Here is a 57671-nt window from a genome sequence, read left to right as displayed (position 1 = left end):
GCGAGCGCGGCCACCTGGAGTGGGTTGTCCCTGCGGCTTCAAAGCTTGTGCGGGGGCTCTATCAGCTTCGGGTCAGGGCTGGGAACAGGCTGCTGGGCTTGGGGCTGTTGGAGGTTGTATGACTGGCAGGCCAAGCAGTTACACGCAAGGCATGGCGGACACGATCTGTGAGCGGCTTTCCGATGGCGATAGCCTCCGGGCTATCTGCTCGGACGAGGGCATGCCTTCCAAGACCACGGTTATGCGCTGGCTAGGCAGCAATGTCGCCTTCCGTGACCAGTACGCCTGCGCGCGCGAGCAGCAGGCTGACACGCTGGTGGACGACATCGTCGCCATTGCTGACGAGGAATGCACGACCGTACGAGCCGACAAGCACGGCAGCCGTGATGACGATGGCGAGGGAAATACGGAGGTGGTGTTCGATGCCACTGCCGTTGCTCGGAACCGCCTGCGGGTTGATGCCCGGAAATGGGTTGCGGCGCGGATGGCGCCGAAGAAGTACGGGGACCGCATTGCGCAGGAGATCAGCGCGCCTGGCGGTGGGCCGGTCGAAGTGGTGACAAAGGTCGAGATTGTTGGCGTGGAGCCAGCTACGAAGGAGTAGGGCGTGGGGACTCTTCGCTTGGACATCCCGGCGAAGATGCTTCCGTTCTGGCAGCGGGCGCGCCGGCACAAGGTGGCACGCGGCGGGCGTGGCTCGGGGAAGTCATGGTCAATCGCCCGGCTACTGGCCATTCTTGGCTATACCAGGCCTCTGCGCGTGCTTTGCGTGCGCGAGGTGCAGAAGTCGATCAAGGAGTCCAGCCACCGACTGCTCGCCGACACTATTGGCTCGCTTGGGCTTGGCGGCTGGTATGACGTGCAGCAGCAGGTCATTAAGGGACCGAACGGAACGGAATTTGCGTTCGCGGGCTTGCAGGATCACACCGCGGACAGTTTGAAGTCCTACGAGGGCTTCGACATTTGCTGGATCGAAGAAGCGCACACGGTAACGGAGCGCTCTGCCCAAGTGTTGATCCCCACGATCCGAAAGCCCGGTTCTGAGCTGTGGTGGAGCTACAACCCGGAGCAGGACGAGGATTTCATCCACCAGCTCGCCGAGATGGACGACCCGGACACTCTGGTCATCGACATCAACTGGCGCGACAACCCTTGGTTCCCTGTAGAGCTGGAAAAAGAACGGGTAAAGCTGCAGAAGTTCAACCCGGACCTGTACGCGCACGTCTGGGAAGGGAAGTGCCGCAGCGCTGCCGGCCTGATGTTCAAGCGCGACTGGTTCAAGCACTACGACGTGCTGCCGAGCCGGTTGAATCTGTACATCGCAAGCGATTATGCGGTCACTCCGGAGGGGGGCGACTGGACCGAGCATGGCGTGTGGGGGCTGGCCGACAACGGCGACCTCTATGCCGTGGACTGGTGGTTCGGGCAGACAGACCCGGCTGAGTGGATCGACAAGTGGATTGAGCTGATCGGCAGGCACAAGCCACTGGCAGCGTTTGAGGAAAAGGGCGTGATCCTGCGCGCGGTGGACGGCGCGATCACGAAGCGCATGCGTGAGACGCAAACCTTCGTGCGCAGGGTTCCGCTGGCATCGGCTGGCGGCAAGGCCGAGCGAGCCCTGGGCTTCGCGGCTCGGGCCAGCGCTGGAACTGTCCATCTGCCGCGCGGCGCGCCTTGGGCCATGCGCCTGCTCAACCAGTTGTGCGCATTCAACGGCGAGGACGGGCGGCAGGACGACGCGGTGGACGTGTGCAGCCTGGTTGGACGGGGGCTTGACGAAATGATCAATGCGGCCAGGCCGCAGGCAGGCCGCGGAAAGGCCCGTGACGACGACTACGACATCGACGCCGACCACGGCGCGGAGAGCTGGAAAACCGTATGACCGAGACCGAAAAGCAAAAGCCGGTGATCGGCCACGATTCGCTGTGCGCGCAGTTCCGCGAGGCGCAGGACACGAATCAGCAGGAACGCTCCGGCGCGGAGCGCGACCGCGATTACTACGACGGCAAGCAGCTGTCGGATGAAGAGCTGGCCGCTCTCGCGCTGCGCAAACAGCCGGCGGTGGTGTTCAACCGCATTGGCCCCAAGATCGACGCCCTGCGTGGTCATGCCGACCGCATGCACGCCGATCCACGGGCCTATCCGCGCACGCCCAAACACGAGGCCGAGGCCGAGAGCGTCACGGACGCCATCCGCTTCGTCTGTGACCAGTCCGATTTCCGGGCTATTCGGTCGGACGCATGCGACAACCTGCTGATCGAGGGCATCGGCGCGGCAACGGTGACTGTGCGCAATGCCGGCGACCAGGCCGAAGTGGTCATCACGCATGTGCCCTGGGATCGCTTCTACTACGACCCAGCCAGCCGCCGGCAGGACTTCAGCGACGCGAACTACATGGGCGTCGTGCTGTGGATGGATGAGGCGGAGGCGCTGGAGCGCTGGCCTGGGCGGGACGACGTGATCAGTGCAGCCTACGCTGCTGACACGGCCGGTGAGACATTCGATGACAAGCCCCGCATGCTGTGGTCTGACCGCAGCCGCAAGCGAGTGCGTGTGCTGCAGCACCGCTTCAAGCACAAGGGGCAGTGGCACACGGCGATCTTGTGCGGCGGAGGCTTTCTGCGTGATCCGCAGGTGTCTCCGTATGTCGATGAAGATGACGTGCCGCAGTGCGACCTGATTGCTGTGTCGGCTTACATCGACCGCGAGAACCGGCGATACGGCTGCGTGCGCCGGATGGTCAGCCCACAGGACGAGATCAACAAGCGCAGGTCGAAAGCGCTGCATCTTCTCAACACGACAACGGTCATCACCGAGGCCGGAGCGGTCGAGGACATCGAGCAGACGCGCCGTGAGGTCAATCGGCCGGATGGTGTGGTGTACGTCAACCGTGACATGCGCTTCGACATCGAGCGAAATTCCGAACTGGCACTGGGGCAGTTCAACCTGCTGCAGGAGGCAAAGGCCGAGATTGACGCCAGCGGCGTGAACCCCGCCATCGAGGGCGATGCCTCGGCGCCATCCGGGCGAGCTCAGGAAATGATGCTGCAGTCAGGGTTGGCCGAAATGAGCAAGGTGCTGGGCGGCCTGCGCAGCTGGACGTGGGACGTGTACCGGCAGGTTTGGTATCGAATCCGCCAGTACTGGACCGAAGAGCGCTGGGTGCGCGTGACCGACGATGAACGCAACTTGCGCTGGGTCGGGGTGAACAAGCCAGTTCGTCAGTGGGAGGCGATGGCCCAGGAGGCGGAGCAGGCTGGGCAGCCGCTGGCACCCGAGCAGCTGCAGCAGATGCAAAACGATCCGGCGCTGCAGAAGGTGGTCCAGGTGCAGAACCAGTTGGCAGAGCTGGACGTGGATCTGATCTTGGAAGATGGGCCGGACAGCATCACGATCCAGTCCGAACAGTTTGAAGAGCTGGTCAAACTCAAGACGGCCGACCCGGCGAGCATTCCAACCCGGGCGATCATTGAGGCATCCAGCCTGCGCAACAAGCAGCAGATCCTCGAACACCTGGATCAGGGCGGCATCCCGCCGCAGGTTCAGCAGCAGATGGAGCAGATGCAGCAGGCATTGCAGGAGGCCGAGCAGAAGCTGGCCGGCAACGACATCAAACAGGCCGAACTGCAGATCAAACAGGGCGAGCTGCAACTGGACGCCCAGAGGCTGGAACTGGAGCGGTTCCGCGCTGAAACCGAACGAATGCGGCTCTTGCAGCCGCCAATGAATCCCGCACAGACCCCGCCAGCCGGCGGGGTTTCTGTTTCTGGGCAGCAGTAAGCGGACGAGCGCGCACCGGCTCGATTGCGACGACGGCGAACGGTCGATAGTGGAGAGATGAGATGGCAGACCCGGAACGTGATTTTCTCGATGACATTGCCGATGCCGGCACAGCTGCAACAGCCCCCGAGGCCGAAGAGCCGACGGACGTGCAGCCCGCGCCGGAACCGGCTGCAACGGTCGTAGATCCGGTAGTCCCGGAACCCGAGGCGCCGACGGCCCCGGAAGTCAAAGAGGACAAGACCGTCCCCCTGCCGGCGCTGCTGGCCGAGCGCGAAAAGCGCCAGGCACTGGAGCGCCAACTGGCAGAGATGAAGCAGCAGCCGCAGCAGCCGGTGCCGGAGTTCTTCGAGGCGCCGGAGCAGCACCTTCAGATCATCGAGCAACGCGCCGCACAGCGCCTGCACGCAGCTCTGGAGGAGCAAGCCAAGGCGGTATACCCCGATTACGACGAGATGGCGGCTAAAGCCATCGAGGCTGCTCAGGGCAATCCGCTGCTGGCGCAGCAAGTCATGACGGCAGCCAATCCGGCCCTAGCGCTCTACCAGCTTGGCAAGAAAACAGCGGAGCTGGCGCAGATGCAGGACCCCGAGGCGTACCGCGCCAAGATCGAGGCCGAAGTGCGGGCCAAGATCGAGGCCGAGCTCGCCACCAAGGCCGCCGCGAAGGAAAGAGCTGCAGCCGAAATCCCGCCAGACCTTTCACAGGCTCGCAATGCCGCCGGGCGATTCACCGGAAGCGAAGTGAGCCCCGTCGATGAACTTTTCCCGAGGTAATGAACAATGACTGATACGACCGTCAGCACGGCAGTCCGTGCGAAGCAGTGGGACGATGGCTTCTTCAAGGAGTACGTCCGTGGCAATGCCTACAAGCGCTACATGGGGCAGAACGAGAGCTCCATCTTCCAGGTCAAGACCGACCTGACCAAGAAGAAGGGCGACGCGATCACCATCAACCTGGTGGGCGCCCTGAGTGACTCTGCCGCCAACGATGGCAGCACCACCCTGGTTGGCAACGAAAAGGCGCTGCCCAACGAAGGCCACCAGATCGTTGTTGGCGTGGTCCGCGACGCCACGGTGGTCAACGTGATGGAAGAGCAGGCCAGCCCGTTCGACATCCGCGACGCCGGCAAGTCGGCGCTCAAGGTGTTGGCGACCCGCCACCTGCGCAACGCCATCACCACGGCGCTTGGCAGCATCAACGGGGTGGTCTATTCAACCGCCAGTGCTGCGCAGAAGAACGCATGGACCGCCGCCAACTCCGACCGCGTGCTGTTCGGCCGCTTGGCCAGCAACTACAACGCGACCCACGCCACTGCGCTGAATGCGATCACCGCGGTTGAGACGCTGGATCGCGCAACGGTGTCCAAGCTCAAGGCAATCGCTCGCTCGGCAAAGGCAGCCAACGGCGAGGGCATCACCCCGCACATCTACGGCGAGGATCACGAGACCTATGTGCTGTTCGTTGGCACCCGGGCATTCCGCGACCTGAAGAAGGACATGGAGCAGGTCCTGGCCGAGGCCGAGAAGCGCGGCAAGGAAAACCCGCTGTTCACCGGCGGCAATTCGCTGTGGTGGGATGACGTGATCGTCCGCGAAATCCCGTCCATCGGGTTCTTCAACAACACTGCGGCGACCGCAATTCCGGTGGAGCCGATGTACATGTGCGGTGCGCAGGCGGTCGGCATTGCCTGGGCGATGACCACCAAGACCACCCTGCGCAAGGAAGACGACTACGGCTTCAAGCACGGCGTGGGCTTCATGGAAATCCGCGGCGTTGAGAAGCTGCAGTGGAAGGAGGGCGATGCCGCCGCGAAGGATTGGGCCGTGGTGACCGGCTACGTCTCGGCGCCGGCTGCGGCCTAAGCGGAAGGTAGTTCAACAGGCGGGGGCTTCGGCTCCCGCCTTTTCATTTGGGAGGAATCATGGCCGCACGCGCCGACTTGAACCGCTTGATTCTGCTCAAGCTGGGCGCTGTTGATGCGAACGAGGCGCCCGAGGCCGAGGACTATGTGGACGTCGATCTGCAGACTCAAGCCAAGCTGGAAGAGTTGTACGGGGATGGCCTGATTCCCTTCGATCTTGATGGCGACGTGCCGGCAAAGTACATGGTGGCAATCGCGTTCATCGTGGCCGTTGAGTTGATCGATGACTACGCAGCGCACTCGCGCGCAGAAACCCTGATGGCCGGCGCGGACCGGGGCAAGCGGGCTCTGTATCGCTATGCCGCCCGCCCGTACTCAGGGGCTGTATTGCCTTCGGAGTACTTCTGATGCGCTCCGAACCCGTAAACCTGCTGGGCGGCTTCAACCGGGACGACAGCTATGCCTGGTCGGTGCAGGACGTCGTCAATTACCTGCCGACTGTCGCGGATCAGACGGGCGCGCGCACGCAGTTCAAGCTGCGCACGCCGCCTGGGCTTCGCCAGTTTCAGGACGTTGGGCTCGGCCCGATCCGGGGCATCCACAACTGCGAGGGCCGGCTGTTCGTCGTATCGGCGCAGTCGCTGTATGAGGTCCGCAGCAACGGGGACGCCATCTCGCGCGGCACCATCCCCGGCGTTGGCCGCGTCCGCATGGCGCACAACCAGGTGAAGAACGGCAATCAGCTGGCCATCGTCAACGGTCAGTCGGGCTACATCTACAACACCGCGACGCAGGCGTTTACCCGGATCACCGATGACGGCTTCCCGGGCGCCATCGATGTCAAGTTCATCAGCGGCTATCTGTTCTATGTCGAGCCGTTCGGCCGCTTCTGGCTGCACTCCGATCTTGCTGACGGCCTGAGCTACAACACGCTGGACCGCGGCGAAGCAGAGACGCAGCCGGATCGGATCATCGGCATTGCAGTGAACCAGTCCGAGGTCATTATCTTTGGCGAGCGCACGACCGAGTTCTACGGCAACACCGGGCAGGCAACTGGCACGTTCCAGTCCAAGGGTGTGACAGCTGATGTTGGTTGCGCCTCGCTGCACACCATCCAGAACCTCGACAACTCGGTGATGTGGCTGGGCAACGATGGCGTGATCTACCGCCTGGACGGCTACCGCGCCGTTCCGATCAGCACCCGCGCCATTGAAATTGCGGCCGCAAAGTACGACTGGAAGAACGCTTTTGCGTTCACCTGGGAAGACGAAGGCCACAAGGTCTACTACATCACCTTCCCGGACGGCGAAACCTTCGGTTACGACGTGGTGGTGGGCATGTGGCATCGCCGCGAGTCGCTTGGCTTCAAGCGCTGGCGACTCAACGGCTGCGCGTCGTGGGGCCGCAGGTGGATCGGCACGGACTTCCAGACGGGCCGGCTGTGGGAGATGGATTGGAAGTACCCGATGGAGGGCGACAAGGAGCTGGTTTCCGAGCTGACTTCAGGCGTCCTGCATGACAACGGCAACATGCTGGGCCTGAACGAAGTGCAGGTTCTGTTCGAGACGGGCGGCGAGGCTCCCGTTGTCGTTGACTGGGTTCCGATCCACGAAACAAACCTGATCGACAGTTGGTCGTGGGGCGAGTCGATCACCATCTCTGGATCCACGGTGACAGCCAGCCAGGGCGAGTGGTCGAGCAGCTCAAGGTGGACGGAGTGGGGCTTGCTCCTGCGGTCGGCGGCGCCCATCAGGGTCGTGGTTCACGACTACGTTGCTGATGCCACGGAATTCAACGTGGGCGACATGTACCGTGCCGGCAACTTCGAGCTGCAGGACGGAGCAGGAAACTACTCCGACCATCCGAACCTGTTCTACACCGGGACGAGCCTTCCGGCCGGGAAGAAGATCCTTGGCTGGGCGCCGGAGACGCTGCAGCAGGATTCCGTGCGCTCAATCGACTACTCGCCGTCCCGCTACACGGGCGACCTGCAGCGGGCCAATGAGCTGTTTTCGATGACCGTCTACACGAAGGCCGTCAAACAGTTCACCGACCACCACGCGCTGATCAGCTACAGCAAGGATGGCGGCCGCAACTGGTCGAACTGGAAGAAGCGGTCGCTGGGTGAGGTCGGGCAGTACGTTGACCAGGTTCGCGTCAGGGCCATGCGGCTGGGCACCGGGCGGCAGTGGGTGTTCCGAATCCGGGTGTCCAGCCCGATCAAGCGGGATCTGCTTGGGGCAGTGGTGAAGCTGGAGCTCAGAAACGGATGAAAATCTCGACTGGCCCAGAGCTCCTGGAGTCGGTCGCCAATCACCCGGATGTTTTCAGGGCCGTTTCCTTCAAGGGATGCGGCCCTATTCGTTTGGGCGATCACTGGGCCGATTGCATCGGACTGGAGTTTGGCGACCGCGGCGGCTTCATCTTCCATCGGCAGGCGCCGGGTGTGTACGAGGTGCACACCTTGTTCCTCCCGGACACCAAGGGCGCGGCGCAGTTCGCTCGCCAGTCCCTCGACTACATGTTCGGCGAGCAATCCGCCGATCTGATCCTGACGCAGATCGCGGTTGATCTGCCGCATGTGCGCCGGTTCGCCCTGAAGCAGGGCTTCACGAAATTTCACGAAATCCACGACGGCTGGGAGCGCGAAAGCGGCCCGGTGGATGTGGAGTTCTTCGAGCTATCCAAGGAGGCGTTCAAATGCCTGCAGCAGCAATCGTCGGCGTAGCAGCATCTGCCTACGCGGCAAACCAGCAGAAGAAGGCGGCGCAGGGATCGGCCAACGCTGTCCAGCGTGGCGCAGATGCCGCCACGGCAGAGCAGGCGCGCCAGTACGACCAGACCAGGCAAGACCAGATGCCATGGATGCAGGCGGGTCAGAATGCCCTTGGGCAGATGCAGGCGCTGAATGCCGGCGACTTCTCCAGCTTCACGCAATCGCCGGACTATCAGTTCTCCCTGGATCAGGGGCTCAAGAGTCTTGAGCGCGGAGCGGCCGCACGGGGCGGGATGTACTCGGGCGGCGCGGATGCAGACCGCATGCAGTTCGCGTCAGGCCTGGCCAATCAGAACTACGGCAGTTACTACAACCGGCTCGCCGGCCTGGCCAACGTCGGCCAAACGACGGCCACCAACCTCGGCAACCTCGGCGCCAACTACGCGACGAATGTGGGCAACAACATGATGGCTGGCGCCAACGCGCGCGCATCTGCATACGGCCAGAAGGCCTATGCAAACAACATGCTGGCGGGATCAATCGCCAATACGGGCTTGAACGCCTTGGGCAAGATCGGCTGGGGGGGCGTGTAATGACCAATGCACTTGCAGGGCTGGCGGCCGGGATCGACATTTCCCGCGACTTCCAGAACACCTACGACAATTCGCGCCTGAACATGTTGGCCGGCAAGGCCTACGCCGCCCCGCAGGCGGAGCGTCAGTCGCTGCTTGGACAGATGGCATCGATCAGCCCGCGCGCAGCTCAAACGCAGCAGCAACAGTGGCAGGGTGACGAAGACCGGCAGACCAAGCTGTTGGTCAACGGTGCCCGCTACATGAAGGAGGCCATCGACAGCAAGAGTCCCAACGCTGTCGCGGGCGCGTGGAACAACCTGCGCCCGGCAATCATTCGCGCCGGTCTGGCGACCGAGCAGGAACTGTCGCCGACGTGGGACTCAAGCTACGAGACCACGATGCACCAGCTGCTGGGGATGGGCGGGCCGGATGCCGCCGATGGCGTGATCCAGTCGCAGAAGATCAGTGACGACGGCTACATCATCAACACTTACCGCAACGGCCGAATGGAGAAGACCCAGCAGAGGGTTGACCGACAGATGTGGTTGCGCGATCACCCTGGTATGGCTGCGCCCGAGCTTGTCGGAAAGGATGGCGCGGTGATGCAAGTTGGGCAGCCGCCCGCCTCAACTGCCCCCCTGTCATCGGCACTTCCCCAACGAGCCGACATGGAGGCGGACATCACCCTTGCGAACGAGATGATTGCGGCGGGCATCCCGGGAGCCCAGGTGGATGCTTTTCTGAGCCAGCGCGGTCAGCGCGCAGCGGCGAGCGCACCGCAAGCGACGGCTACGCCGCAGCAGACCTTTTCCCGCCCATCTGCCGCGCAGGAGGCTGGCGCCAGTGAGCGCGCCAAACTTCAGGCGCAGCAGGATTTTCTTGGCACCGAACTCAACATGCGCACGCAGGCGGACATCGACAAGGCGCGCGGCATTGAGCAGGCCAAGACTGAGGCTGAAGTTGGCAGGCAGCAGGCCACAAGGTCGCGCGATGCTGGATCTGCGCTGGAGCTGATTGCGGAGGCTAGGCAACTTCTGCCCGACGCTACTGGCGGCGGGCTTGGCGCAGCTGCGGATGCAACTGCCGGCTTCTTCGGCCAATCGACGCAGGGCGCAGAGGCAAACGCGGCACTCAAGACCATCGCCGGCCAGATGACTGCGAAGATGCCGCGCATGGAAGGTCCACAGTCTGACCGTGACGTGCAGATGTACAAGGAAATGGCGGGCGACATTGGCAACGCGAACCTTCCAGTCAGCATTCGACTTGCCGCCCTTAGGCAGATTGAGCGGCTGAACCAGAAGTACGCCGGAAACTCGCCAGTGCATGTTCAGAGCGCGGAGGATTACAACCGATTGCCACAGGGGGCGCTGTATACCGCTCCGGATGGCAGTCAGCGGAGGAAGCGGTAATGGCAAACCCCTGGGATCAGGATGAGGTGGTGGTGGCTCCAAGCGCGCAGTCAGCAAAAGCGCCTTGGGATAACGACCCAATCGTATTCGAGGGGGAGGAATATGCCCCGAACTATGGGAGCGCAATTCCCCCGCAAGATGGCGAGCTCGGGGGTAACTCTGGCCCACTTGAGATCAACATCGTTGGCGGCACCCCGTTGGGTGAAGACCAGATCCGCTCACCCTTGGCTGCCTCCGTGGGCAGCGATGCTCAGTCCCTGTTCCGCGCCGACTCCGACTTCCAGGAGCGTGGCGACGTTGGTGGCGGATCAATGGCCATTGGCGCTGTGCGGGATATGTTCGGCAGCCAGAAGGGGCTGGCCGAGTACATGGCCGAGAAATCGGGCGGGCGTGTGGTGCGCACGCAGGAGGGGGGCTACGGCCTGATTCTTCCTGACGGCAGCGAGTACCGCCTCAACGATGAAGGCGCTGATTCGACGGACGTGGCCAACATCGCCGGCAACATTGCTGCGGCCTTCCTGCCGGCATCATGGGCGGGCCGTGTAGCACAGGCTCGCAACATCGGGGCAGTAGGTCGCATGGGCCTTCAGGGCGCGGTCGCCGGCGGGCAGGATGCCGCCATGCATGCCGCAGTGAGTGGCGGTGATGTGGACATCGGGCGCGCTGCGATCAGCGCTGTCGGCGGCGGCCTTGGCGAGCTGGCCGGCACTGGTCTATCGGCCGCTGGCAGCAAACTGGGCCAAATGAGCCGCATCGGCTCAGGCGCCAACCGGCGTGCTGCTGTGAACATGCTGGCCGACGTTGGTGTCGAGCAGCCGCAGACGAGCATGCTGGCGCAGCTGGCCCCGCAGATGGAGCAGATCCGGCTCGGTGCTGATCCGCGCACCGCACTGGGCAATGCCGAGTTCGGGTTCCAGTACACGCAGGGCCAGCGCCTGACCGATCCGGCGCGCAAGCACGCGCAGCTGAGCCGCGAGGAAGTGCTGCGGCAGTCGCCGGGCGGTGCAGCGGCGTTCGATGGCCTGCAGCGCAGCAACTTGGCCCGGCTCGGCGAAGCGGTGGACGATATCGGTGCCCGACTGGGCGGCCAGCCGATGGCCAGCCCGGGCGAGCTGGTGCAGGGTAGCGCCGGCCGGCTCCGTCAGCAGGCCGACGAGCTGCGCGGGCGGGTGGACGAGGCCTATTCCAACGTGCGGGGCGCGGACACCGTGGCTGTCAGCCGCGACTCCGTTGGCTCGGTGCCGGATCGCCTGCGCAGCGCCGTGCAGGACTTCGATATCAACTCGGCAACCACGCCGGGTGCGTTCCGTGCGCTTGAGCAGGTGCGGCTGGCCACAAGCCACATCCTCGGCGACAAGAACGTCAGTGGCGTGACCTTGCGGGCACTGGAAACCCAGCGGCGCATCCTCGGCAATGCCGTGGGCGGCGCAGCCAACCCGGCTGACCGCGCGGCCTTGATGGCGATTCGTCGCGAGTTCGATGGCTGGATGGACGATGCCATCGATACCGCCCTGGTCACTGGCGACCCGGCCGCACTGGCGCAGCTGAAGGAGGCTCGCGCACTGCGCGCCGAGCTTGGCCGACGCTTCGAGGGTGGCAAGGATTCGGACAGGTTCATTGCCGGCATGATCGACGGCAGCCGGACGCCGGAGGAGTTGATGAACATCGCCCTTGGCGCCTCGCAGGTCAGCAAGTCGGGCGGCGCGCGTTTCATCCAGCGGTTGCGCGCTGCTGCCAATGACGACCCGGCGGTGATGGGTGGTCTGCGCGCAGCGCACTTCGCCCGGCTCACGCGCGGCAACAATGGTGAGTCGCTGGCGCCTGGCCAGATCCTGCGCAACATCCGCTCGACCGAGTACAACAACGCCAGCGTGGCGAAGGCGCTCTATACGAATGCTGAGTGGTCAGAGATTCGCCGGCTGGCCAATGCGCTGGAGCCGATGGTGGCCAAGGGCGACTTTGCGAAATCCAGCGGCTCGATCGAACGACTGCTAAGGGCGATGGGCGTCAACGTCGGAGGAGTGCCGCTGATCGGGGGCGGGATTCAGTTCGCAAAGGGCGTGCAGGACACGCTTGGGGCGCAGAGAGCGGTCAACGGGAAGTTGTCGCCGCACTACGGATCAAACCCGGCATTCCCGGCGTTCGGAGAGGCCTACCTGAAGGAGGAATCCAAGCCCTAGAGCCTCGGGGGGATCTGGCCGGATTTCGCAAACGATCTTGCCAGCGCATAGCCGGCCCAGAATCCAAGCAGCGTTCCCGCCACCACCGCGATCCACCACTTGCCAAAGATAAACACCGGGCCAAACAGGATCGTAGCCGCTACCGATGACGTGATTGTGTAGCCAACCTTGTCCTCAAACAGCCAGATCACCAGTCGGCGCCAGCGGGAGAGGTGGGCGAGGGATTCGTAGTCGGTCATGTCAGCGCGGGCAGGGCCAAGCGAGCGCAAGCGCCAACATCAGCGATGGCCCGGGCGGCAAATGCTCTTTCGCCGGGTTCTTGTTGACGTAGTCAATCAGAATGCGCGCCATCTGAGCTTCGTCGGCGCTTCTTGGCTTGCAGAAAGGGCTCGTGACTCCCTCGCTTTCTGCGTATCCAAGGGCGCTCTGAAAGCCCTGGATGTAGCCCACGCACATCCCTCCTGCCGCGATGAATGCACCTTCATCACCTGAATCCATTGCAGCCGGCGGATTTCCTGCCATTGCATCGACCATGGCTGCGCATGAGTTGGCAAGCCAACGGGCCGTACCCGGGGTGCCCGCATCCCATGCGACGGCTGATTGAATAGGGCAGAACATTAGGAACGCCATTGCAATCCACTTCACACCCACCCCCTGACCTGTCCTTGACGCCGGCAGGATAGCAGGCGGCTGGCGGGGTTGCCTGCCGCCCCATAGCGCAACCGGAAACCTAATTCAACGGAGAGGGCTCGGCAGGCGCCTCCGTTGACCCAATCCCAAGGCCCTTCAGGCTCAGACCTGCGGGGCCTTTCTTTAACCACGGCATAGGCTGATCCCCGAACGGCTGGCGTATCTGTCCGCCGGCTTTGCCGTGTCCTATTTCAGACAGAAGAGGACAGATGAATGAGCAATATCGTCAGGCTGAACTTTCAAGGGCAGGGCGTCGCTTTCACCGATGAAGGCTGGTTCAATGCCACGGTTGCTGCGAAGCGGTTTGAGAAAGTGCCGCATGAGTGGCTACGCCTTCCGGAGACCCGGCGGTATTTGAAAGCCCTCAAGGCCAAATACGGGAAAATCCCCTATTTGAAGACCTCTCGTGGCAATGGTGGTGGAACCTGGTTGCACCCAAAGCTGGCAGTGGCATTCGCCCGCTGGCTGGATGCGGACTTTGCAGTCTGGTGCGATGACCAAATCGACGAACTCCTGCGGACTGGGCAGCGGCAGGCGATGACCGTATGGCAGGAGCTGCAGGCGCTGCAGCTTGCTGATTCGGATTCGCTGGCCCGCGCATCGTTCGGCTCGCACCTGATGCTGGAGCGAAAAAAGGCGCTTCCTAGCCTGCGTCAGCGCCGCCTGCAACTGGAGCAGGAATTCGCGCCGCTGCTGCTTGCCGGCTGATATCCCCCGCATCCCAAGACCCCAACAGCCCGCATCTGCGGGCTTTGTCATTTCTGGAGCCACGAATGACCTACCGTTTTTTCAACCCGGCCCCGGTGCTGATGGATCTTCTGGGCATCCGGCCGTGTGCCCATGGCTCCCTCAGCTTCTTCGAGCTTGGCACTACAACGCCGAAAGGCACCTGGTCTGACCAGGACAAGACCGTTCCGAACGAAAATCCGGTGCCGCTGGACTCTGCCGGCCGCGCGAACACGAATATCTGGCTTGATGGCGGCTACACAGTCGGACTGCGGGACGCTGACGGCGTGGTCGTGTGGGTGCGAGACGTGGACAGCGGGCAGGGGGCTGGGGCTTCCATCCCATCGCTTTTGACCGGCAAATTCCTGACGAACGACGGGTCGAACATGATCTGGCAGGACGTGCGCCAGGTTCCCGACCCTTCCGGCGCATCTGGCTACCAGCTCGGCACTGACGGTGCGAACCTGATCTGGGAGCCGAAGCCGGTCATCCCGCCGCCGCCCGAGCTGGACATCGTGATTGGCGCCGCGTCGGTGCAGCTTGGCACCAGCGGCAGCACCACGAAGTTCTACATGCAGAAGGGCTCCGGCAGTGCACCTGCGTCCGGGTCGAGGTTCACGAGCGCCAACGTGGACTTTCCCAAAGCGTTCAAGGAGCTGTGGTGGGTTGGTGTCACGCAGACGCATGGCGGCGTCACCCCGGGCGGCGTAATCCCCCAGCAAAGCAACCCGACGAAATCCAACACCGGCTTTCAAGTCCGGTTCTCGACCGAAGAAAACAGCACGTCGTCGGTCTGGAACATCACCAGCCCGGTTCCGTTCGACTGGATTGCATTCGGATTGATTGAAGTCGAGGCAACGCCGTGACGACTCCGATTCCCCGCGCGCAATCGTCACTGAGCGACCGCACCGGCGCCCCCACGCGCGAGTGGTACAACTTCTTCAACTCCATCCGCAGCGGCATTCCGGACAGCCTGCGGGCGGAAATTGACCAGATCCTGCACCGGCTGGACGAGCTTGAGCCATCGTCTCCCGTTGACTTCCGGATGCTGGGGCTTGACTCGGTTGTCGTGACCGGCACGCCCCAGGACGGCTATGTGCAGATCAATCTCGACGGGGATGCTCGCGAGCCAGGCGGTACCTACTTCTACGGCACCAACGCCGAGGGCGTGAAGGGCTGGCACTTGCTGGGGGATTCCCTTGTTGCCGGGGCAGGAGAGCTGACGAAAGCGGTTGAGCCCGACACGGGCGTCATCACCCTGGGGCTTGCCGACGTTGCCGATGCTGGTGGTGGAACCCTGCAGAAGACGCAGTTCGACGCCAAAGGCCGCAAGACCGGCACCAGCGCCGCGACGACCACCGATCTACCCGAGGGCGTCAATCTCTATTACACCGATGCCCGCGCTGATGCCAGGGCCTCAGCAGCTGTGGCAGCCCACGTCGCGCAGCCGAATCCTCACTCGCAGTACGCGTTGCACGGCGACGGATCGAAGACGGGTTTCCTTCGCTCAGATGGGCTCTACACGAATGAGCTGGAGAACAATGGTGACCAGCGCTTCGTGATGCGCGCGGCATCCGACACGCTTGTCCCGAACTACACCGGCCACCGCGCACGCGGGAATCTTGCGTCCCCGACCGCGATTGCTGCTACCGATACGATGATGCTGTTCGTGGCGGGTGGTTGGAACGGGGTCGAATACAAGATCAGCACCCGTGTTCGTATGCGCGCCGAAGAAGCCTATTCGAGCACCGCCTCGGGATCTGGCCTGCTTTTCGAAGCGACGCCGGTCGGCGCGAATTCCGCGGTGGTTCGCATGCGAATTGACGGCTTGGGCCATATTCTCCCAGGCGCAGACAACGCCCAGAACATCGGCAGTGCTTCAGCACGACCCAAGGAGCTCTTTGCAGCTACAGGAACGATCAACACCTCGGACGCCCGTGAGAAAACCGCTGTGCGTCCACTCACTCCTGCCGAGCTGGCTGCAGCGGCAGAGTTGGGGTGCGAGATTGGTGCGTACCAGTGGCTGGCGATGCTTGCCGAAAAGGGCGCCGCCGCCCGGCTGCACATCGGCATGACTGTGCAGGGAGCCATCGAGATCATGCAGTCGCATGGCCTTGACCCGTTCGCCTACGGCTTCGTCTGCTACGACGAGTGGCCGGAGTTGCCAGAGATCCGCAGCGAATGGCCGGCGCAGCCGCAGGTCGTGGATGACTTCGGCAACCTGGTGCGCGAGGCGGTGGATGCCGGTTTTGAAGTGGTGCAGGAGCATCGCCCGGCCGGCGACCGCTACAGCTTCCGAATGGACGAGCTGCTTGCCTTCATTGCCAGGGGCTTGGCCCATCGGCTGGATGCAGTGGAGCAGAGGCTGGCTGCTGCCGGCATGTAGTCACAGCCCGTGAGACTGGGGCCGGGGCTGACCGGCTCCGTCGAGAGGCGGCCAGGTTCGAGGCAATGGCGGCTAAGTGGACAGATGACCTTCGAGGGAGCTTCGCTCTCTAATCCAGCTCCTCATTGCATCGACCGAAGCACTATCCTCGATGATCAAAGACCAGAGGGATACGCTAGCTGTTGGCCCACCGTTGCAATCTGGCTCAATCCCGTAACCCGATGGAGACCAGGTCCCGACACCTGCGATGCGAGCCAGTTCGTCTTCGACCTCGCAACGCAGCGATGCAATTACTAGCATCACGTTGCCGTAGAGCTTCAACGGCACTTCCGATTCTGTAAGCATGTTCCGAATCTCTCTGAGTGAGGTTTCAGCCTATCAGCTAAATCCGAACATAGATGCTGTAACAACTCCGAAATAGTTATCTTGCGGACAGTTAGCAGCACGTTCGCGTTTTGTCGTTATTAGCGAAGTGTCACGGTTCGCCCTGCGCTCACAAGCGGTCAGCTAACTCGTCGGGGTCCGCGTTGTAGTAGAACATCAGGCTCTTGAGGTCGCGGTGGCCGATCATTCTGGCCAGCTCCATCACGTCCAATTTCTTCGATAGCCGCCAGATCGCTTCTGCCCGGCTGTCATGGAAGTGCAGGTTCTGGATCTGGGCAGCATCGCGAGCCCGGCGAAAGAGGGCGTCCTTTGTTCCTCCGTCCACGTTAAAGACAGTCGCAGAACCCTGCGGCAAAAGGGCGATGATTTCGCGTGCACGGGCAGACAGTGGAACCCGTCGCGTGTCTCCGTTCTTTGTCTGCGGCAGCTGCACGGACTTTGGCCCAACATCCGCCCAGGTGAGGCCCAAAATCTCGCCCGACCGCATGGCCGTTTCCAACGCGAACAGGAAGGCGAGGGCGACGCGATCAGATACAGTTTCCGGTGCACCACCGTCGTAGCCGAGGGCCAACGTCACCCGGTCTATTTCATCCTGGCTGATCCTGCGCCGCCTGCTTGGCGGATTGGCTGGACGGTCTACATCCGCCAACGGGTCGCTGTTGAGCCAGCCCCAGTCCTTCCTGCAGGCCTTGAACACGGATTGAAGCACGTTCATCTCGCGTCGAACCGACGCGCCAGTGACAAGCTTCAATCGACGTTCGCGCCATTCGGCCAGGTGGATAGGGCGCAATGCCGGCAGTCGGATGTCGGCCAGCTTGTCCTTGGCCAACAGGCGAAGACGCGTGAGCTCCCAGCGTTCGCCGCGGTGCTTCGGGCTGACCTCAGTCCCGAACCTATCAAGGGCCTCCTTCACCGTATGATCAGGGAGCCGTGCGCCGACAAGCTCGGCCTCGCGCTGTTGAGCCCAGGCAACAGCCAGCCGCTTTGTTGGGAAGGATTGGGACTCGCGAACGCCGTCCTTGTAGAGCTCGGCACGCCAAGTGGTGCCGCGTTGTCGGATAGATGCCATGGGCGAATGGTGGCGTAAATCTTGGCGTAGTGGTGTCGCTACATGGCGGGATTGCGCGGGATAAGGCCGGAGATCGAATGCCTGCAACCTACTGATATGCCTGAACTATTGGGCATGCCCGTCGCATAACGTGATACTGCGGAAAGAACCCAGATTGCCCACCTTCGGCACCATTAGAAAACAGGCACTTAGGTGCCTTTTTCTTTGTCTGGAATTTGGGGCTGGCGCTCTGCGGTAACCAAGCCGCCCGGCGAGTTCCAGCGGCTCGCATGGGGCTTGTTTGCAGCCAGGCCAGCTGCCTTACCGTTGATTGGCCTTGTCTGGGAGAGTTCAGATGGGTGCGACACAGATCCATTCGTTCGGCTAGCTGGGTTGAAGTGGATCCAACCTTGATGGCGCCTGCCGTTCTTCAGTGTGTAGGTATGCCGGTGACGCAAGCCGCTGGTGATGTCAGGCAAATCTCTGCATCACGACTGACATGGTGGGCGGTATCGTTCGCTTCGGAATCCAAGAGGTATTCCGGCACTCGCAGAGTGTCTGGCTGAAGATGGAAGCCCTTTGCCGCGATGCAGGTGCCTGCTGCGCGAAGGTACGTTGCCATCTCATCTGCAGCGGAGCAATCTGGCTCGAGTGTGCGCGAGCTTCTTCCCTGGAAGGTTGGAATCAGAGCGCCTCGGTGATCTGGTTTCGGCGAATCGTAGTAGCCACTGATATGGCTGCTGATGCCATGCATGGGAATCGCCAAAAATCATCTGCTCTCTAATTGAAGGTGTCGCACATCGATCTGATGCCGACTTGCTGACAATCACCCTGGCGGGCAGGCGGGGTCTGCGGATTCCAGTGCAGCACAGATGGCATTGCGGCATTCGACGCCGTCAAGGGTGTTGGCGCTGGGGCAGCGGCGCAGTTTTGCCTGGATACTCGACTGCGTGGATGCAGGTTTGCCTTCGCGTGACAGCACAGTGTCGGCGTGAGAGCGCGAATTTGCGTCGAGCTCGATGTGTGCGATCAGGTCATCCATCGTCTGCGGCTGAAGGCTGCGCGTTTGGTTCTCTTCCTTCTTGATGATGCCAAGCAGGGTGACAAGCAAGGTGTCATCGCTGTTCTTGCTTTGGTGGGAAGCTGTTGCATGGCTCTCTGACTTGCCGGAACTCAGTGCGGGACGGCGCGGTGCCGTGGATTGGGCCGCACGAGCGGGTCTTGCAGTTGGTGCGGTCGGCGAATTGATCGCAGCCACGGCGTTGGGATCGGCCGGTGCGGATTCCTGCAAGGTATGTGCGGGATGTGCTTCGCTTCGCAGAGTGGTTGGAGCTTCGCTTGACGCGTCGACTATCCGAGCACTGCCTTCGTCCAGTGCGGATGCCGCTTCGGTAGCAGATGCGGCTGCTTGAAGGTGCGATCGATCAGGCGCAGCTTCCTTCGCCCGATGCGACGCGCCGTGGTTCCACGAAAATATGCCAGCTGCAATGACCAAAATGGCCGCGCCTGCAAACCATCCCAGGGAATGACCGTGCAGCAGAGAGCCGCGTGGAGCACGCGTTGCTTTCTTCTTTGGCAGGCCTTCAATGTCGGTGAGAATGCGGCCCGCGTTCTGATCCGCATCTTTGATGTGCATTCCGCTCGAGAGCAGACTCGGTCGGTTGATTCGGCCACTATTCAAGTGCGTCCTGCCCTTGGTTTGAATCGGCAGATGCCGAAGCGAATTTTCAGCATTCTTAGTTAAAGCGTTTCAGGGCGTCAACTGAAATGCCGCGTCATGGAGGACATGTGTTGGTGGTTTTTACGGGTGCGGTAGCACTGGTTCTGCTGTTTGCGTTGATGTGTTGGTGGATGTTGTTTCCCAACAGGATGAACGCTCATCTGAGCCGCCTGCTGCAGCGATCTGCAGCGTTACGCAGGCAGATGGAGCGGGCTGGTAGTCGCGCTGGCGGCCGGGTATTCCGCGCAAAAGGCGGCGTCAAACGCGAAATGAAAGCGGCGCGAGATGGCTTTCGACGGCACTGGGCAATCCTGACACTATCAATTGCGCTACTGACGGTGCCGCCAGTCGTAATCTTCATGACACGACAGACGGTGGTGCTTGATGACTTCCGCAGTGAGGATCATTCGCTATCCGGTTCGATGGTGGCGCAGTTGCTGCGCGGTGAACGCCTGACCCCGCCGCCGGCACCTCCTCCGGAAGCGTTCACTACCGCGGAAGTACGCAGATTGAAGCCTGAAATCGTGTTCGCGGACCGGAAGTGGGAGCAGATTGATCCCGATCTCCAGCAGCGGGTTCTGGCGATCTACGAAGTCATGCGCAGGCAGTACGGCTACGAAATGGTGCTGATCGAGGGTTATCGGAGTCCTCAGCGGCAGGCAGAGTTGATGGCCGCGGGGAAGGCCACGCGCGCCGGTGCCTGGCAAAGCTGCCATCAATACGGACTAGGTGTCGACAGTGCTCCGATTCGGGACGGAAAACTGCAATGGAACATGGAAGATCCGTGGACCCAGCGCGGCTACTACTTGTACGGGGAACTGGCGCAACAGGCCGGTCTTGAGTGGGGTGGGAGCTGGCGAAGCATCAAGGATTTCGTGCACTTGGAGATGCGTGATCAGTGCCGTGCGGCACGTGCTGCAAAGCGCGCGGAGCTGAGCGGGCAGGGCTGATATGTAGTGAAGACTGCTGTTATCGTTCGGCCCCGATGATCCGGGTCGCCAAGAATCAGGGGGCGATGGAAAGACCGGATCACGCAGGATCATATGGAGCAGGGTGCATGGGACGAGCATTCATCGTCGTCGGTGACAAGCTGGATCACGGTGGCAGCGTGGTTTCAGGCAGCAACCAAACAGATATCAACGGCAAGCCTGTCGCCCGTGTGGGTGATCGAGCGGTGTGCGCCAGGCATGGTGCTACAACCATCGTCAGCGGAGACCCGAGCGTGCTGATTGATGGCGCGCCGGTTGCGCGTGACGGCGACCGCACTGCGTGTGGTGCCGCAATGGTGGCATCACAAGCCAGTACGGGTATCTGCTGACCAGCGCAATGAGATCTTCGCGTGCAACACGTTTGATGCGGGCCAGCTGGCGAAGCACTGCTGTCATGGCGGCTGTGGTGATCGTCGCAGGCTGGTGCGCCGCATTGCTGTACTGGCGGAGCCACGGTGCGACGCCTTCGGCCCTGCAGGGGTTTGTCGGCTTGGTGCTTGTCCCGTGCGGGCTGCTCGCTGCAGGCTTGATGGTGCGTGGCGCATTGCGTCATCGTCCTGTTGCCAAAAGCGCGGCCGCGCTGGAAGTCGGTGATGACGTAAACCTCGCCAGTGGCCTCGCTCAGCAGGAATCCGTAGTGATGCTGGTGGCGACCGGATTGAATCTCGGCGACGGCATGGGTGCTTCGACGCCAGCAGAGCTATCAGGCAGACAGCCTTCACTGAGCCGCCGGTTCCGGGATGCGCATGGTCTGCCGGTGCGACTGAGCGCTGCTGCTGACCTTGATGAAGCGTGGGTTCTCACATCGCAGCAATCCGGCTTCGATGTCGCGGTTCATGAACAGCGGGCATTGGCGCTGTTGGAGCCGCTGCTTGAAGCGATGCTCGATTCCACGACGAGAGCATTGCCTGAGTTGGAAGGCGAAGCCGAGGTGGTCGTGGCCGGTCTGCGTCGTCGCGCTGACCGGGGTGTTGAGTGTGTACTGCTGATCGAGTGCCTGGTTCCGGCCGAGTGGTCAGCGCCACTACGCCATTGGGCACATGCATGGTTGCAGTCGCGCGCACAGCTGGTGGGCTTGGATTCCCGGCGTTTTGAGGTTCAGCTGACGGCGGTTGATGACGCGTATGCCGCCTGGAAACATCTGGATATGTGCTCGCGGGCGCTTGCTTCAGGAACGCCGCGCTGGCACTTGCTGCTGGCGTGTTGCTCGCATATTGATCAATCGCTGATCAATGCATGGCTGGCGGCGGGCGTACTGGCGACGGCCACGAAACCTGATGGTCGGGTGCCGGGTGAAGCTGCCGCCGGTGTTCTGCTTTGCAGTGCCGCTCTGGCTGCTGCAGGCAATGGGCAACGAATTCGCCTGAATCTTCCGGCGGCTGCAGAGCCTGGTCCGCAGCATCCGGCTGAACGCCGCAGACGCTTGGTGGCACTGGCCAGCGAATGGCAGCAGTCATGCCGGTTGGAAGGCGACAGGCTGCAGTTCGTCCTGCATGAAGCCGGGCTTGATCCTGATGCTGTTATTGATGCGGCGGCCATGGCGTCCGCCATCAACCCGGACATTGAGTTCAGCCAACAATGCGTGTCGCTGCCACGCCATGCCGGCGATATCGGTGTGGTGCTTCCCTTCGCTCAGCTGGCTATGGCCGCTGCGCAGTGTCAATCCGAGCACGCCGTACTTGTGCTCGGCAGAGCAGATGCACGGACGCCGCTGTTTGCGCTGGTCGATTCCTTCCCCCAACCGTGTGCGGCCTGAACTGCGTCGCGTAACAAACCTTGGATTCCCGCATGAGTTTCAGCAACTTCAGCTACTACCTGCGCGACTACCGTCTATGGATGGTGGTCGGCCTGGTGAGCGCCATGGCATTGGCCCGATATGGAGAGGCTGAGGCCCGGCAACTTGGAATCTGGGTGGCGGGGGTACTGGCGGGGCTGTTGCTGTTGGCTGCGCTCATCTGGGGCATCAAGCGGCTTTTGGCACGTCGTGCCGCCCGGCGGGTGGAGTCGATGGTGCTGGAAGAAGCGGACAAGGCTGTTGCGAATGCACAGCCCGCGCAGCGGGCTGATGTGGAGGCATTGCGTGCCCGCATGGTAGAAGCGGTCAAGCAGATAAAGTCATCCCGGATGGGGGTGCTGAAGGGCAATGCGGCGCTTTACGAGCTTCCCTGGTACGTCATCATTGGCAATCCGGCGGCGGGGAAAAGTACTGCCATTCTCAACTCGGGGCTGCAGTTTCCCTTCGAGGACAACCGTCGAAATGTCATTCAGGGAATTGGCGGAACCCGCAATTGCGATTGGTATTTCACGACGAATGGCATCGTGCTGGATACCGCGGGACGGTATTCGGTCAGCGTCGAAGACCGGATGGAATGGCTGACCTTCCTGGGCCTGCTGAAGCAGAACCGTCCGCGCGCGCCGATCAACGGGGTGATCATTGCCGCAAGCATTGCGGAACTGTCCGGCAGCAAGCCGGAGTTCGCCATCGAGCTTGCCAAGAACCTTCGCCAGCGGGTGCAGGAAATCACCGAGCGGCTGGAGGTGTTCGCACCCGTCTACGTGCTTTTCACCAAGGCGGACCTGATTGCCGGGTTCACCGAGTTTTTCCGCAACCTCGATCCGGCCGAGCGCGACCATGTCTGGGGCGCAACTCTGCCGGCCGATCCAATCCACAACGACGCACTTGCTGCGTTTGACGTGCATTTCGACGAGTTGGCAGAAGGCATCAAGGAGATGGGCCTGACGCACATGGCCATGCAGCGTGGGCGTGATGTTTCGCCGGGAATGCTGTCACTGCCGCTGGAGTTTGTGGCGATCAAGCCGGCACTGCGGACCTTCATTGCAACCTTGTTCGAGGAAAACCCGTATCAGTTCAAGCCGGTCTTCCGTGGTTTCTACTTCAGCAGCGCCCTGCAGGAAGGGCGCTCGGTGCACCATGCATCCGAGCGGGTGGGCCGGCAGTTTGGTTTGCAGTCTGGTACTGGCGAGGAGGAATCGCCGAGTGGAGAGACCGCGTTCTTCCTGAAGAACCTGTTCCGCAAGGTGATCTTCGTCGACAGAGAGTTGGTCAGGCAGTACGCCAGCCCGCGGCAGAGCAGGCTGCGCTATGGCGTCTTCTTTGCCGCAACAAGCGCGCTTGCCCTGGCGCTGGGGCTATGGACCTGGTCTTACACGACCAACACGCAGTTGGTGGTGAACGCGACCAAGGATCTGGACCAGGCCAAGCGCCTTCAATCGGACCGACTGGATCTGCAATCGCGCTTGAACGCGCTGCTGCTTTTGCAGGATCGCATGGAGCAGCTGGATCGCTACCGGAACAATAGCGGCATCACCGTGCGCCTTGGTCTGTACCAGGGCGATGCCGTGCGTGACAAGCTTCTGGCGGAATACAACCACGGCATGCGGCAGGTCATGCTTGCGCCGGTAGTGTCCAACCTGGAGCACTATCTTGGCCAGGTGGTCAGCGACCGCGAGAAGCTGGGGCAGGCTGCTGCCGAAGCAGTTGCCAACGATGCGCAGCTCTACCAGAACGCGTCGCCGACCAGCACCAATGACGCATACAACGCGTTGAAGACGTATCTGATGCTCGGCAGCCCGCAGCATGTTGAAGCTGCACATCTGTCGCAGCAGCTCACCTTGTTCTGGCGCAGCTGGCTTGAAGCGAACCGCGGGCAGATGAGTCGTGAGGAAATGGTGCGGGCTGCCGAGAAGCTGATGAATTTTCATGTCGCCCAGGTGGCGATGCCGGGTTGGCCGCAGGTGGAGAACAAGGTCACGCTCGTGGCTGATACGCGTCAGGCCCTGTCGCAGGTCATGAAAGGGCAGCCGGCAATGGAGCGTGTGTTCGCACAGATCAAGGCGCGTGCCGGCGCTCGCTTTGGTACGGTCACCGTCGACAGTCTGGTGGGCGAGGAGCGCAATGGCCGGCTGATCAACGGCAGCTATGCCATTTCCGGCGCCTTCACCCGCAAGGCGTGGGAAGAGTACGTGCGCGATGCAATAAAGGAAGCCGCCAATACCCAGCTGAGCAGTACGGACTGGGTGCTGGGGACCACCGAGAAGAGCGACTTGTCGCTGGCCGGTAGCCCCGAGCATGTATCGCGGGAACTGGTGGGCTTGTACAAGCAGGAATACGCCCGGGAATGGGGCAAGTTCGTACAAGGCTTGAGCATTGCCGAGTTCAACACCTTCGATGAGGCGGTGTCGCGGATCGGTCGTCTGGGGGATGCCACGCAGTCGCCGCTGCGGGCGCTGCTGGAGGCGGTCAACGAACAGACGGTGTGGGACAACCCGCCCGCCCTGGCTGCCTCGGCCAAGATGCAGAAGGGGATTGGTGCCTGGTTCCAGCGCAATGTGCTGCGCAAGAATCCCGCCACCGCCTTGGCCGCGCAGCCGGTTGGGCCGATCGGCAAGGCCTTTGAGGGCATGGCGCGCCTGGTCAATGCCAGCGGTGATCGGCCTGCGGTGATCAGCCGATACTTCGATACCCTCGGCAAGCTGCGCGCACGGTTGAATGCGATCAAGAGCCAGGGCGACCTCGGTGTGGGCGCCCGTAACCTGATGCAGGACACCTTCAAGAACGAAGGTTCGGAATTCTCTGCCGCGCTTGCGCTGGTTGATGAGCAGGTATTGACCGGCTTGGATGAGAAGCAGCGTGAAGCGCTGCGCCCCCTTCTGCTGCGGCCATTGACCCAGACCTTCGCCGCGCTGGTGCCGCTGGCCGAAGATGAGGTCAACAAGAACTGGAAGGCACAGGTGCAAGCGCCCTTCAAGGCCCGCATCGGCCAGCAGTATCCTTTCAATCTCAATTCGGACGTGGATGCAGCCGCCGGTGATATCGCTGCGATCTTTGGCGCCAATGGCAGCATCGCGGCCTTCAACAAGGAGGCGATGGGGACGTTGGTCATCCAGCGCGGCCCGTTGCTCGAACCGCGGCGCTGGGCGGGCATCGGCATCAACCTTTCCGCCGATCTGGTCGCCAACTATGGCAATTGGGTAAGCGGGTCGGCTGCCGGGGTTGCACAGGACAGCACCATTTTCGAAATCCTGCCCATGCCGGCCACCGGCGCCGTGGAGTACACCGTCGAGATCGATGGCCAGGTGCTGCGCTATCGGAACACCCCGCCGCAATGGATGACGATGCAGTACCCCAATCCAGGGCAGATTCCCGGCGTGAAGATTACGGCGGTGACAGGCGATGGTCGTACGCTGCAGATCTTCAACGCGCCGGGAACAAACGGTTTTCAGCGGCTGATGGCGGAAGGGCAGTATGAACGCATGGGCGAATCAAGCCGTATCACCTGGGAAGCCGATGGTGTGGGCGTCAGTGTGGAGATGCGTATCGTACGGCGTGCTGGCGCTGGTTCTGACGGCAGTGATTGGCAGCGCGGTTTGCAACTGCCCGAGCAAGTTGCCGGTAGGCAGCACGCAGGCCCGGTCTCGTCGAATGACGCTGGTGCTGTAGAGGCAACACCATGAGCACGGCAGGTGTGTCCTACTTCGGGAAGGTTCCATCGCGTGGCGATTTTGTGCGCGCCGGCGACAACCATCAGCTGCTCGGTTGGCTGGACCGATGGGCCGGTGAAAGCCTGGATCTGCTCAGCCAAAGCGCTGACTGGAAGCGGCGATACGACGACTCGCCCGATATCCACTATGCCTTCCTTGGCTCGCGTAGCAGGATGGTGCTGTGCGGGCATTTCCTGGCCAGCCGCGATGTTTCTGAGCGACGCTTTCCCCTGCTTCTGGCCCTGAAGCTGGATGCATTGGAGCCGCTGCGATTCATCGGCTGCAGTCCTCTGGCGATGGCCAATGCATGGTCCGGACTCGCCCGTCTGGCCCGCAATGCCTGCCACGACGAGGATGCCACGCAGGCCTTGGTGGACATGGCCGAGGCGCGCTTCAGCATCAGTACAGACCCGGGTGACCACCGGGTCAGTTTCCAGGATTTCCTGGACAGCACCACGCTGGGTGAACTGCAGCAGCACTTGTGCCAAAGCGGGCATGGCGAAATTGTCCTGCGTCAGGCATTGCCCGCACTGGGTATGTTGCTGCAGCCGGTGCTGGGCGGTGGGGCTGCGAATGTGGACAAGGCACTGGTGTTTCCGCTGGTACGCGACCCGGTCTATCGGCCGTTGATCGCGGCATTCTGGCTGGACATGGTGTCCTGCTTCGTTGCGCGAGCGGATTTTGAACTGGCCGTGCTTATCCGCAATGACGCTGCCCCGACCATGGTTGTCGGCTTCAAGGGAGCAGATCATCAAGCGCTGCGCGCGGCGCTGGATCCCGAGCAGGCCGGCGACTTCCTGATTCGCCTTTCGCAGTCCGACTGGGTCAAGGACTTCATCCAGGCCGACTACAACCTCAACCGCTTGGACAGCTTGCTGGCGCACGATGATCTGGCGCTGGCAACGGCCTGCCGTCTGTTTGGCGAAACTTTTTTGGGAACCTGATGATGCATCCGTTGAAGCTGACCTCCATCGTGCTGTCGCTGCTGCTGGCCGCTCCGTCATTGGCGCAACCAGCGGCGGTCGAGCCTGGTCCGTCGCAGCGCCCTGTCGTGATTGACGGGGTAGTGCCCGATCAAGCAACCAAAGCCAAACTCCTGACCAGTCTCCGTGCTGTCTACGGTGCCGAGCGCGTGGTTGACCGCATCCAGGTGGACAGCATCGCGATGCCGCCCAACTGGGGGGACTATGTCGCGCGGATGATCAGCTCTGGATTGACGCGGGTTTCACCCGGCAAGCTGGAGGTCAATGGCCAATCCGTCCGCATTACCGGCGAAGTAGGCAACGAAGCACTTCGGCAGCAGATTGCCAGTGATCTCAGTCTGGCCAGCAATACGTCCTACACGGTGACCAATGCGCTCAAGCTGGGCTCGCAGCAGCAGGTTCTGGACCAGACGCTGGCAAACCGCATCATTGAATTCCAGAGCGGTAGTGCGAAGCTGACGCCGTTCGGCATGAGCATCCTGGACGAGATGGTCGAGAAGATGGCGCAGATGCCGGACAGTCGCTTTCTCGTGATTGGCCATACCGACGACGTAGGGCAGCGCGAGGCCAACCTGGTGTTGAGCCATGCCAGGGCACTGGCGGTGAAGAACTATATGGTGATGAAGCGGATCCCCGCCTCACACATGGACGTGCTGGGAAAAGGCCCCGATGAGCCCGTAGCGGACAACACCAGCAACGACGGCCGGGCGCGCAACCGCCGCATCGAGTTCCAGATTCAATAATCGGCTTCGCTCGATACACGGAAACGCACGAGGTCAATCCCCGTGCGTTTCTGCGTTGACATCCAGTATCTCTTCCATCTGCTCCAGCGTGCCGTGGTCCTTGATGACCCGCTTGAGCCAGACGTGGAGCGGCATTTCCCCCCAGCGCGCTGCCTTCTCAGCCAGGTAGGCAACCGGGCTGTGTGGTTCGGTACGTCGGAAGAACTCCGCAACCTGTCGCAGCTGTGCCAGCGCCTCCCTGCGTGAGGCGGGTGCACCGGCGGGGAGGTTGTGCCTGGCCGGGGTTCCGGCTGTCTGGCCAGGAGCCGGTGTTGGATCGCTGTCACTCGCGTCCACAGGCAAGGGCGCCTCGTCCGCTGCGTCCAGCAGCATTCCGACGTCGCGAGCAGAGCGCTGCACGGCGCGCTGCAACTGATCCAGTTGTTCACGCACCGCTGTGAAGCTGGGGCCATCCAATCCCAACCGATGATCGACAGCGGCCTGTAGTTCCGACAGGGCCGCCATGCAGTCGGGCAGGGCGTCGATGAGCTGTCGATAGAACGCGTGGGGTGTTTCCCGGCGAGCGGTTTCCAGAAGTTCCAGCGTCGGCCGCCCCTCGACGGCTTCGCTACCGGCCGAATGCGCGTGTTCAAAATCGGCAAGATTGAAGCGACCCTGAGGCGCGGCACTGATCGGCACCGCGCGGAGCCACTGCAGGGAATTGCCCAGCAGCCAACTCAGGTTGCCGATGCGCTCTTCCTGGTCACCGTCGTGGGCTAGCGGGTGAACATCGTCCCAGTAACGGTCACACAAACCCGCGGTGACACGAAGGCCCGCAGCCCAGCCGGGAAAGCCCTTGAGTTGGGTTGCCGCCTCGCACAGCCAGCCGGCAAGGCGGAGGTCCTTGGTGCGATGGAGGAGAAGCTCGCTGCTGTCGCGTAGTACGCCATTCCAGTCGGCGCTCTTGATATCGGTCTGCCACGCGCCTTGATCGAGAGTAGGGTCGTCGGCACGGCGATTTTCGATGATCCGGTCAAACTCCACGGAGAACGACATGTCCTCCCCGGTGGGGGCATCGCTCGATATCGGCGACAACAAGGCATCCTGGTCCAGCATTGGGAACCTCCTTCTGATGGAGCGTGAGTTCTGTATGGGGAGTGGAGCAGCAAATCCGCATCTCGACCGGAATGGCGCCATTCCCGGTGGATCTGGATGGCGTTGCCGGCATCGGCAATGCCATATGCGGGTTCAAACCGGCGCCGTAGGTATCACTCAAACGAATCGTCGTAGTGCCCGGTGACGCCGGTGCCAGCCTGCCAAGCCTGTGGGAAGATCCAGGCCTTCCTCATTACCCGATCAGGGCAACGTGATCGTGATGTGTGCCGCACGTTCCGGCATCTGCACCACGTTGTTGTAGCGGGCCATCTGCTGCCGGGTTTCATGGCCCATGTATGTACGAAGACCCAGGAAGGCGATGAAGCCGAAACAGCCAACCACCACGGCGGGCAGCCAGAGCGGCAGGACGCGCCGGAGCTTGTTGCGCACCTGGTCCGGCGGCAGCGCGTGCGGCGCGAAGCCGTGGCGCTTGCCCTTGAGGTAGACGATCTCGTCGCCCAGGCGGGCGGTCAGATAACCCAGCTTCTCTGTTCCTTCCAGTCGATACTTGCCTTCAAAACCCATCAGCAGGCAGTAGTGATAGACCTCCAGCGAGGGCAGACGTGCGGCTCCCTGGCGACGGAGCTCTTCCAGCCGGTCGAAGAAATGTTCGCCGGCCAGGTGTTCCCCGAACAGTCGCAATTGCAGCGGGCTTCTTTCCCAGGCTTCGTGCAGTGGCGAGGACTGGGTGAGGATTGCCTCATCAACCGCCGCACAGAATGCATAGCGCGCGGCATATATGTCCTCGGACGCTGTGCCCAGGCGCATGGCATTGCGCTCCATGCTGTCCAGGAAGCTCTGCACACGCTGGACGAACGATTCGCCGTCATTCGGCAGCTGGCCGCGTTTGAGCAACAACAGCAGATAAAAGCCATCGGACATCAGGTCGTGGAGGCTCTGCGGGCTGGCTGCAACGGCCGCAGGGCGCGCAGCAAGGGCATCAGCCGTCAGCGATGGCATCGGGCCCGGGGTCGGGGGGAGAGGAGTATTCATCATGAGGTTACCGCGACAAGTTCCATCTTGAGCTCGGCGATGCCGGCGGGTACGTAGATCATCAGTGACTGCGTCTTGATCATCCGCTCGTACAGCGCACCGCGCGGATCAAGCGCAAAGTAGTGGCTGCCTGGACGAACCGGGATGGCTGCCGGCACCTGGGCAGCGTGATTCAGCTTCACCCCCGGCAGCGCGGAAAGCACGCACTTCTCGACATCGTCAGGCGCGCCGACCTTGAAACGCACCGGGACGCTGTTGAGCAGTTCCTGTGCAGGAAGCGCAGATGAAACGGACAGGTAAAGCGAGACATTTCCGTCGATGCGCTGCGAGTCCAGGTGCCCCAGATGGTAGGAAGGCTTGACCTCGCTCAGTGCGACCATGAAGTGGCGGGTGGAGATGACCGTATCGAGCAGCGTGCGGACAATTTCGATCAACTTGTCGAACGAACTTTCGGGGAGTTCGTGCCGATACACGGGCAGGTCGTTGAGCTGGTGAACGTTGGAGAACGTAAGCAGTGCACCGGCCATTCGCAGAAGCTCCTGGTGGAGCCGCTCGGGATGCAGCTGCGGGTGATGCAGCAGGTGGGCCAGCGCGCTGAAAGAGGTGTTGATCGTGTGCAGCAGCCAGAAGGAGGCAATATCGCCGGAGCGGAATTCGATGATGTTCTGCGAGGTTTGCCTGTGCAGCCCGTACAACGCCTCGACTTTGGCCTGCAGCGCATCAAGGACACTCCGCAGTTCGCGGTGCATGCGTGGCGAAGCCTGCAGTTGGGTACACGGCGGAATGAATGATTCGTCCAGATCGAAGCCACCGCTGGAAATCCGCCGCACCCTGGCGACAGGGACGGTTGCATAGGCATCCCGGGGCATCTCGTCGGTGAGGAGCCTCACGGACTTCTGCAGGTATGCAAGCTCTGCCTCCGCCGCGCCGGTGAACAGGTCATTGCTCACCTGGTTGGATTGCCGATAGCGCGCCAGACTGTTGCCGTCCTCATCCAGGCAGTTTTGCCCATCATCGCGCAGCAGCGGCAGGGCGAGGTGCACGGTTGTTGCCTGGATGCCCTGTGCAAGTTCCTTCAGGGACAACGCATCGGGCAGCCGATCATGGCTGGGCGCATCATAGGTTTCGCCGTCGGGAAAAATGAGCGACATATCCAATGGACGCAGCATGCCACCATGCAGCGCCTGGCTGTCGAATCGAATGCGACGAACACCCCAGCTGTAGGGATGCAGCGTCTGTGAAACATCGAATAGTCGCGCCTCGTGATAGGCGTCCTGGCGCTGGAAGTGTTGCGGTCTAAGGAACAGGCCCTCGCCCCAGAGAACCTTGGACATCCTGCTTACGTAAGCCACGTTTCAATCCTTGAATAACATCGTTGGGGCATGAAAGATTTGCCGGAAGACAATGTGCCGATCATCGGCAGCGCTCGGAATGGCGGGGGTACCACTCTGTTGCCTTGTGACATCAATGACTCAGGCGCGCAGATACTACCGCAGCGGAAAAACCAAACAGTGGCGCGTTTGGATTGCATGGCGCGATGAAGGTTATGCGCATCACCTCGTGGTTCCACATTGGATCGAGGCAAGGCTGAGTGCGTCACCGGACGTTTTCCGTGCCAGCGCGCTGCTGTCGCTGGTGAGCGCGCAGGCGTGGACGCCAATCGTGATGCCATCGTCCTGCAGGCCTCTTGAGTTGGCGTCAAAACTCAAGCGCCATCGATTCTCTGCAGGTGATCGAAACAGCGCAACAACGCCCACTGTCGATGTGCCATCACTCAGCTTTTCGGACAGTTCCTGTCGCGCACCTGGCATCAACACCACTTCATTGACCGAAAGCAGATCGGCGCCCAGTGCCGCATGCTCGCCAGCTTGGTCGAGAAATGCATTGAACGGCGCCTGCTCGAAACGCTGGGCGCTGCGTAGGTGATAGATCTTGATGACGGCAGCGACTGGACGCTGATCATTCCCGGCGTTGAGGTTCTTTCCTGCGTAGATGCGTAGAGGCACTTCGGGCGATCTTTGGGGTTGCGTCGGGCGGATGCCAACGCCCTTCAGAGTGGTGTCGACCACTCGGCCAATCTTGCCGTTGCCTGCACATCCGCCAGTAACGATGGCAGCAATCAGAGCGGAAAGAAAAATCGGACTTGTACGAAATGTTCGGCGCATCATTCTTCCTGATTTCATGCATCCATTTGTATGAAATGAGATATGGGAAATTGCGCTCCGTCCTATCTCAAATGTGTTGCCATTGGGGATGACATCGCCGCGTCGTTGAAGTGGCTATTCATCGCGGGAACGCACTATACCGATGCAGTTTTGCGTCTGTACACTCCGGCGCCTGGGGCTGGATTCCCGAATGTAATGCGTGACGGAAGTGCAGCCTCTTCTGGTAATGAAATCGAAGAGGGATCAAAGGATGGATGTGGTATCCGTGAAGAGTGCAATGACCAAGTCGCTGCTCGTTGCAGTGGTTTTCTCAGGATTGGTGGGTTGTGCATCGACATCAGTAAAGAGTCGCTCGAATTCATTCGATGCAACGATGGAAGTGGCCGAAGCGCAGGTGTCAGTTGCAGGTGCGGATGTCGCCATCAAGGCATTCGAGGATGCCGCAAAGGTGGATCCGACACGCAAGGAGCCGTGGGTTCGCATCGCGCAGCTGCAGTTCGACCAGGGGCAGTACGCGCGCTCGATTGTTGCTGCCGAAGAAGTGCTGCAGCGCGATCCCGATGATCTGGTGGCAGATGGCGTGATCACCGTTGCCGGATTCCGCGTTGCCAATCAATCGTTGCAGCGGCTTGAAGGGCGCGGAGCGCTTTCCTCCGATACCGCACAGAAAGAAGCAAAGGTGTTGGTAGATACGCTGCGCAGCACGATGGGCGGGGCCATCTTGGAGGCCGAAAAGCCCAAGCCGCGCGCCCGCGCTGCGCGGCCGGCAGCTCGCCGCGCCGCAACGCCTGCGGCCCCTTCGCGTGCGCAGCGCCAGGGCAGCAGTGACCCCTTCCAGAACATCGGCAACTGAGTCCGCTCTCGAACTTGAGTCAAGGAGACACGATGGCAAAGAAGGACAGTATCCAGAAGCGGCTGCAGAAGATCCGGCCGCCGCGCGTGCAGCTTACCTACGACGTGGAGAAGGGCGACGCGATCGAACAGAAGGAGTTGCCGTTCGTGGTGGGCGTGATGGGCGATTTCAGCGGCTCACCCGAGGAGCAGTTGCCGAAGGTGAAGGACCGCAGGTTCGTCAACGTTGACCTGGACAACTTCGATGAAGTCATGGCCGGCGCTGCACCGCGCGCGGTCTACCGTGTCCCCAATCGCATCAGTGATGGCGGTGGCGAGTTCGGCGTGGAACTGAAGTTCAACGCCATCGACGACTTCCGCCCTGAGGCCGTTGTCCAGCAGATCGAACCGCTGCGGCGCCTGCTTGAGTCACGCACGAAGCTTGCGGACCTTCGCAACAAACTGGCGGGCAATGAGAAGCTGGAAGACCTGCTGACCGACGTCCTCAACAATACCGAGCAGCTGAAGAAGCTCGGCACCCCGGCGGAGGAATGAGCATGGCAGTGGAAGCCAGTCAGCTGGCCAGCGCATCGGCGCAGGAAGGCAGCGTTTCCCTTCTCGACCAGATCGTGGATTCGAGCAAGGTTGCAAAGTCGAAGACCGAGCATGAGCGTGCCAAGGACATCATTGCCGCGCTTGCCAAGGAGGTCCTTGACGGTACCGTCGTGGTCTCCGAAAACCTGAACCTGACCCTTGATGCGCGCATCGCGGAGATCGACAGGATCATCTCCGAGCAGCTCAGCGCCGTGATGCATGCGCAGCCGTTCCAGCAGCTGGAGAGCAGCTGGCGCGGTCTTCATTACCTGTGCTCGCAGACGTCCACCGGGCCGAACATGAAGATCAAGGTGCTCAACGCACCGAAGAAGGATCTGGTCAAGGACTTCAAGTCAGCCATCGACTTCGACCAGAGCTCATTGTTCAAGAAGGTCTACGAAGAGGAATTCGGCACCTTCGGTGGCGCGCCGTTTGGTGCGCTGATTGGCGACTATGCGGTGGGCCGTCAGCCGGAGGACATGTACTTCATTGAACAGATGTCGCACGTGGCGGCAGCAGCGCATGCGCCATTCATCTCGGCAGCCAGCGAAGACATGTTCGGGCTGGAGTCCTTCACCGACATGGGCAAGCCGCGCGATCTGGCCAAGGTGTTCGATACGGTTGAATACGCAAAGTGGAAATCGTTCCGTGACAGCGAGGACAGCCGGTACGTCGGTTTGACGCTTCCCCGGTTCCTTGGTCGGCTTCCTTACAACCCGAAGGAAGGCACGGCCGTGGAAGGTTTCAACTTCGTGGAAGAAGTGGAAGCCGTCGATCACAGCAAGTTCCTGTGGTGCAACACCGCCTATGCGATGGGTGCGCGTCTTACCCAGGCGTTCGAGAGCTATGGCTGGTGCGCGGCCATCCGTGGTGTTGAAGGCGGTGGCCTGGTCGAAGATCTGCCCACGCATACCTTCCGCACCGACGACGGTGAGGTCGCGCTGAAGTGCCCGACCGAGGTGGCAATCACCGACCGGCGCGAGAAAGAGCTCAGTGACCTCGGCTTCATGCCGCTGGTTCACTGCAAGAACACGGACTACGCGGCCTTCTTTGGCGCGCAGTCGGCACAGAAGGCCAAGAAGTACAACACGGACTCGGCCAATGCCAATGCAATCCTCTCCGCGCAGCTGCAGTACATCTTTGCGGTCTCGCGTATCGCTCATTACCTCAAGGCAATGATGCGGGAGAAGATTGGCAGTTTTGCTTCGGCAGGGAATGTCGAGGAATTCCTGAATCGTTGGATCGCCCAGTATGTACTGCTGGACGACAACGCCACGCAGGAAGCCAAGGCCCAGTTCCCGTTGCGCGAAGCATCTGTGCAGGTTTCGGAGGCACCCGGCAAACCGGGCGTCTACCGCGCGGTGGCCTTCATCCGGCCACATTTCCAGCTCGATGAGCTGTCTGTTTCGTTGCGCTTGGTCGCTGAATTGCCAGCATCCGCCAAAAAGTCGTGACGTTTTGCTGTAACTGGTGCGTCGGGGCCGATGCCCTGTAGTACGCAGACGCATTCTTTGAGAGGACGAAGTCCCCTGAACCGCCGGCGTGTCCGGCACCCAATCTCACGGAAGAACGGAACTTAGGAAACCAGATATGCAACATGCTTTTCTCTCCATCGACACGATCAAAGGCGAGTCGCACGACGACAAGCACAAGGATTGGATCGAGATCCAGTCGTTCTCGCAGGACCTGCTGCAGCCGCGCTCCGCGACCGCATCGACCTCCGGTGGCACCACTGCTGCCCGAGTCAACCTGTCCCCCATCGAAATCGTGAAGGCGATTGACCTGGCTTCGACGGCGCTGAACCAGGCCGCAGCCAACGGCACCACGTTCCCGAAGGCACGCATTGAGTTCATGCGCGCTGACAAGGACGGCAATGCCATCAACTACTACCTGGTGGAGTTGATGAACGTGCTGGTGCATCGCGTCACGACTTCCGTTGACAAGGAAGGCATGCCGCAGGAAGTGGTGCAGCTGAGCTTCGGTGCCATCAAGTGGACCTATCAGCAGCAGAAGCCGGAAGGCGGCGTGGGTGGCAAGACGGTTGCGCAGTGGAGCGCTACCAAGAACATCCCGAACTACACCGTTTGATGATGTGAGGCGGCGATGGCGCGTACTGCGCCATCGCTTTTGTTGTACTGACGGGGCCGCTGGGAAGGGGACTCCGAATGCGCGCAGCCGCCGTGCGGCGCAGCTCACGGATTGGCCGATGAAAGGACTTGAGCCCAGCTTGCTGGAAAAACTGTTTGACGATGCCCCCAAACGGCAGGATGCCGCGTCGGTGTTCAAGTCGGTTTCGCTGGAGCAGTACAAGGAGTCGATCGCCAGCGACCTGGAAGGGTTGCTCAATTCCCGTGCTGCCTTTCAGGAAGAGGACATGCTGGAGTTCCCAAACTGCCGACAGTCCGTGCTGACCTACGGCTTGGGTGACTTCTCGGCGATGAGCCTGGCCAACGCGTATGACCGTGCCGCCATTTGCCGTTCGCTGGAAGACGCAGTCGCGCGCCACGAGCGACGCTTGAAGAATGTCGGCGTGCATCTGGCAACCGGAAACCAGTTTGCCGGCGGTCTGCATTTCACCATCCACGCCGTGCTGGACATGGAACCGGCACGCGAGCCGGTCAGCTTCGATGCGATGCTGCAGCCTTCGACGCTGCAGTACCAGGTCAGCCGTGCGCGCCGGGTACAGGCCGCCTGATGCAGGATCTGCTTCCGTACTACGAGCGCGAGCTTGCGTACCTGCGACGGTACGGACGCGAGTTCGCCGAGCGTTATCCAAAGATTGCCGGCCGCCTGCAGTTGTCGGCCGAGGGCAGTCAGGATCCCCATGTTGAACGCCTCATCGAGGCCTTCGCACTGCTCACCGCACGGGTATCCAAGCGGATGGAGGACGATTATCCGGAGTTCACGGATGCGTTGCTGGATGTCCTGTATCCGCATTACCTCCGGCCGTTTCCGTCCTGCTCGATTGCCTGTTTCGAGACCGAGGGCGTTGCATCCAAGCTCAGCACGCCGGTGCACGTGCCGCGCGGAACACGGCTGTTAAGCCGGACAGTTCGCGGTGTGCCTTGCGAATTCCGTACTGCCTATGACGTTCTGCTCGCACCGTTGGAAGTGCAATCGGTGGTCTATCGCGGCGTGGCGGATGTGCCGCTGGCTACGTCATTGCCGCCTGGCAGTGGCGGGCAGATATCGCTGTCATTCAAATTTCTCTCCGATCAACTGAGCTTCGACCAGCTGGATACGGAGAACCTCCGCTTGTTTCTGGATGGTGAGCCGTCATTGCGCGCGGCCTTGCGCGACGTCTTGATGCTGGGCGTCAACGCCGCGTATGTGGAAGCCGATGGCGATGGGCGTTGGCGTCGCTTGGAGAAAGTCCCGCTGGAGGCGGTTGGGTTTGGCGAGAACGAATCGCTGATCAAATTTCCGGCACGTTCGCACCCCGCGTATCGGCTGTTGACAGAGTTGTTCGCGTTTCCGGAAAAATTCGGCTTCGTGGACCTGCACCTGCCGCCGGTGGTGGCGGATGCCAGCCGCCGGTTCACGTTGCATCTTGTGCTTCGCTCCAATGAGCGTGAGCGCAGCAATGCCATGGTGCTGGAGGAGTTGGGTGTTGCCAACGTGAAGCTTGGCTGCACGCCGGTGGTGAATCTGTTCCGCGCGGCTGCGGAGCCAATCCGTGTGACCCATCGCACGGTGAACTATCCCGTCGTGGTGGATGCGCGGCGTGCATTCGCCTACGAAGTTCACTCCATTGATTCGGTCTACCGGGTTCGGCAGACACCGCAGGGTGAGGCCATTCAGGAGTTCAGGCCGTTCTACTCGCTGCATCATGGTGAAGACCCCGAACGTACCGGGCAGTACTGGATCGCCCGCCGTGACGAGAACCTCGCCCGGCGCAGCCCTGGCTTCGAGATGGAGATGAGCTTTGTCGATCTGTCGTTCAACCCAGTGTTGCCACAGACCGACACCGTCAGCCTGGAGCTGACCTGCAGCAACCGCGATCTTCCCAGCCATCTGGCATTTGGTGTGGAGGGCGGTGATCTGAGCATGGAAGGCGGAACTGCCGCGCGGGCCATCAGCCTGCTGCGCAAGCCCAGCAAGCCACTGCGGTTCCGCCAGGGGCGTGGCGCCCAATGGCGCCTGATATCGCATATTTCATTGAATCAACTGTCGTTGTCGGGCAGTGGTCTGTCCGCGCTGAAGGAGATGCTGCGGCTGTATGACCTGGCAGGGAGCAGTGTTTCAGCGCGTCAGGTTGATGGAATCATCGCACTGGAACAAAAGCCCGCGACCACCTGGATGTCCGGCCAGCAGTTCGCATCGGTCGTGCGCGGGCTGGAGATTCATCTGACCATTGATGAGGCGCACTTTGTCGGTACCGGCGTGGCGGCCTTCGCACAGGTGATGGACCACTTCTTTGCACTTTATGTGCATGCCAACAGTTTCACCCGGCTGGTGCTGGTTTCCAGCGACAGCGGAGAGGAGATCGTCCGATGCCCAGCGCGCAGCGGCGAGTCGATCCTGGCGTAGCGCAACAGTTGCTGGCCGAACCGCATCGCTTCGAGTTCTTTCAGGCGGTCCGGGTTCTGGAGCAGGTATTCCAACGGCAAGGGGTGAAGCCGGGGCAGGCCGTGCCCATGCGGCTGCGCTTCCGTAATACGTTGTCGCTGGGCTTCCCGGCGACGGAGCTGGCGGCGGACGCCCAGGTGCTTTCACTCAAAGGAGAGCAACTGGAGGGTGCGACCGAGGTTGAGCATGCATTGCACGGCCAGGAACTGGCGGAGGTGCAGCTGACGCCGCAGTTCATGGGGTTGCTGGGTACGGCAGGCGCATTGCCACTGCATTACACCGAAACCCTGCAGCTGCGCGAGCTGTATCAACGTGACCGGACCGCGCGGGCGTTCCTGGATATCTTTTCCAATCGTGCAGTCGCACTGCACTACGCGGCATGGAAGAAGCATCGCCTGGCGTTGCAGTACGAGCTGGACAGGAAGGAGCGGTTTCTTCCCCTCGTGCTGTCGTTGCTTGGCATGGGAAGCGACGAACTGCGTGACTGCACGTCGGGTGCGCAGTCAGATGTCTTCGACCAGGCGCTGGCCTACTACGCTGGCGGCATCCGGCAGCGGCCTGTGTCGGCGGTGATGATCGCGCGTGTTCTGTCCGAATATTTTTCCGTGCCGATGCAACTGGAGCAGTTCGTAGGTGCGTGGTATCGCGTGCCGGCGTCGCAGACCACGCGATTGGGCCAGGCCAATGCAACGCTGGGTTCGAGTGCGCTTTCCGGTGACCGGGTGTGGCAGCGTGACCTGCGCTTATGCCTGCGCGTGGGCCCGCTGGAGCGGACCAAGTTTGACGACTTCCTTCCCGGGGGCAGCGCCGCCGCTGCATTGACCAGATGGCTGTCGCTGCTCACCGGGGGAACCCTTGAGTTTGACGTGCGGCTGGTGCTGCGAGCCGAAGACATACAAGGCAGCCAACTCGGCGTGGGTTCACGGCTCGGCTGGGACAGCTACCTCTGCACCGAGCCACAGACAACATCGCGTGAGGACACCCGTTATGGCATCCACACGTTGCAGTAAGTACATGCCGGCCGCCGGAGGGTGGCTGGGTCTCGAACGGTTCCAGCAAGGAGCGCGCATTTCCGCATGAGCATCAATCTGAAAACCCTGATCGGCAAGCTGGATGACACCTGCCGGCTCGCGGCCGAGCGCGCCGCCAATCTCTGCATGGCACGTGGCAACTACGAGGTGGATCTGGAACATCTGTTCCTGGCCCTGCTTGAACAGCCGCAAAGTGACTTTGCGCTGATTGCACGGCGCAGCGGGATCATGCCGGAGTCGCTGGAGCGCGATTTGGGTGATGAAATCAGCCAGTTCAAGACAGGCAACACGCGCACGCCGGTGTTCTCGCAGAACCTGCCCAAGCTGTTTGAACATGCGTGGTTGATCGCGTCGCTGGACTCGGGCACCACGCGCATCCGCAGTGGGCATCTGCTGTTGGCCTTGTTGACCGAGCCGGACCTTTCCCAGCTCGCGTATCGGGGCTCGGCGCTGTTCACCCGTTTCCGCCGGGAGGAGCTGAAGCATGACTTCGCCAAGCTCACCGAGGGCTCGCAGGAGGCCACACAGACGGTCGGGTTTGCGGACGCAGCGGTCGCTGAGCCCGAAGACCAGGCGGTGGGCAAGGTGGAGGGAGCCTTGAGCCGGACGCCGGCGTTGGATCAGTTCACGACGAATCTGACCGCGCGTGCGAGGGAGGGAAAGATCGACCCGGTAATCGGGCGTGACAGCGAGATCCGGCAGATGGTCGACATCCTGCTACGCCGTCGCCAGAACAACCCCATCCTTACCGGAGAAGCCGGCGTCGGCAAGACTGCCGTGGTCGAGGGGCTGGCCTGTCGTATTGCCGGGGAGGATGTGCCGGGCTCGCTGCTGGGGGTGGAACTCCACACCCTGGACATGGGCTTGCTGCAGGCCGGTGCCAGCGTCAAAGGCGAATTCGAGAATCGCCTGAAGAACGTGATCGACGAGGTCAAGAAGAGCCCGCATCCCATCATTCTCTTCATCGTTGAAGCGCACACCATGATTGGTGCCGGCGGTGCGGCCGGCCAGAACGATGCGGCCAATCTGCTGAAACCGGCGCTGGCACGTGGCGAGCTGCGCACCATCGCGGCAACCACTTGGAGCGAGTACAAGAAATACTTCGAGAAGGATGCCGCGCTGGCGCGACGTTTCCAGGTAATCAAGGTGGAGGAACCCAGCGAAACACTGGCGGCGGCGATGCTGCGTGGCATGGTCGGGGTGATGGAAGCCCACTTCGGCATCCGTGTACTGGACGAGGCCGTGACCGAAGCCGTGCGGCTTTCAAGCCGTTACATCAGCGGCCGGCAACTGCCGGATAAGGCTGTCAGTGTGCTGGATACAGCCTGCGCGAAGGTCGCGCTGGGCCAGAGTGCGACGCCAGCGATCATCGATGACACACGCAGGCATCTGGACCGGCTGCAGGCGGAACTGGTCGCGCTGCAGCGTGAGGCGGCCGCTGGTAACCATGAGCACGAGGCGCGCATGGCTGAAGTCATCGCCCAGCAACGCGACGCCGGTGCGTTGCTGGCCAGCAGCGAGGAGCGCCTCGCGCAGGAGCGCGCATTGGCGCAGCGTATCTCGACCTTGCGCCAGGCCATGGAGCAGGCAGGCGAAGCGCAACAGGCTGATGATGCGGCACCTGCCAACGCTGCAACCCGGCGTAGCAAGGCCAGCAAGCCGATATCACCGCAGCATGCCGAGTTGGCAACGCTTGTCGCTGAACTGCGTGCGCTTCAAGGCGAGGTGCCGATGGTGCCGCTGCAGGTGGACGGTGCCGTTGTTGCCGAGATCATCTCGGCATGGACGGGCGTGCCGCTGGGCCGCATGGTCAAGGATGAGATCCGCACCGTGCGCTCGCTGGCCGGCCTACTGGGGGCGCGGATCATCGGCCAGGACCATGCACTGGCTGCGATTGCCCAGCGCGTGCGCACGGCAACGGCAAAGCTGGAAGACCCGAACAAGCCGCGCGGCGTTTTCATGTTCGTCGGGCCCTCCGGCGTCGGCAAGACCGAGACCGCATTGGCGCTGGCCGACATTCTTTATGGTGGCGAACGCAAGCTGATCACCATCAACATGAGCGAGTACCAGGAGGCGCACAGTGTCTCCGGGCTCAAGGGTTCGCCCCCTGGCTATGTGGGCTATGGCGAAGGTGGCGTGCTAACCGAAGCCGTGCGTCGCAGCCCTTACAGCGTGGTGCTGCTGGATGAGGTGGAGAAAGCACATCCGGACGTGCTGGAGATGTTTTTCCAGGTGTTCGACAAGGGCGTGATGGACGATGCCGAGGGGCGGGAGATCGACTTCCGCAACACGCTGATCATTCTTACCTCCAACATCGGTTCGGCACAGATCATGCAGGCCTGCCTGAACAAGGCTGCTGAAGATATCCCCGCCGCCGATGTACTGGCCGAAGAACTGCGGCCGGTGCTGATGCGCAGCTTCAAGGCGGCTTTCCTTGGTCGTCTGAAGGTTGTGCCCTACTACCCGATCACCGATGACGTGCTGGCGCAGATCATCGCACTGAAGCTTGGACATATCCGCGACCGCATCGCCGCCAATCACAAGGCCGCCTTCAGTTGGGATGAAAGCTTGGTCGAAGCGGTCCTGGCGCGCTGTACCGAAGTGGATTCGGGCGCACGCAATGTGGACCACATCCTCAATGGAACCCTGCTGCCGGAGATCGCCGAGAGCGTACTGGCCGCAATGGCCGAGGGAAGTCACATAAACGCCATCAAGGTGAGCGCCGGCAAGAAAGGCGACTTCAAATACAAGCTCTCCTGATTGGAACTGGAAAAAGGAAACTGCAGATGGACATCAATCAAATCAATCACGAGGCGGCACTTGCCCACTACGACGGTGCTGGCGTGGACCTGGGGCGCAAGCTGGATCGCGTGCGCGCCTGGAACCGCCTGGGGCCGGAGCATGTATTGGGTTTGTTGCTGGGCGCGGTGCCCGCCGCGCGCCGTGATGCACTTCGTCTGGCTGGCCAGATCAGCCGCAGCGCCTGGCGTATCCGGATGGATACGCCGTCGGCTGGAAACTCGCCCGGAGGATTGCGTGAGCTCGGCGTCACCACAGGCGGCCGCGACTACCGGCTGCATATCAGTGAAGGTGTCCGCCTGCGGCTGGAGGCCGTCGCCCAGGTCGGTTGAGGCTTGGTCTGCGCTGCGGGCATGTTTGCTGCCCGGCTGGACGCAGCACGAACCCATACCGCGTAGAGGCGCCGTGCATGCATGACGGCAGTAACCGCAGCACAGGAATCTGAGGGGTAAACCATGGATCGGTTGAGGAACGCATTGGCGGCGTTGGCAGCGCCGGCACACGCACAGCGCTTTCTGAGGCTGCACACACCGCTTGGCAGCGAGGTGCTGGTGGCAGAAACGCTCAGCGGCATGGAACAGATTGACGGCATCGGCTTTCAATGGACCATTACCGCGCTGTCGGTGGATGCGGGCCATTCGCTCTCGCCGTTGGTCGGGAATGCCGCCCTGCTGCAACTCGAACAGGCCGATGGCAGCCTGCGCCCATTGCATGGGCGCATCACTGCCGTTGAACGGCTGGGCAGCAACGGCGGCCTGGCGCGTTATCGCCTGCGTCTGCAGCCGTGGCTGGCATTCCTGTCACAGCGGGTGGACAGCTATGTCTTCCAGGACAAGACCGTGGTGGAGATTGTCGAAGACATCTTTGCCGACCACCCGCAGCTCGCACCGGCATGGCGCTGGATGTTGTCCGATGCCAGCCAGTACGCGCGCCGCAGCCTGACCACGCAGTATCAGGAAAGCGACTTGGCATTCGTGCAGCGGTTGCTGGCTGAGGAAGGTATCTACTACTGGTTTGAACACGTGGGTGATCCGGCAGCGCAGAACTTCGGCGAACACACCCTGGTGCTGGCCAACCACAGCCACGATGTTGCGGCGCTGGGCCCGGTTCGCTTTCACCGCCGCGATGCGAGTGAGCGCAGCGACACCGTGCAGCAGTGGGCTGCAGGTGAGCGCTGGTGTACCAGTGAAGTGGAGCGGGGCAGCTGGGACTACCGCACGCGCGAACTGCGCCAGGCCAACGTGCAGGTGGAGCAGCCCAATGGGTTGGGGATCATCGACCGCGACATCAGCGGGCCTTACGGCTGGCATGACAACACGCGCGGGCGCCGGCGTGCGCAGCAGCAGCTGGACGCGCAGCGCGTTCGCGCCACGCGCATTGATGGTGCCGGGCAATGGCGGGCCTTGCGCCCAGGTGTGCACTTCAACCTGCAGCAGCATCCGAAGGTGGCCGACGATGCCGCGTTTCTGTGCCTGGAGGTGCATCACCAGGCGCGTAACAACCTCGATGCCGAAATGTTCGATGCGCTAGAGCAGTTGCTGGGGCCGGCCAGTGTGCCATCGCCGGCGTTGCCGTCATCCTTAGCCGGTATGGGGCTGGATGCGGATCACGTCGAAGCATCGAGCAGCTTTTACGACAATCGCTTCACTGCCATTCCCGGCGATGTGGTGTACCGGCCGCAGACCCATGATGGCCACGGTGTACATCTGCATCCACGGCCAACCGTCACCGGCACGCTCAGCGCCATCGTCGTCAGCGATGATGCGCCGCTTTTGTCCGACCGCGATCACCGCATCAAGGTACAGTTCCCTTGGCAGCGTGGCGGCAATGCCAGTAGCGGTTTGGCCCACCCCGGCGGTGAGAACAATGCCAGCGCCGACAGCAACGCCTGGACCTGGGTGCGGGTGATGACGCCCTGGGCCGGCGACAACTGGGGTGCGGTGGCGCCGCCACGGCGTGGCCAGGAAGTGTTGGTGGCGTTCATGGAAGGGGATATCGACCGTCCGGTGGTGACGGGCGTGGTGTACAACGGGCGCGGTCAAACCGATGCCCCGCACAACCAGGTGAACAGCGGCAGTGCCACCGCGACCGGCAATGCGGCGGCATGGTTTGAGGGCAATGCGCATGCGGCCGTGTATACCGGCTTCAAGAGCCAGGCACTTGCCGACAGCCAGGGCGGGCAAGGGGGCTATAACCAACTGCGTTTTGACGACACGCCGGGCCAAGGGCGCGCGCAGCTGTCCACCACCCAGCACGAGAGCACGCTGAGCCTTGGGCACCTCAAAGGGGGCAGCGACAACGTGCGCGGCGGCGAGCGTGGCTTTGGCGTGGAGTTGGCCACCCAGGCGCACGGCAGTGTGCGCGGTGGACAAGGGTTGCTGCTGAGCACCGAACCTGGCAACCAACAGCTGGCAACACCGCAAGCACAAGCACAGCTGCAGGAAAGCCAAGTGCTGCTGCAGCAGCTCAATACCTCGGCAAGCAACCAACGGGCATCTCTGTCGGATCAGGTGCAGGAATTGCCGGTCGAACACGGCGTGAGGGAACTGCAGCAGCAACTGAAAGCAATGCATGACGGCAGCACTGCTGGAAGCATCAAGGGCGGCGCGGGCCAGACGCCGGGTTGGAGCGCGCCGGTGCTGCTGGGCAGCGGCGCGGCTGGCGTGGTGAGCGTCACTCCGCAAGACCAAGTCTGGATCAGCGGCAGCCACACCAACCTGAGCGCTGGTGTTGCACTGAACTGGATGACACAAGGCGCCCTTACCCTGGCAGTCGCCAACGGGCTGGTGGTGTACACCGCAGGCCAGCAGGCTCGCAGCGAAAGCCCCAACCAGGAGCGCGGCATCGCCTTGCACGCCGCGCAGGGCAAGGTCAGTGCGAGAGCGCACAAGAACCTGGCAAAGGTCGCCGCCAAGACCGACATACGCATCGCCAGCACCGAGGCGGATGCGCAGTTGTCCGCGCCAGCCAAGCATCTGCTGGCGAGCGCCGCAGGCGCCTACATCCGCATCGAAGGCGACAACATCGAACTGGGCGCACCGGGGAGGATCGAGTTCAAGGCAAGCCAGCGGGAGTGGGTTGGGCCGGCGAGTGCCAGCGGATCGCAGTCCATTCCAAAAGCTGGGTTGAAAGCGTGTCCCACCAAGGATGATGCAGCCGCCGCATCCGGTGCAGCGTTCATTTGACTGTATGGATATCCAGAGGCAGAGCAAGATCACGAAAAGGTTTTTGGCGGAGCGGGCAGCAAGCTCGTCCGGCGGGCTCGTTTTGATGCTGGATCGCTTTCTAGGCGCCAGCATTGATCTCGATATATTCACCGAGCGCAGTTGCGAGTCGGTCGATGTAAGGTTGAGGCATCCCGCATTCGCAGATATCAAGCGCACGCCACTGCTGCTTCGTATTCGGCCGGAGGATTCGGATCTAATTGGTCTCGCTCTCGATGCAGGAATAAGAGAGCAGATTGATCCGCTTCAGGAGGCGGGAGCCGGGCTGACCGTAGCTGGGTGGATGGAAACCACGGCCCCGCTGAAGGCCTTGGCCAGGCATCTGGCAATATCAATGGAGCCACGCGTCGGTAAATCGAATCACACTCGAGTATTGCGTCTGTCCGATCGTCGCGTGCTCGAATTTTTATGGGAGTTGCTGGATTTCCCTCAGCAGGTTTCATTGCTGGGCCCAATCTCCGTCTGGCATGTGATTGACCGATGCGGTGCAATACGGAGTCTTGGTTGTCCGGATGTCGGTCAACGTAATTACACGCCCAGTGGCGGCCTTCAGCTTAGCTCTGCGCAATGGCATGAGCTGGAAGAGTGCCAGCAGGTTCAAGAGATGGCGCGTGGTTGGAAAAACATAGTTGAGGTGCTGCCCTCGAACTATCTTTCCCAGCTGCGGGTGGCGCTGGGTGCTGCAAGACGTCTGGGTTTGTCCGTGAATCAGGATGTTCAGCTGTTGGCTGCCTACATTCTGCAAATCCACCCATTACTTACTCAACATGCCCGGGTTGCTGAGCTGGTAAAGCGTTCAATCTCCGAGCAATTTCCATTGATTGATGCTCTGGCCGAGATTCCCGACCCGGAGGGCTGGGAGCAGATAAAGAGGGAGTTGGAGCAGGGGGGTGTTCCCCCAGAGCTCCTTCGATACGGCGCACACTAAGGAAGAGGGAAATGTTTGACGCTAACCAGCCAATAATGACCTACAGTGCCAAGGCTGTTCAGGCAGCCAGTGCAGCGAGTAGGTGCAGCCAAGGAGGGTGTCCTTCCTGTGTAAAAACAGGGCTGCCGGTACTTGTTGTGCGGCCTGGGGTGGTTGCCAAGCCGTACATGACAAGCATCCAGGGGCATCTTTCCCCATTGTTGCGGGGCATCGGTATGCCCAGGCTGAAGTATCTCGATTATGCCGCGCGTACACTACGCGAAGGATACCTGTACGCTTTCTACGAGAGGCCGCATACGCCAGAAATCAAGGCGCAGAAGGGTTGGCAGGTGAATCTGGTGGACGAAGGGGGCTATTTGACCCCGGTGCCGCTTTCGCCCCTACCAATTGTCGGAATTGGAGAGATTCCTGAGTTTTCGTGCGAGCGCACGGCTGGCTACGCGGCTGCGATGCTATTTGTGATTCCAGATGCTAAGAACACAGGTCGGGTCTGGATCGCGTTCAGTGAAAATCCGTGGCCTCCACGGGTCTTGGAGCGCTATGCGGGGGATGAGGCACTACGGAATCGAAGAATGACATGTATTGATGCGCCTGCAGCATCATGCAATGCATCGCTTCCATTGGTTGCCGAATCAGCCGAGCAACTCATCTATGACTACTCGTATCGGACGCTGGCATTGGCGGGAGACGCAGGGCCTTACCAGCGGTGGACACCGCGTATGGCCGGAGGAATGACTGTTGCTCTGAACATTCCTGGGACGGAAACGCCAAGGGTTCGCGCCGAGGGGGCGCAGGACATTGTGGAGGCCGCGAGGGAGACATTGTCCAGAGGTCACCACCAATACTCCGAGTCTGATCTATTGATGGTCATGGTTGACGATGTTGTTGGTATTGCTCATGAGACGGCAGTTCTGCGAACAACCCATTTCAAGAGTGCGAGCGAGTACGCGCTTGGTCGCGCCGATGGGGATGCAGAAAAAGCTGATTGGATGCTTAAATCCGCTTTGAGCATTGAGGGCTTGATGGCCAGCCTGACTCAGGCGGGGCAGCGCAAGCAGCAGGAATACGACGAAAAAGGATATTCCCGCCATCACAATACGTCGATGATGCATCGCGATTTCAGGCAGCTCCAGCAGGAGAAGCTGCTGCCATCGGAAGCAGAGTTCGTTCCTGGGCAAAAGATTTTGAATACTGCCGGAATGCCCCAGATTCCGGATTATGACATTCCCGGAACGGTGATGTTGCCTTCTCCGATCAAGCAAGCTGAGGAGCAGTGTGAGAAATTGCGCAAGAAGCTTCGCGGGCGCGGGGCGAAGGCCGATTACAGGAGTTTCCTGGATTCGTACGAGAGGCATGCGCAAATAGATGCAGACGGGCTTCTGGCAATGGAGGAGGACCACTTCACCTGCCTCGATTGTTCGCCCAGAAAATTTTTGTATCAATACGACTTCGACGAGAGCGATGCGCTCAGTGGATTTTTCTATACCTGCACGACAGCTCGTATTCTCCATGGTGGCCACATCACCGGAAATTCCGCTCAGGGAGATGAGAGTGCGGGCACCGGCGACCTTGGTAAAGGAAAGGGTGGGGAGTGGTATGCGCGTTACCTAAGTGATGACCCGACGTTGAAAGAAAACATTCTCCTTAGAGCGCTGCTGGGCAACACTTCTCAGGATTTCAAAGAGTGGCTCGACAAACGCGACGGGCATTTCGGCCTGATGGGCAATGTCATCGACAATGTCGAAGAGCTGGCCAGGAATCCTGCTGCTGCGGGCTGGGTGAAGTTGGGAGGAAAGCAGGCGAACGCACTGCGTATGCTTGCTTCCGGGTATGTCTCCGGACTGTTGCCAGTGGTGGGAGGGGCTGCCTGCCTGCTCCAACTGGCAGGACGGCTGACCCCGGTGGCATTGGCGCGGATGACCAGTTTGATCTCATTGGTCAGTAATGCAGGTGCCCGTCGGGCGAGCGCCACATTGGTTGGGGTAACCATGCCGCTGTACAAAGCCCTGCGGGTTTGGCGGCGAATGATGATAAACGCGCAGGACGTCGCAATTGCTGCAGGGCGTGTCACGTCCGCGACCAGGACGACCGTTGTGAACTTCAGCAGCATGTTGAAGACGATTGGCGCGACCGCCGCGGCAGACACCTTGGTTGAAGTCCACATGTGGGTGGATAAGGCGCCGCGGGAGATGGAGGCTTGGGCACAAGCAAATGCCCTGAAGTCAGTTGCATTGACGGGGGCCATTCGGCAAGCGGCGAGTGCGGCTCAGTATGCAATTCGGCTCATGCCCGGTGTTGCCATTGGAACATGGGCTCAGGCGACGCGGCATATCAACGGAGCCACGCTCGCGCAGCTGACCGGGACAAGCGGAAAGGTTCTGGCTAACGGAACAGCGATTATGGCGGGTGGTGCAGGGGTGCTTTCCGTTCTTTCAGTCATGAAAAACTATGAACAATTTTCCAAGGGGAATGAAACAGAGCGGGCAGAAGCGGCGATAGGCATTCTGACGGGCTCGCTGGCGTTCGCTGGCGCGGCATTGACGCTGCAAGAGCAAATATATCGGGCGAAGTCCAATAGCCTGCGGGCGGCCAATATGAAAATGCTGGCGGGAAGATTAGTCGCGGTTGCATCGTTTGTGGATGCCGTTGTCAGCGGCGTGAGATTTATTCAAGCACAAGCACGCGGCGACTATGCGGCCTCGGGCGTTCTGATAGTACAGGCGATCGTGTTGGTTGGAGCGGGCACGGCAGCGTGGGCTGCAGCCGTGGGGTCGTCTGCAGCATTTCTGGGAATCGGTATGACGGGCTGGGGTTTGATTCTTGCCTTGATAGGTGTGGGGCTAACGTTTGTTTACTATTACCTCAAAGATTCACCTTTGGAGGAATGGGGGGCGAGGTCTATATGGGGGAGAAATCGTGGTGGCGGATTTGTAAATTTGGTGAGTGAGCAGCTGAGGTTGGATATGCTGCAGGCGGGTGTCAAGTTCGAATTCGAAGTGAAAACACTTACTGATATTAATAGTCCCGGGTGCAAGGGGGTATTTTCTAACATGCTCCCGTGGGTGTTGTTAATGAATGTGATTGGCGATAAAGATCGCGATAAAAGAGGGGGGGCTTATGAGGCTTGGGTTCGAATTGCAATGCCAAGCGAACTCCGCGGATCGGTTCGTATGTGTATGGGCGTTTACGCTAAGAAACGTTCCGGTAGAGGCACGGTGTTGCTGGGGGCGTATATTTCTGAGGGTGTGGGTTTGGGGGCTTTGATGGAGGAATATCCCGGTGTCGTAGATGTCCGGGAGATGGTGATTCAAGTGGGAAATGAAAAGAATGAGAGCGGAACTTGGGAATTGGTTAGCGCTAGTGGGGTTCCCATATTTAAGTATAAAGACGCGCACGCAATTATTTGGTTGCAAGAGATGGATAAGGATGGTGATTATTCAATGGATTCCGCTTTCAAAATTAAGTTGACGGACGGCGGAGGCGAGTCGTGACGATCAGAGAGACGACGGTTGCGGTTTGGAAGAAGGCTGAATCGGAGGTTGTTTTTAATCCGGAGCTTTTGAAAGAGAATGCTCATGCCCGGCGCGTTCCATTTCGCATTCTTCCTTCGGATCATAGTGTGTCGCTGAATGTTGATCCGGTCGCATTTGATGCTGTGCTGAGAATCTATCCTGATGCTTTGGAGGTGGGTACGATTCGTGGTGAATATTCAAAGCATATCAAGTGGTCAATATTTTCTGCATATTTTATGTGGGCCTTCGGTGCTTTTACTTTTGCTATCATGCTTTTGTCAGTTTGGGGTGGAAGGGGGGCGGATCCGTTTTTTGACTTATGTGTTTTTGGCGCATTTGGATTCATTTCCTATTTCATGCTTTGTTTTGGATTTTATTTTTGGCGATCAGCGAAAATTAACTCCATGGATGATCCTGTTATGTTTAACAGGAAGTCCAGATTGGTTAGCATTCTCCCCTATGTGAAGGGAGGTTTCTTTGAATTTTGGAGAAGCGGCTCCCATGGTGCTCCCATCTCGTATGGTTGGGATGATCAGATCCGAGCGCGCATCTATAACTATATTTATTTTCGGGGTGCGAATCTTGCTTCAGAGGGCTTTGAGCTGGGACTGCTTGCTATTCGCGAGGGGACCGGAAACGAGGTTGAACAGCTGATTCAGCTGGGCGTCCAGTCCAATGGCTTCGACAGCACGCAGTTGGCGCTGTGGGAGCATATTCGCCAATACATGGAAGAGGATGGCCCGCCGCTGCAGCCCGGTGACAAACTGCGCGCAACGGATCTATCGCGTGTCCCCGAGTTTCCTGCCGAGATTATTGCTGCAGCGGGTGGCCCGGCCCTGGATCAGGATGCTATTGATCAGCTGGTGCGACAGAAGATTTCGTGACGACTCGCGGAAACGGAAGGGAGGTTCTTGTGCCTTCAGGACGAAGTTGTTACACGATGGAGATCGGTTATGGCGCTGAAAGAGACGACGGTAGCGGTTTGGGAGAAGGCCGAGTCGGAGGTTGTTTTTACCCCTGAGCTTTCGAAAGAGAATGCTCATGCAAGGCGCGCTCCATACCGTGTTATTCCTTCGGATCATGGCGTGTCATTGAATGTCGATCCAGCTGCATTTGACGCTGTTCTAAGGGTTTATCCCAATGCTTTGGAAGTAGGTACGGTTCGCGGGGAGTATTCAAAGGATGTCGGATGGTCAAAATTCTCTGCGTATTTTATGTGGGGATTCGGGCTGGTTATGCTGGCGTCTGTTCTATGGATGATGATGGATCCTGGATTTTCATTTTCAGCTGGTATTATTGTCCCGCTGTTAATTTATTTCTTAATTATTTATCTTCTTGTCGGTTTCGGGTTCTACTTTTGGAGGCGCGCAAAATTTGATTCTCTAGATGATCCTATTATGTTCAATAGGGATTTGGGGTTGGTGTGTATTCTTCCTTATGTAAAAACTGGTTCGTTTTTGCTTTGGAAAATTGGAGCGCATGGGCCGCCCGTTATTTATAGGTGGAACGATCAGATTCGCGCTAGAATATATAATTACATATATTTTCGAGGCGCGGGCCTGGCTTCGGAGGGCTTTGAGTTGGGTCTGCTCGCCATTCGCGAGGGAACCGGGAATGAAGTGGAGCATTTGATTCAATTGGGTGTCCAATCCAATGGCTTCGACAGCACGCAGTTGGCGCTGTGGGAGCATATTCGGCAGTACATGGAAGAGGATGGCCCGCCGCTACAGCCCGGTGACAAGCTGCGCGCAACAGATCTATCGCGTGTGCCCGAGTTTCCTGCCGAGATTATTGCTGCAGCGGGTGGCCCGGCCTTGGATCAGGACTCCATCGATCAGTTGGTGCGACGAAAGACTTCGTGACGACCACAGGCGAATGGAATCGCTCAGCATTCGGGGATGGGCTGAAAAATTCCATTCCTATCCTCGGCTGCTGAAAATTCATCCGAGTTGGGGCACGGAATAACAAAGGATCAATGATTCATTGGGCTTGGGAACCAGAGGGTTTTCATCCAGTGGATGGTTTGGTGAATTGTTCAGACGTTCCGTAAGAGGCCGGGATCAAATTTGCCGGGAGTCGACAATTCCGCTGCGGCTCAATCTCCCCATTGGCAGCCCCTGTCCATTGGTGTACATATGTACACCATGTCCGAATTGTCCTCACAACGTGCTGCGGTTCTTGCCTTCCTGCGTGAGCGGGTGGGGCGGGGGGCGCCGCCCAGCCTGGCTGAAGTCGCGGCCCACTGTGGCTTTGCCTCACGCAATGCCGCGCAGAAACATGTGCAGGCGCTGGCGGTTGCGGGGCTGATCGAGCTGCGCAGCGGGCAGAAGCGGGGTATCCGCATCCCCGGTGCCGAGCCGGATGCTTTGCTGATGCTGCCGGTCCTTGGCCGGGTGGCGGCAGGGCAACCGATAGGGGCCGATATTGGCCTGGACCGCCAGTTGCGGCTGGACCGTGGCCTGTTCGCGCTGCAGCCGGATTACCTGCTGTTGGTGCAGGGCGATTCGATGGTCGATGACGGCATCTTTGATGGCGACCTGGTCGGCGTGCATCGCAGTCCCGAGGCGCGCAATGGGCAGATCGTGGTGGCGCGGGTGGATGATGAAATCACCATCAAGCGATTGGAACGGTCGCCGAAAGGTATTCGTTTGTTGCCGCGCAACCAGGCACACGCACCGATTGTGGTGCAGGCAGATGCGGACTTTGCCATTGAAGGCATTTACTGCGGCTTGATCAGGCAGGCTTGAGCATGGGTGAGGTGCTGGCCCTGGATGAACTGATGGCGGCGCGCACGGTGTGGCGCGCCAGCCGTGGCAGTGCGCTCAACCACGAGGGCGAAGCCAGCGGCCATGCGGCATTGGATGCGCTCCTGCCGACCGGCGGTTGGCCACGCAAGGCCCTGACCGAATTGCTGCTGCCTGCCGACGGTGTGGGCGAGATTGCCTTGTTGTTGCCAGCGCTGGCGCGGATGACCGCGGCCGGCAAACGCGTGGTGCTGGTGGCGCCGCCGTTCATTCCGTATGCGCCGGCGTGGCAATCCGGTGGCGTGGAATTGGCGGGCATGGATGTGGTGGAGGCCGAGCCGCGCGATGCCTTGTGGGCATTCGAGCAATGCCTGCGCAGTGGCGCCTGCGCAGCGGTGCTGGGCTGGCCGAAGACAGCCGATGCGCGCGCATTGCGTCGCCTGCAGGTGGCGGCGGACAGCGGCGATTGTTGCGGCTTTGCACTGCGCGACCGGCGTCACGCGGTGAATGCGTCACCGGCGGCGTTGCGGCTGGAATACCTGTCCGAGCTCGGCGCCTGGCAGGTGCGCAAATGCCGCGGCGGGCAGATTCCATCGCAACCGCTGCGTCTGGTGCAGTGAACGGCGATGCTCTGGGCCTGCATATTGCTGCCGCAGCTGGCGCTGGACGCTGTCCTTCGTCGCCTGCCTGATCCGCACGAGCCGCTGGCGCTGGTTGAAGGACCGGCGCAGTTGCGGCGCCTGCATGCGGTCAACGACAGTGCTGCCGAACACGGGCTGGCGCCGGGCATGCGCCTGTCAGCGGCCCATGCCTTGCTCGCGCAGGTGCGCACCTTGGATTACGACCCCAAGGCCGAGGCGCATTGGCATCGGTTTCTTGCGGCCTGGGCGTACCGGCACAGCTCGCTGGTCAGCCAGCAGTGGTCGCACGCGATCGTGTTGGAAGTGCAGGCCAGCTTTCAGTTGTTTGGGCCGTGGCCGCGTTTTGAACGGCGCCTGCGCAGCGAACTGGAAACGCTGGGCTTTCGTCATCGCATCGCGTTGGCGCCGACGCCACGCGCGGCGCGGGTGCTGGTCGGTCTGCGCGATGGGCTGGAAGTGACGCAGCTGACGAAGATGCAGTCCATGTTGGACAAGGTGCCGGTGCGGCGCGCGGCCTTGCCCGATGACGCAGGCGAGCGGTTGCATCGCATGGGCGTACGCACTCTGGCGGCGTTGCGGGCACTGCCCAGCGAGGGCGTGCGTCGCCGTTTTGGCGGTGAAGTACTGGACCACCTGCGCAAGCTCTATGGCGAGGTCGATGATCCATTGACCTGCTACGCGCCGCCGGATCATTTCGATTCGCGGCTGGAGCTGGGCTATGAAGTGGAAACGCACACGGCCCTGCTGTTTCCACTGCGGCGGTTGATTGGCGACCTGTGCACGTACCTGTCCATACGCGACGGTGGCGTGCAACGCTTTGCGCTGCGGCTGGAACACGATGAGGGCCACACCGACCTGGAAGTCGGCCTGCTGGCAGCCGAGCGTTCGCCGTCGATGTTGTTTGAGTTGTCGCGCAACCGGCTGGAGCGGGTGGAAATTCCACGGCCGGTGGTCGCGATGCGGCTGTTGGCGCGGCAGCTGCCGCCCTTCATTCCTGCCGTGCGTGACTTGTTTGACACACGGCCACAGCAGGCGATGGATTGGCCGCATCTGCGCGAGCGTCTGCGCGCACGGCTGGGCGATGACGCGGTATATCGGCTGGCCGCAGGCGATGACCCGCGCCCGGAGCGTGCCTGGAAGAAAGTGAGCGGTGATGATCTGCCCGATGTGGTCACGCTGCAACGTCCACCGCGACCGACCTGGTTGTTGCCACAGCCGGTGCCACTGCGTGATACACGCCTGCGCATTCTTTCCGGCCCCGAACGCCTGGAGAGTGGCTGGTGGGATGGCGATGATGCGCGCCGAGATTATTACGTGGTGGAAACCGCGCGCGGCCAGCGGGCCTGGGTGTTTGCTGCACCCGGCGAGCAGCAGGGCTGGATGCTGCAAGGCTGGTTTGCATGAGCTGGGATGACCTGCCACCGGGCGTGCAGCCCGATACGCCCGGTGCACGCCCACCGCGCAGCTGGAGCGTGAACAGGCGGTTGAGTGCAGCGGCCAATGACGACATCGCCCATCACGACCGCGATGGCAGCCCCGCCTATGCGGAGCTGCATTGTCTGTCGGATTTCTCGTTCCTGCGCGGTGCATCCAGCGCGGAGAAACTGTTCGAGCGCGCGCGTCACTGCGGCTATGAAGCACTGGCCATCACGGATGAATGCTCATTGGCCGGCATCGTGCGCGGCTGGGAGGCGGCAAGGGCGACCGGCTTGAAGCTGATTGTCGGCAGTGAGTTCACGCTGGCAGATGGCTTGAAGCTGGTGTTGCTGGTGGAAAATGCCGTCGGCTACACGCAGCTGTGCAGCCTGATCACAAAAGCGCGGCGTGCGGCGAACAAGGGCGAGTACCGCCTGAGCCGCGCCGATATGGAAGACGTATTGAAGGAGCAGGCGCTGGGTCTGTTCGCGTTATGGGTGCCGGCAACATTGCCCGATGCGGAGGAAGGTGTCTGGCTGAAACGTGTCTTCAACGCGCGTGCGTTTCTTGCCGTGGCCTTGCACCGGGAGTGCGATGACGCCGCACGCCTGGCACAATTGCTGGCGGTGTCGCGGCAGCTGGAGCTGGTGCCGCTGGCCAGTGGCGATGTTCATATGGCCACGCGCCGCGAACGCATGGTGCAAGACACGCTCACTGCCATTCGCCACACCTTGCCGCTGGCCGAAGCCGGCGCGCATCTGTTCCGCAATGGTGAACATCACCTGCGCGCACGGCGCACGCTCGGCAACATCTATCCGGCAGCGTTGCTGCAGGCGACGGTGCAACTGGCTGGGCGCTGCAACTTCGACCTCAAACGCGATATGGACTACCGCTATCCGGCGGAGCTGGTGCCCGCCGGGCATACGCCGGCCAGCTATCTGCGCGAACTCACCGAGATCGGCATCCGCGAGCGTTGGGACGAGGCGAATCCGATGCCGGAACGCGTGCGTGCGGATATCGAGCAGGAGCTGGCGCTGATCGCCGAGTTGAAGTACGAGGCCTTCTTTCTCACCGTGTACGACATCGTGCGCTTCGCGCGCTCGCGCAACATCCTGTGCCAGGGGCGTGGGTCTTCGGCAAATTCGGCGGTGTGTTATGCGCTGGGCATCACCTCGGTGGACCCGGGCGAAAACAAACTGCTGATTGCGCGGTTTCTTTCCAAGGCGCGCGACGAGCCGCCGGATATCGACGTTGATTTCGAGCACGAACGCCGTGAGGAAGTGCTGCAGTACGTCTACAGGAAATACGGGCGTTCCCGCGCGGCGTTGGCGGCAACGGTCATCCGCTACCGCGGCAAGAGTGCGGTGCGCGATGTGGCCAAGGCATTCGGGTTGCCGCCGGACCAGATCAGCCTGCTGGCCAATTGCTACAGCTGGGGCAATGGCGACACGCCGATGGAACAGCGCATTGCCGAGGCCGGGTTTGATCTGCAGAACCCGCTGGTTGCGCGTGTGCTGGCGGTGACGTCGATGCTGGTCGACCACCCGCGTCATTTGTCGCAGCACGTTGGCGGCTTTGTGATTTCCGACGCGCCGCTGTCCACGGTGGTGCCGGTGGAAAACGCGGCGATGGCCGACCGCACCATCATCCAGTGGGACAAGGATGACCTGGAAAGCATGGGTGTGCTCAAGGTCGATTGCCTGGCGCTGGGCATGCTCACCTGCCTGCGCAAGACGATGGACCTGGTGCGTCAGCACCGCGGTCGCGATTTCGACCTGGCCAGCATTCCGGCCGAAGACCCGCAGACTTACGCGATGATCCAGCGCGCCGACACCATTGGCGTGTTCCAGATTGAGTCGCGTGCGCAGATGGCGATGCTGCCGCGCCTGAAGCCGGCGACGTTCTACGACCTGGTGATTGAAGTGGCGATCGTGCGGCCGGGGCCGATCCAGGGCGACATGGTGCATCCGTATCTGCGGCGTCGGCAGAAGTTGGAGCCGGTGACGTATCCCTCTGACGGGGTGAAGGACATTCTCGGCAAGACGCTGGGTATTCCCTTGTTTCAGGAACAGGTGATGGAGCTGGTGATGCACGCCGGTTACAACGCCGATGAGGCCGATCACCTGCGGCGTTCGATGGCCGCATGGCGACGCGGTGGCGACATGGAACCGCATCGCAAGCGCATTCGCGAACTGATGGAAGGCAAAAGTTATTCGTCCGAATTCATCGACCAGATCTTCGAACAGATAAAGGGGTTTGGTTCCTACGGGTTCCCGCAAAGCCACGCAGCGTCGTTCGCCAAACTGGTGTACGCCAGCAGCTGGTTCAAGCGGCATGAGCCGGCAGCGTTCGCGTGCGGCCTGCTCAATTCGCTGCCGATGGGTTTCTATTCGGCCAGCCAGATCGTGCAGGACGCACGGCGTGGCTGTGCGGCGCGCGAACCTGTGGAAGTGCTGCCGGTGGATGTGATGTACAGCGACTGGGACAACCTGCTGCAGGGCGGGCAAGCGTGGCGTAGTGCGTCGGCACCGGGGGAGCAACCGGCCTTGCGGCTGGGGCTTCGGCAGGTGGCAGGGCTTTCCGAAACCGCCGCCCGCGCAGTGATGAAAGCCCGCAGGCAACGGGCTTTCAGCAGCGTGGCGGATCTGTGCCTGCGCGCCGGCCTGGATGCCAAGGCGCGCGAAGCACTGGCTGAGGCGGGCGCGTTGCAGTCGCTGGTGGGCAACCGCAACGCAGCGCGCTGGGCGGTGGCCGGTGTTGAACGGCGGCGGTCGTTGTTGCCGGGCAGCCCGGAAGAACGCGTGGTGGAGATGGCCGCACCGGCCGAGGGCGAGGAAATCCTGTCCGACTACAACAGCACCGGCCTGACCTTGCGCCAGCATCCGATGTCCCTGCTGCGCGCGCAGATGACGCAGCGGCGCATTAGCGATCTCCGCGCCTTGCGTGCACGCCCGCACGGCAGCGGCGCGCATGTGGCGGGGCTGGTAACGCAGCGGCAACGCCCGGGAACAGCCAAGGGAACGATCTTCGTCACTCTGGAGGACGAGCACGGCATGATCAACGTCATCGTCTGGCCGCATGTGGCATCGCGCCGCCGTCGCGCATTGCTGGAATCACGGCTGATGGCCGTGCGCGGCCGTTGGGAACGGGTGGATGGCGTGGAGCATTTGATTGCCGGTGACCTGTACGACCTGAGTGAATTGCTGGGTGAGTTGCAGGTGGAGTCGCGTGATTTCCATTGACGGTGGGACTGGCTTATACGGCTCGATGTGCATTGAAATGGTGTAGGAGTCAACTGTCTTGCACAGTCTCCATAGAGCCGACCCGCCAAGGCGCGTTGTCACGCTTCATCGCGTTGAGCCGGGTCAGGTATTTGCGCATGCAGGCGGTAACGG

General features: G+C 61.3%; 47 protein-coding genes (1 of these 47 running past the window's edge). 39 read left to right on the top strand and 8 right to left on the bottom strand.

Annotation, left to right across the window (positions count from 1 at the left end):
- The 12 genes from ACVOLO_RS00235 to ACVOLO_RS00180 form a co-directional block, all read left to right on the top strand.
- Positions 1-122: the end of a hypothetical protein gene (locus ACVOLO_RS00235; protein WP_481568257.1), read on the top strand. Its footprint begins 166 nt before the window's first position; only the last 122 of its 288 coding nucleotides appear in the window; its start codon lies off the left edge, out of view; it ends in the stop codon at positions 120-122.
- Positions 123-151: 29 nt separating this feature from the next.
- Positions 152-604: a terminase small subunit-like protein gene (locus ACVOLO_RS00230; RefSeq protein ID WP_481568256.1), complete on the top strand. Its 453-nt coding sequence runs from the start codon at positions 152-154 to the stop codon at positions 602-604.
- 3 nt (positions 605-607) lie between these two features.
- On the top strand, positions 608-1882 hold the full coding sequence (locus tag ACVOLO_RS00225; protein ID WP_481568255.1) for a PBSX family phage terminase large subunit: 1275 nt from the start codon (positions 608-610) through the stop codon (positions 1880-1882).
- Positions 1879-3780: a portal protein gene (locus ACVOLO_RS00220; protein ID WP_481568254.1), complete on the top strand. Its 1902-nt coding sequence runs from the start codon at positions 1879-1881 to the stop codon at positions 3778-3780. The genes ACVOLO_RS00225 and ACVOLO_RS00220 overlap by 4 nt, the downstream gene beginning before the upstream one ends.
- A 62-nt stretch (positions 3781-3842) precedes the next feature.
- Positions 3843-4556: a hypothetical protein gene (locus ACVOLO_RS00215; protein WP_481568253.1), complete on the top strand. Its 714-nt coding sequence runs from the start codon at positions 3843-3845 to the stop codon at positions 4554-4556.
- A gap of 6 nt (positions 4557-4562) precedes the next feature.
- Positions 4563-5645: a phage capsid family protein gene (locus ACVOLO_RS00210; protein WP_481568252.1), complete on the top strand. Its 1083-nt coding sequence runs from the start codon at positions 4563-4565 to the stop codon at positions 5643-5645.
- A 59-nt stretch (positions 5646-5704) separates the two neighbouring features.
- Positions 5705-6052, top strand: coding sequence for a hypothetical protein (locus tag ACVOLO_RS00205; protein ID WP_481568251.1), 348 nt, complete (start codon positions 5705-5707; stop codon positions 6050-6052).
- The gene (locus tag ACVOLO_RS00200) at positions 6052-7917 is read left to right on the top strand and encodes a packaged DNA stabilization protein (RefSeq protein ID WP_481568250.1); all 1866 of its coding nucleotides are present in this window, start codon (positions 6052-6054) and stop codon (positions 7915-7917) included. Before ACVOLO_RS00205 ends, ACVOLO_RS00200 begins: the two co-directional genes overlap by 1 nt.
- Positions 7914-8372, top strand: coding sequence for a hypothetical protein (locus tag ACVOLO_RS00195; protein WP_481568249.1), 459 nt, complete (start codon positions 7914-7916; stop codon positions 8370-8372). The genes ACVOLO_RS00200 and ACVOLO_RS00195 overlap by 4 nt, the downstream gene beginning before the upstream one ends.
- Positions 8345-8953 (top strand): hypothetical protein, encoded by a 609-nt coding sequence (locus ACVOLO_RS00190; RefSeq protein WP_481568248.1) that lies wholly within the window; start codon positions 8345-8347, stop codon positions 8951-8953. Before ACVOLO_RS00195 ends, ACVOLO_RS00190 begins: the two co-directional genes overlap by 28 nt.
- A complete protein-coding gene (locus ACVOLO_RS00185) occupies positions 8953-10344 on the top strand; it encodes a hypothetical protein (protein WP_481568247.1) in 1392 nt (463 codons plus the stop codon). The genes ACVOLO_RS00190 and ACVOLO_RS00185 overlap by 1 nt, the downstream gene beginning before the upstream one ends.
- Before the next feature lie 224 nt (positions 10345-10568).
- Positions 10569-12524 carry a hypothetical protein gene (locus ACVOLO_RS00180; RefSeq protein WP_481568246.1) on the top strand — a complete coding sequence of 652 codons (1956 nt, stop codon included), beginning with the start codon at positions 10569-10571 and terminating at the stop codon, positions 12522-12524.
- Here the strand turns inward: ACVOLO_RS00180 and ACVOLO_RS00175 are convergent.
- Together ACVOLO_RS00175 and ACVOLO_RS00170 are read right to left on the bottom strand one after the other, a co-directional pair.
- Positions 12521-12763 (bottom strand): hypothetical protein, encoded by a 243-nt coding sequence (locus ACVOLO_RS00175; RefSeq protein WP_481568245.1) that lies wholly within the window; start codon positions 12761-12763, stop codon positions 12521-12523. The genes ACVOLO_RS00180 and ACVOLO_RS00175 overlap by 4 nt on opposite strands.
- A 1-nt stretch (position 12764) precedes the next feature.
- The gene (locus tag ACVOLO_RS00170) at positions 12765-13169 is read right to left on the bottom strand and encodes a Rap1a/Tai family immunity protein (RefSeq protein ID WP_481568244.1); all 405 of its coding nucleotides are present in this window, start codon (positions 13167-13169) and stop codon (positions 12765-12767) included.
- A 258-nt stretch (positions 13170-13427) separates the two neighbouring features.
- Here ACVOLO_RS00170 and ACVOLO_RS00165 point away from each other — a divergent pair, with 258 nt between their 5' ends.
- The 3 genes from ACVOLO_RS00165 to ACVOLO_RS00155 all read left to right on the top strand — a co-directional run bounded on the left by ACVOLO_RS00165 (position 13428) and on the right by ACVOLO_RS00155 (position 16326).
- Positions 13428-13922, top strand: coding sequence for a KilA-N domain-containing protein (locus ACVOLO_RS00165; protein WP_481568243.1), 495 nt, complete (start codon positions 13428-13430; stop codon positions 13920-13922).
- Positions 13923-13987: 65 nt separating this feature from the next.
- Positions 13988-14806: a gp53-like domain-containing protein gene (locus tag ACVOLO_RS00160; RefSeq protein ID WP_481568242.1), complete on the top strand. Its 819-nt coding sequence runs from the start codon at positions 13988-13990 to the stop codon at positions 14804-14806.
- Positions 14803-16326: a tail fiber domain-containing protein gene (locus ACVOLO_RS00155; protein WP_481568241.1), complete on the top strand. Its 1524-nt coding sequence runs from the start codon at positions 14803-14805 to the stop codon at positions 16324-16326. Before ACVOLO_RS00160 ends, ACVOLO_RS00155 begins: the two co-directional genes overlap by 4 nt.
- 493 nt (positions 16327-16819) lie before the next feature.
- Here ACVOLO_RS00155 and ACVOLO_RS00150 read toward each other — a convergent pair whose 3' ends face one another.
- Entirely contained in the window at positions 16820-17779 is a 960-nt protein-coding gene (locus tag ACVOLO_RS00150) for a tyrosine-type recombinase/integrase (RefSeq protein WP_481568240.1), read from the bottom strand.
- Positions 17780-18584: 805 nt separating this feature from the next.
- A complete protein-coding gene (locus ACVOLO_RS00145; RefSeq protein ID WP_481568239.1) occupies positions 18585-19394 on the bottom strand; it encodes a hypothetical protein in 810 nt (269 codons plus the stop codon).
- 152 nt (positions 19395-19546) lie between these two features.
- Between ACVOLO_RS00145 and ACVOLO_RS00140 the strand changes: the two genes are divergently transcribed.
- The 6 genes from ACVOLO_RS00140 to ACVOLO_RS00115 all read left to right on the top strand — a co-directional run bounded on the left by ACVOLO_RS00140 (position 19547) and on the right by ACVOLO_RS00115 (position 27695).
- Positions 19547-20428, top strand: coding sequence for a M15 family metallopeptidase (locus ACVOLO_RS00140; RefSeq protein WP_481568238.1), 882 nt, complete (start codon positions 19547-19549; stop codon positions 20426-20428).
- Between the two features lie 107 nt (positions 20429-20535).
- Positions 20536-20796: a PAAR domain-containing protein gene (locus ACVOLO_RS00135; protein ID WP_481568237.1), complete on the top strand. Its 261-nt coding sequence runs from the start codon at positions 20536-20538 to the stop codon at positions 20794-20796.
- Between the two features lie 65 nt (positions 20797-20861).
- Positions 20862-22223, top strand: a complete 1362-nt coding sequence (locus ACVOLO_RS00130) for a hypothetical protein (protein WP_481568236.1) — start codon at positions 20862-20864, stop codon at positions 22221-22223.
- A gap of 32 nt (positions 22224-22255) precedes the next feature.
- Positions 22256-25942, top strand: a complete 3687-nt coding sequence (gene tssM / locus ACVOLO_RS00125) for a type VI secretion system membrane subunit TssM (protein ID WP_481568235.1) — start codon at positions 22256-22258, stop codon at positions 25940-25942.
- The gene (gene tagF, locus ACVOLO_RS00120; protein ID WP_481568234.1) at positions 25939-26913 is read left to right on the top strand and encodes a type VI secretion system-associated protein TagF; all 975 of its coding nucleotides are present in this window, start codon (positions 25939-25941) and stop codon (positions 26911-26913) included. The genes tssM and tagF overlap by 4 nt, the downstream gene beginning before the upstream one ends.
- A gap of 2 nt (positions 26914-26915) precedes the next feature.
- Positions 26916-27695: an OmpA family protein gene (locus tag ACVOLO_RS00115; protein ID WP_481568233.1), complete on the top strand. Its 780-nt coding sequence runs from the start codon at positions 26916-26918 to the stop codon at positions 27693-27695.
- Positions 27696-27728: 33 nt separating this feature from the next.
- Here the strand turns inward: ACVOLO_RS00115 and tssA are convergent, their stop codons facing one another.
- The 4 genes from tssA to tssJ all read right to left on the bottom strand — a co-directional run bounded on the left by tssA (position 27729) and on the right by tssJ (position 31987).
- The gene (gene tssA, locus ACVOLO_RS00110) at positions 27729-28790 is read right to left on the bottom strand and encodes a type VI secretion system protein TssA (protein ID WP_481568232.1); all 1062 of its coding nucleotides are present in this window, start codon (positions 28788-28790) and stop codon (positions 27729-27731) included.
- A 240-nt stretch (positions 28791-29030) separates the two neighbouring features.
- Positions 29031-29822, bottom strand: a complete 792-nt coding sequence (gene icmH / locus ACVOLO_RS00105) for a type IVB secretion system protein IcmH/DotU (protein WP_481568231.1) — start codon at positions 29820-29822, stop codon at positions 29031-29033.
- Positions 29822-31156, bottom strand: a complete 1335-nt coding sequence (tssK, locus tag ACVOLO_RS00100; RefSeq protein WP_481568230.1) for a type VI secretion system baseplate subunit TssK — start codon at positions 31154-31156, stop codon at positions 29822-29824. Before tssK ends, icmH begins: the two co-directional genes overlap by 1 nt.
- A gap of 219 nt (positions 31157-31375) precedes the next feature.
- Positions 31376-31987, bottom strand: coding sequence for a type VI secretion system lipoprotein TssJ (gene tssJ / locus ACVOLO_RS00095; protein ID WP_481568229.1), 612 nt, complete (start codon positions 31985-31987; stop codon positions 31376-31378).
- 199 nt (positions 31988-32186) lie between these two features.
- On the opposite strand from tssJ, the gene ACVOLO_RS00090 reads away from it, so the two are divergent.
- From ACVOLO_RS00090 to ACVOLO_RS00005, 18 genes are all read left to right on the top strand, one after another.
- Complete coding sequence (locus ACVOLO_RS00090; RefSeq protein WP_481568228.1) at positions 32187-32840, top strand: tetratricopeptide repeat protein; 654 nt, start codon at positions 32187-32189, stop codon at positions 32838-32840.
- A 32-nt stretch (positions 32841-32872) separates the two neighbouring features.
- Positions 32873-33373 (top strand): type VI secretion system contractile sheath small subunit, encoded by a 501-nt coding sequence (gene tssB, locus ACVOLO_RS00085; protein ID WP_481568227.1) that lies wholly within the window; start codon positions 32873-32875, stop codon positions 33371-33373.
- 2 nt (positions 33374-33375) lie between these two features.
- Positions 33376-34866: a type VI secretion system contractile sheath large subunit gene (gene tssC / locus ACVOLO_RS00080; protein ID WP_481568226.1), complete on the top strand. Its 1491-nt coding sequence runs from the start codon at positions 33376-33378 to the stop codon at positions 34864-34866.
- Between the two features lie 136 nt (positions 34867-35002).
- Positions 35003-35500: an Hcp family type VI secretion system effector gene (locus ACVOLO_RS00075; protein WP_481568225.1), complete on the top strand. Its 498-nt coding sequence runs from the start codon at positions 35003-35005 to the stop codon at positions 35498-35500.
- A 118-nt stretch (positions 35501-35618) separates the two neighbouring features.
- Positions 35619-36107, top strand: a complete 489-nt coding sequence (gene tssE / locus ACVOLO_RS00070) for a type VI secretion system baseplate subunit TssE (RefSeq protein WP_481568224.1) — start codon at positions 35619-35621, stop codon at positions 36105-36107.
- Positions 36107-37942 (top strand): type VI secretion system baseplate subunit TssF, encoded by a 1836-nt coding sequence (gene tssF / locus ACVOLO_RS00065; RefSeq protein WP_481568223.1) that lies wholly within the window; start codon positions 36107-36109, stop codon positions 37940-37942. Before tssE ends, tssF begins: the two co-directional genes overlap by 1 nt.
- Complete coding sequence (gene tssG, locus ACVOLO_RS00060) at positions 37906-38991, top strand: type VI secretion system baseplate subunit TssG (RefSeq protein ID WP_481568222.1); 1086 nt, start codon at positions 37906-37908, stop codon at positions 38989-38991. Before tssF ends, tssG begins: the two co-directional genes overlap by 37 nt.
- Positions 38992-39057: 66 nt before the next feature.
- On the top strand, positions 39058-41772 hold the full coding sequence (gene tssH, locus ACVOLO_RS00055; RefSeq protein WP_481568221.1) for a type VI secretion system ATPase TssH: 2715 nt from the start codon (positions 39058-39060) through the stop codon (positions 41770-41772).
- Positions 41773-41798: 26 nt separating this feature from the next.
- Positions 41799-42143, top strand: coding sequence for a hypothetical protein (locus ACVOLO_RS00050; RefSeq protein ID WP_481568220.1), 345 nt, complete (start codon positions 41799-41801; stop codon positions 42141-42143).
- Positions 42144-42266: 123 nt separating this feature from the next.
- Entirely contained in the window at positions 42267-44996 is a 2730-nt protein-coding gene (locus ACVOLO_RS00045; RefSeq protein ID WP_481568219.1) for a type VI secretion system Vgr family protein, read from the top strand.
- Positions 44962-45963 carry a DUF4123 domain-containing protein gene (locus tag ACVOLO_RS00040; protein ID WP_481568218.1) on the top strand — a complete coding sequence of 334 codons (1002 nt, stop codon included), beginning with the start codon at positions 44962-44964 and terminating at the stop codon, positions 45961-45963. Before ACVOLO_RS00045 ends, ACVOLO_RS00040 begins: the two co-directional genes overlap by 35 nt.
- A gap of 11 nt (positions 45964-45974) precedes the next feature.
- The gene (locus ACVOLO_RS00035; RefSeq protein WP_481568217.1) at positions 45975-49454 is read left to right on the top strand and encodes a T6SS effector BTH_I2691 family protein; all 3480 of its coding nucleotides are present in this window, start codon (positions 45975-45977) and stop codon (positions 49452-49454) included.
- The gene (locus ACVOLO_RS00030; RefSeq protein ID WP_481568216.1) at positions 49451-50359 is read left to right on the top strand and encodes a DUF6708 domain-containing protein; all 909 of its coding nucleotides are present in this window, start codon (positions 49451-49453) and stop codon (positions 50357-50359) included. Before ACVOLO_RS00035 ends, ACVOLO_RS00030 begins: the two co-directional genes overlap by 4 nt.
- 69 nt (positions 50360-50428) lie before the next feature.
- On the top strand, positions 50429-51337 hold the full coding sequence (locus tag ACVOLO_RS00025) for a hypothetical protein (protein WP_481568215.1): 909 nt from the start codon (positions 50429-50431) through the stop codon (positions 51335-51337).
- Positions 51338-51619: 282 nt separating this feature from the next.
- On the top strand, positions 51620-52222 hold the full coding sequence (gene lexA, locus ACVOLO_RS00020; protein WP_481568214.1) for a transcriptional repressor LexA: 603 nt from the start codon (positions 51620-51622) through the stop codon (positions 52220-52222).
- Positions 52223-52224: 2 nt separating this feature from the next.
- Positions 52225-52839 (top strand): translesion DNA synthesis-associated protein ImuA, encoded by a 615-nt coding sequence (gene imuA, locus ACVOLO_RS00015; RefSeq protein ID WP_481568213.1) that lies wholly within the window; start codon positions 52225-52227, stop codon positions 52837-52839.
- A gap of 6 nt (positions 52840-52845) precedes the next feature.
- Positions 52846-54264 carry a Y-family DNA polymerase gene (locus ACVOLO_RS00010; RefSeq protein WP_481568212.1) on the top strand — a complete coding sequence of 473 codons (1419 nt, stop codon included), beginning with the start codon at positions 52846-52848 and terminating at the stop codon, positions 54262-54264.
- The gene (locus tag ACVOLO_RS00005; RefSeq protein ID WP_481568211.1) at positions 54261-57518 is read left to right on the top strand and encodes an error-prone DNA polymerase; all 3258 of its coding nucleotides are present in this window, start codon (positions 54261-54263) and stop codon (positions 57516-57518) included. The genes ACVOLO_RS00010 and ACVOLO_RS00005 overlap by 4 nt, the downstream gene beginning before the upstream one ends.
- The last annotated feature ends 153 nt before the right edge of the window (positions 57519-57671 follow it).

The sequence above is a fragment of the Stenotrophomonas sp. STEN056 genome (genome assembly GCF_056759635.1).
The sequence above is the reverse complement of the archived record's forward strand: the minus strand, read 5'-3'. Positions and strand labels throughout refer to the sequence as shown.

Coding starts and splice junctions, on each gene's coding strand:
- ACVOLO_RS00115 (WP_481568233.1), top strand. CDS start 26,916: ATGCATCCGTTGAAGCTGACCTCCATCGTGCTGTCGCTGCTGCTGGCC.
- ACVOLO_RS00005 (WP_481568211.1), top strand. CDS start 54,261: ATGAGCTGGGATGACCTGCCACCGGGCGTGCAGCCCGATACGCCCGGT.
- lexA (WP_481568214.1), top strand. CDS start 51,620: ATGTCCGAATTGTCCTCACAACGTGCTGCGGTTCTTGCCTTCCTGCGT.
- ACVOLO_RS00190 (WP_481568248.1), top strand. CDS start 8,345: ATGCCTGCAGCAGCAATCGTCGGCGTAGCAGCATCTGCCTACGCGGCA.
- ACVOLO_RS00215 (WP_481568253.1), top strand. CDS start 3,843: ATGGCAGACCCGGAACGTGATTTTCTCGATGACATTGCCGATGCCGGC.
- ACVOLO_RS00165 (WP_481568243.1), top strand. CDS start 13,428: ATGAGCAATATCGTCAGGCTGAACTTTCAAGGGCAGGGCGTCGCTTTC.
- ACVOLO_RS00145 (WP_481568239.1), bottom strand. CDS start 19,394: ATGCACATCAAAGATGCGGATCAGAACGCGGGCCGCATTCTCACCGAC.
- tssJ (WP_481568229.1), bottom strand. CDS start 31,987: ATGCGCCGAACATTTCGTACAAGTCCGATTTTTCTTTCCGCTCTGATT.
- ACVOLO_RS00210 (WP_481568252.1), top strand. CDS start 4,563: ATGACTGATACGACCGTCAGCACGGCAGTCCGTGCGAAGCAGTGGGAC.
- ACVOLO_RS00040 (WP_481568218.1), top strand. CDS start 44,962: ATGCAGCCGCCGCATCCGGTGCAGCGTTCATTTGACTGTATGGATATC.
- ACVOLO_RS00205 (WP_481568251.1), top strand. CDS start 5,705: ATGGCCGCACGCGCCGACTTGAACCGCTTGATTCTGCTCAAGCTGGGC.
- ACVOLO_RS00175 (WP_481568245.1), bottom strand. CDS start 12,763: ATGACCGACTACGAATCCCTCGCCCACCTCTCCCGCTGGCGCCGACTG.
- ACVOLO_RS00010 (WP_481568212.1), top strand. CDS start 52,846: ATGCTCTGGGCCTGCATATTGCTGCCGCAGCTGGCGCTGGACGCTGTC.
- tssH (WP_481568221.1), top strand. CDS start 39,058: ATGAGCATCAATCTGAAAACCCTGATCGGCAAGCTGGATGACACCTGC.
- tssB (WP_481568227.1), top strand. CDS start 32,873: ATGGCAAAGAAGGACAGTATCCAGAAGCGGCTGCAGAAGATCCGGCCG.
- ACVOLO_RS00220 (WP_481568254.1), top strand. CDS start 1,879: ATGACCGAGACCGAAAAGCAAAAGCCGGTGATCGGCCACGATTCGCTG.
- ACVOLO_RS00160 (WP_481568242.1), top strand. CDS start 13,988: ATGACCTACCGTTTTTTCAACCCGGCCCCGGTGCTGATGGATCTTCTG.
- ACVOLO_RS00075 (WP_481568225.1), top strand. CDS start 35,003: ATGCAACATGCTTTTCTCTCCATCGACACGATCAAAGGCGAGTCGCAC.
- ACVOLO_RS00035 (WP_481568217.1), top strand. CDS start 45,975: ATGTTTGACGCTAACCAGCCAATAATGACCTACAGTGCCAAGGCTGTT.
- ACVOLO_RS00025 (WP_481568215.1), top strand. CDS start 50,429: ATGGCGCTGAAAGAGACGACGGTAGCGGTTTGGGAGAAGGCCGAGTCG.
- imuA (WP_481568213.1), top strand. CDS start 52,225: ATGGGTGAGGTGCTGGCCCTGGATGAACTGATGGCGGCGCGCACGGTG.
- tssE (WP_481568224.1), top strand. CDS start 35,619: ATGAAAGGACTTGAGCCCAGCTTGCTGGAAAAACTGTTTGACGATGCC.
- ACVOLO_RS00130 (WP_481568236.1), top strand. CDS start 20,862: ATGGCGGCTGTGGTGATCGTCGCAGGCTGGTGCGCCGCATTGCTGTAC.
- ACVOLO_RS00195 (WP_481568249.1), top strand. CDS start 7,914: ATGAAAATCTCGACTGGCCCAGAGCTCCTGGAGTCGGTCGCCAATCAC.
- ACVOLO_RS00135 (WP_481568237.1), top strand. CDS start 20,536: ATGGGACGAGCATTCATCGTCGTCGGTGACAAGCTGGATCACGGTGGC.
- icmH (WP_481568231.1), bottom strand. CDS start 29,822: ATGAATACTCCTCTCCCCCCGACCCCGGGCCCGATGCCATCGCTGACG.
- ACVOLO_RS00150 (WP_481568240.1), bottom strand. CDS start 17,779: ATGGCATCTATCCGACAACGCGGCACCACTTGGCGTGCCGAGCTCTAC.
- tssA (WP_481568232.1), bottom strand. CDS start 28,790: ATGCTGGACCAGGATGCCTTGTTGTCGCCGATATCGAGCGATGCCCCC.
- ACVOLO_RS00230 (WP_481568256.1), top strand. CDS start 152: ATGGCGGACACGATCTGTGAGCGGCTTTCCGATGGCGATAGCCTCCGG.
- tssC (WP_481568226.1), top strand. CDS start 33,376: ATGGCAGTGGAAGCCAGTCAGCTGGCCAGCGCATCGGCGCAGGAAGGC.
- tssF (WP_481568223.1), top strand. CDS start 36,107: ATGCAGGATCTGCTTCCGTACTACGAGCGCGAGCTTGCGTACCTGCGA.
- tssK (WP_481568230.1), bottom strand. CDS start 31,156: ATGTCCAAGGTTCTCTGGGGCGAGGGCCTGTTCCTTAGACCGCAACAC.
- tagF (WP_481568234.1), top strand. CDS start 25,939: ATGAGCACGGCAGGTGTGTCCTACTTCGGGAAGGTTCCATCGCGTGGC.
- ACVOLO_RS00045 (WP_481568219.1), top strand. CDS start 42,267: ATGGATCGGTTGAGGAACGCATTGGCGGCGTTGGCAGCGCCGGCACAC.
- tssG (WP_481568222.1), top strand. CDS start 37,906: ATGCCCAGCGCGCAGCGGCGAGTCGATCCTGGCGTAGCGCAACAGTTG.
- ACVOLO_RS00050 (WP_481568220.1), top strand. CDS start 41,799: ATGGACATCAATCAAATCAATCACGAGGCGGCACTTGCCCACTACGAC.
- ACVOLO_RS00200 (WP_481568250.1), top strand. CDS start 6,052: ATGCGCTCCGAACCCGTAAACCTGCTGGGCGGCTTCAACCGGGACGAC.
- ACVOLO_RS00185 (WP_481568247.1), top strand. CDS start 8,953: ATGACCAATGCACTTGCAGGGCTGGCGGCCGGGATCGACATTTCCCGC.
- tssM (WP_481568235.1), top strand. CDS start 22,256: ATGAGTTTCAGCAACTTCAGCTACTACCTGCGCGACTACCGTCTATGG.